We start from the raw sequence: 57671 nt of genomic DNA on the forward strand, positions 1-57671 counted from the left end.
TCAACGCCTTCTGCACGGCACCGGACACGACGCCGCCAGTCTCGGCCGCCTTCTGCGCGGTCGGTTGCGAGGGCGTATTGGCATCGCACGCGGACAGCAGCGTCGCGCTGGACAGGACTGCAGTGAGGGCGAAAAGACGCAGGTTCATGGCGAACGTCCTGGGTGATGTGGATGGATCAGTCGTCGGAGGGCACGCTGACGGTGCCCCTCACGCCGCTGTGGTCGACGCCGCCGCTGCCGACGCGGCGTACGGTGAGGTTGCCGGCGACGTCGTGCGCGTCCAGGCCGCCGGAGCCGATCTTGCCGGCGATGACGTTGCCGCCGACTTTCTGTGCTTCCAGCCCGCCGGAGCCGATGCTTTCGATGCTGACGTTGCCGCCGACATCGCGAAGGTCGATGTCGCCAGAGCCTACGCTGCCGACGTCGACATTCGTCTTGACGCGGCGTGCCGTCAGATCGCCCGAACCGACCGACAGCACGCGAAGAGAACCGATCGTGTCCAGCTCGATGTCACCGGAATTGACGTCGGCGGTGACCAGGCCGCGGATGTTGCGGGCCTCGACATCGCCGGAGCCGACATCGGCGCTCATCGCCGCCGCGCCGCTGACGCGCGCATCGCCCGAGCCGACGTCCAGCTGCACCAGCACGTTGTCCGGCACGGTCGCGTTAAGCGAAAGGTAGGCGTAGTTCGCGCTGCCGAAACTGATGCTGATGGTGTCGGCGCGCTCGGCCGTGACGATGATCTTGTCGCCCACGCGCTTCTGCGTGAGCGTCAGTTCCTTCAGTCGGTCGGGATTGGACGCGCAGGCCTTGCCCTGCACGGCGCCCTTCGCGCCGGGCGATGCGGTGACGGTGAGGTCGTGCGGGCCGATGTCGAACATCACGGTCTTCACGCCGTTGAAGTCGAGCGTGAGGTTGTGCGGTTCGGAGTGCTTGCATTCGTCGGCGAAGGCCTGGCCGGCGAACAGGGCGAGGGGAAGCAGGGCAAAGGCGACGGTGGGCTTGCGCATGGCGGGTCTCTCCGTGATAGGCCCTACTTGGATGCGCCCGAGGTGCGCACGGTTGCATTGCCCGTCGCATCGCCCAGCAGCAGCGGTCGCAGCGTCGGCCAGGCGTTGTCGAGCACGCGCGGCTGCGCGGCCGCATTCGGGTGGATGCCGTCGTCCTGCAGCAGCGCCGGCGTCGCGGAAATGTCGCCGAGCAGCGACGGCAGCAGCGCAACCTCGGCGCTTTTTGCGACGGTCGCGTAGGCCTCGCGCAGCAGATTCGCCGAGCCGTCCTTGTCGAAGGCCGGCGGTACGACGAAGCCGAGGATCGCCACCTTCGCGCCCCGTGCGCGGGAGAGTTCGATCAGGCGCGAAAGATCGCGTTCGATGGCATCGCGCTTCGCGCCGAGGATCGCGTCGTTGCCGCCGAGCTCGAGCACGACGACATCGGGATGGTGCTGTTCGAGCAGGGCGGGAAGTTCGTCAAGCGCGTCGGTCAGCGTCTTGCCGCCGCGGCTCGCGTTGACGATGGCGGGCGGGGTTTTCGTTTCGGTGGCGAGGCGCGCCTGCAGCAGCGAGACCCAGCCCTGCGACGATTCCATGCGGTGCGCGCTGCTGAGGCTGTCGCCGACGATCAGGACGGTGTCGGCGGACGCGTCGGCGGCGCGATTGGCGGCCAGCGCGGGAAGCGATGCGGAGAACAGTGCGAAGCAGAGCAGGGCGGCGAACTTCGGGCGCATCGGGGGTTCCTTGGTGATCGGGGCGGCGTAGCCGTTTTGAGGTTTCTGCGAGTGCCCGACGTGCGATAGACAGTCATCCGGCGTCGTGGCGCGGCTTCCACTTCGGTGTGATCGCTGCCGCCATCCTTGGCGTCACGCTGCAGGTTTCGGGTCGCCCGGCCCGGCCATCCATGGCCGGTCATTCGGCAGGCCGCGCGGCAGTGCCGCGTTTCCCACTTCGATGTATCAATTGGCTGCCATCCCTGGCGTCACGCTATCGGCGTCGGGTTGCCCAGCCCGGCCATCCATGGCCGGGCGTTCGCGCGGCGCGGACCAGTGGTCCGCGCTCGCGCTCACCCCTCATCCCTCCAGCGGCGGAGGCGGATCGCGCCGAAGATCATCACCGCGCCGGCCAGCGCACCCACCCACAGCTGCGGCGTGGCGAGGACCGAGTACATCGTGCGAAGGCTCAGCACCGAGTGGATCGCCTGCGGGCCGTCGACGTCGACGTCGCCCAGCTGCGCCGCGTCGAACCACGAACCCGGGGCCACGCTCAACAGGCTGCGGGCCACGACATTCTTCCAGAACCAGCCGGTTTCCAGGTCAAACAGCTGCATCAGGTCGAACCAGCTGACGAAGATGCCGGCGAAGATCGGGATCATGATCGCCCACAGGAAAGGCTTGCTCTTGGCCCAGGCCGAGCAGAGCATCAGCCAGCCCACGGTCGGCAGGGCCCACAGTGCGTACACCGGGATCGACGCGAGCAGATGCATGCTCACCTTGAGCGGACTCGCCGGGCCCCACAGCATCGTGACCGGGTTACCGCCGTGCAGCAGCACCGCGAAGCTGTAGACCACCATCGAACCGAACACCGTCGCGATGGCGGCGATGGCGGCGATGGCCGGCGCCATCAGCGTCGCGCTGGCGACCTTCGACAGCACCGTGTCGCGATCGGAGATCGGCAGCGATTTCCAGAAAAGCACGCTGCGGTCGCGACGATCGTCGTACAGGCTGCCCAGGCAATAGAAGAACACCACGAAGGCCAGCACGATGAAGGGCCAGCTCGCCGCCATGTACAGGCTGGCGTCGATCACGCCCCCGAACTCGTGCAGCTCGCTCGGGCTCATCTTCGCGGTGAGCTGCGAAAGATCCAGTCCGTTGACCTGGAAGCTGCCGCCTTCGACGTTGATCGTCGCGCGGTCGGGCACCTTGCGCAGCAGCACTTCGCCCGCGCCGATGCCCATCAGCGTGAGCACCAGCAGGATCGCGCCTGCCACCAGCGGGGCCCACAGGAAACCGCCCTTGTGCTCCCAGAACTCGCGCCGGAGCAGCATCTTGAACGTGTGCGTGGGATGCGTCGCCGCTACCGCGGCGGAGCGGGGAAATTCCTGGGATTCGTTGATCGCGTTCATGCGTAGGTCCCCTTCATCGTGGCGACGAACAGGTCGGCCAGGCCCGGTGTGCGGGTTTCGCCCAGTCCGGCCAGTCGTTCGCGCGGCACGCCGTCGAACAGCATCACCGTCTTGCCGAAGGGCAGGGCGCGTTCGTCGATCGGCTGTAGCGCGCGGGCCTCGCCGGTGCGGTCGCCGTTGACCAGCACTTCGGTGAAGCGTTCGCCCAGCGTTTCCATGTCGTTGTTGAGCACGACCTTGCCGTCGCGGATGAACATGACGTCGGTGAGGATGTGCTCGATTTCCTCGACCTGGTGCGTGGTGACCAGGATGGTCTTCTCCTCGTCGAAGTAGTCCTCCAGCAGGCGCTGGTAGAACTGCTTGCGGTAGAGGATGTCCAGGCCGAGCGTGGGTTCGTCGAGCACCAGCAGGCGCGCGTCGATGGCCATCACCAGCGCCAGGTGCAGCTGCACGATCATGCCCTTGGACAGTTCGCGCACGCGCATCTGCGGCTTGAGCTGGGTGTGGGCGAGGAAGCGTTCGCACTTGGCGCGATCGAAGCGCGGATGCACGCCTGCGACGAAGTCGATGGCTTCCTTCACGCGGATCCAGCGCGGCAGCACCGCGACGTCGGCGATGAAGCACACATCGCGCATGAGTTCGTCGCGTTCGGTGCGCGGATCGCGACCGAGCACGCGCAGCTCGCCTTCGAACGGAATCAGTCCGAGGATCGCCTTCAACGCGGTGGTCTTGCCCGCGCCGTTGGGACCGATCAGGCCGACGATGCGGCCGGCGGGGATCTCGAACGCGGTGTCGTCCAGCGCGAGCTTGTTCTTGTAGGCCTTGCGCAGGCCGCGGGCGCTTACGACCGGGGCAGCTGCGGAGACGAGCGAAGCGGAGGCGTTCATGGCGAGCCTGCCTTGGCCGGGGTGAGCAGGTCTTCGGCGGTGAGGCCCAGTCGCAGGATGCGTTCGAGCACCAGCGGCCATTCCTCGCGCAGGAAGCGTTCGCGTTCGTTGAACAGCAGTTTCTTTGCCGCCTCTTCGGTCACGTACATGCCAAGACCCCTGCGTTTCTCGACGAGAGCCTCGTCCGCCAGTTCCTGATAGGCGCGCGAGACAGTGATGGGATTGAGCTGGTATTCGGCGGCGACCTGGCGCACGGAGGGCAGAGCGTCCCCCGGCTTCAGAATCCCGTCGAGCATCATCGCGATGACGCGATCCTTCAGCTGGCGATAGATCGGAGCGCCGTCGCTCCATTGGATTGCGGTCATGGTTCAGCCCCGCGGTGCGAATGAGATGTAAGGCATGACGAGGGTTTGCCGGCGGTGCCGGGCGGCGGTCCGTGCCTTGTGTTCGGATTCGGTGTCGTTCTCGCCGGCGGTCTTCACCGCCTGGGCCAGGGCCGTGGCGGTGGCGATTTCGGCGGCCAGGGTGGCGGCGTCGGCCAGGGTTTCGACCTTGTCGGCCCGGCGTTCGATGCTCCGGGTCAGCGCGTCGAGATGGTCCTGCTGGCTGCGCGAGGCGTCCGACGGCGTGAAGGTCGCGTCGAGCGGCCCCATCTGCACGGCCAGGTGTTCGGCGCGAGCCTCGTGCGGGGCCGGCATCGCCATCGCCAGGCACAGCGCCAGGGCGGAAGCGGAAGCCAGCAGTGCCGTGAGGGAGTTCTGGAACCTGCGGTTCATGGTGAACGTCCTGCTCGTTAGTAGACCGGTGTTGTAGGCAACTATAACACCAAATTACGACCGGTCAACCGGCTTCTACCCAACTGATGGCATAGCCGACGGGCGGTGGGGAGCTGGCCTGTTCAGGCGGGAGGCGTGGCTCAGTCCTCAAGCATCCCTTTTGGACGGTCCCCCGTCTTTGCGGTGGATGTCCGCTGGCGCTCGCGCCGATGCATGCAAATCCCGACGCGCACTCACCGATCGCTTCACGACCTCGTGCGTAGATCGCGTGTAGACACGGTTGGCGATTGCCGATGAGGGCTGGTGCCGCGACAATGCCGGGCTTGCCCGCGCCTGTTTCGATGAGCGTATGCAAGGCGCCGGCACGTGCCGGACACAACACCCATACGGAGTAGGTTCCCCATGAAGGCATTGATGCGCGGCGCCGCCGTGTTGCTTACCACTGCGGCCACGCTGATCGGCGGGGCGGCCTCTGCTCAGGAAAAGAACGTGCTGACGACCGAACGCGAAAAGACCAGCTACATGGTGGGCACCGACATCGCCCAGTCGATCACGCCGCTGTCGCCCGACATCGACCTGGCCGCGTTCCAGCGCGCGATCCAGAACGCCTTCGACGGCGGCAAGCCGCTGATCACCGAGACTGAAGCGCAGACCGTCGGCCCCGCGCTGATGCAGCGCATCGCCGTGCGTACCGGCCAGGCGCCGGCCGGCACGAAGGCGCCGGACGTGCCGAAGGACAAGGTCGCCTACCTGGTCGGCGCCGACGTCGGCCGCTCGCTCGCGCCGATCAAGGACGAGCTCGAACTGCCGGTGGTGATGCAGGCCATCCGCACGTCCTTCGACAAGGGCCAGCCGCTGCTGAGCGACGCCGAACTCGGCGCGATCCGCCAGTCGTTCCAGCAGAAGGTGCAGGCCAAGATGCAGGCGCAGGCCTCGCAGCTGGGCGACAAGAACAAGGCCGAGGGCGCGAAGTTCCTCGCCGAGAACAAGACGCAGAAGGGTGTGATCACGACCGGTTCGGGCCTGCAGTACATGGTGCTGCGCCAGGGTTCGGGCCCGCGCCCGACCGCCACCGACCGCGTGCGCGTCAACTACGAAGGCAAGCTGCTCGACGGCACCGTGTTCGACAGCTCCTACGCGCGCAACCAGCCTGCCGAATTCGCGCTCAACCAGGTCATCGCCGGCTGGACCGAAGGCGTCGGCATGATGCCGGTGGGCAGCAAGTTCCGCTTCTGGATTCCGGGCGATCTCGCCTATGGCGCGAACGGTACGCCGGGCGGCCCGATCGGTCCGAACGCCACGCTGGTGTTCGACGTCGAACTGATGGGCATTCTGTAAGAAGCGTTCCGGCGCTCGTCCACGACGCGCGCCGCTCGCAGTGTGCGTGGATCGACGGGCGTGCCGCGCGTTGCGTGGTACGCCTGACGTTCAGTTCGCCGCTGGCAGTTTGTCAGGCCGCAACGCCGGACGGAGTCCCGTTCCGGCGATCTTTCCTTCCTGGAGCTCCCCGATGAAGTTCACTCCGCGCCACACCGGCCTCGCCCTGGCCGTCGCTTCGCTCGCCGCCTTGACCGCCGCCTGCAACAAGCCGGCCGACAACGCCGAAGCCAAGAAGGACACCGCCACGACCGAAGCCGGCAAGGACGGTGCGAAAGCCATCGCGGGCCTTGCGACGGAGAAGGAACAGGTCAGCTACATGATCGGCATGGACATGGCGCGCTCGCTCGAGCCGGTGAAGGGCGAGATCGACCTGGACACGCTGCACAAGGCGCTCAAGACGTCGCTGGAAGGCGGCAAGCCGCTGCTCGACGAGAAGCAGGCCGGCGAGATCCGCGAAGCCTTCGCGCAGAAGATCCGCGCGCAGCAGATCGCCAAGCTCGAAACCGACGCGAAGAACAACGCCGAAGCCGGCGCGAAGTTCCTCGCCGAGAACGCGAAGAAGCCGGGCGTGACGACCACCGCCTCGGGCCTGCAGTACCAGGTCATCACCGAAGGCAAGGGTCCCAAGCCGACGCCGACCGACGTGGTGAGCGCGCATTACAAGGGCACGCTGCTGGACGGCAAGACCTTCGACAGTTCCTACGATCGCGGCGAGCCGGCGACGTTCGTGCTCTCCCAGATGGTGCCGGGCTGGCAGGAAGGCCTGACGCTGATGCCGGTGGGCAGCAAGTTCCGTTTCTGGATCCCGAGCAAGCTCGCGTACGGTCCGCAGGGCGCCGGCCCGATCGGCCCGAACCAGACGCTGGTGTTCGAAGTCGAGTTGCTCGACATCGGCAAGCCGGGGCAGGGCAAGTAACGACCCGCTGTATCCGGGAAGGTCCCTGAGCGAGCAGGCTCTTCACTCGTGACTGGTTACCTTCCCATTTCGCCACATTCGGAGTAGCTGCATGCGCGTCACCATCTTCGGAACGGGCTACGTAGGCCTGGTCACCGGAACCTGTCTTGCCGATGTCGGCCATGACGTGGTCTGCGTCGATATCGACCAGGCCAAGGTCGAAGGCCTAAATCGCGGTGTGATCCCGATCTACGAGCCCGGCCTGGAGCCGATGGTGAAGGCGAACCACGCGGCGGGCCGGTTGACGTTCACGACCGACGCGGCGGCAGCGATCGCACACGGCGACGTGATCTTCATCGCCGTGGGCACGCCGCCGGACGAAGACGGCAGCGCGGACCTGAAGTACGTGCTCGCGGTGGCTCGCACGATCGGCAAGCACCTCGAGCGCAGTGCGGTGGTGGTGAACAAGTCGACGGTGCCGGTCGGCACCGCCGACAAGGTGCGCGCGGCGATCGCCGATGAGTTGCGCACGCGCGGGACCGACGTGGCGTTCGAAGTCGCCTCGAACCCGGAATTCCTCAAGGAAGGCGACGCCGTCAACGACTGCATGCGGCCCGACCGCATCGTGATCGGCTCGTCCAGCACGATGGCGGTCGAACGCCTGAAGCGCCTGTATGCACCGTTCAATCGCAACCACGAACGCATCGTGGTGATGGACGTACGTTCGGCCGAGCTGACCAAGTACGCCGCCAACGCGATGCTGGCGACCAAGATCAGCTTCATGAACGAGATCGCGAACATCGCCGAGCGCGTGGGCGCGGACGTCGAGATGGTCCGCCAGGGCATCGGTTCGGACCCGCGCATCGGTTGGCACTTCATTTATCCCGGCGCCGGTTACGGCGGTTCGTGCTTCCCGAAGGACGTGCAGGCGCTGCATCGCACGGCGCTGCAGCACGGCTACACCGCGCAGTTGCTGGGCGCGGTGGAAGGCGTCAACGAGCAGCAGAAGGGACATCTGTTCGAACTGATCCAGCGCCACTACGACGGCAACGTCGCGGGCAAGACCTTTGCGGTCTGGGGCCTGGCATTCAAGCCGAACACCGACGACATGCGCGAAGCCTCGAGCCGTCGCCTGCTGCAGCAGCTTTGGGATGCCGGCGCGAAGGTGCGCGCGTACGACCCGGAGGCGACCGAGGAAGCCCACCGCATCTTCGGCGATCGCGATGACCTGGTGCTGTGCGATTCCGCCCAGGCCGCGCTGGCCGACGCGGACGCGCTGGTCGTGGTCACCGAATGGAAGCAGTTCCGCAGCCCGGATTTCGCGCGCCTGAAGCAATCGGTCAACGACGCGGTCATCTTCGACGGCCGCAACCTGTACCACCCGGACGAAGTCGAATCGGCCGGGCTGGCGTATTACGGGATCGGGCGCGGCCGCTCGATCCAGACGCACTGAAATGCCCGACCAACGCGATGACCTTGAGCAGCGCCTTGTCGACCTGGAAACGCGCCTCGCGTTCCAGGAGCAGGCGCTGTCCGAGCTGAGCGATGCACTCGCCGCGACGCGCGGCGAGGAGGCGCGCAACGCGCTGGCGATGCATCGTGTCCTGGAGGAACTGCGGCACATGCGGGCCGCGCTCGCGTCCAACCCGTTCGCCGCGGAGCCCTCGCAGGAACCGCCGCCGCCGCATTACTGAAGCCGGCGCACCGTTCACCGTGGAAAGCCGCGCGCCACGGCCGCCGGCTGCCTATACTTCGGGTCTGCAGTCACCCTCCTTTCGCAGCAGCACATGAGCAACAGCCTCCGCGACCAGTTGATGGGCCTGGGCTTCAAGCCCGCGCCCAAGCCCGAGCGCCCCGCGCACGCCAAGGGCGGCAAGCCGGACAACCGGCAGGGTGGCAAGCCCCAGGGCGCGCAGCCGCAAGGTGCGAAGCCGCAGGGCGGAAAGCCGCAGGCTGGCGATCGCCGCCAGGACGGACGCAAACCCGACAACCGTAAGCCGGGCGCGCGACACGGCGGCAAGCCGCAGTCGCGCGAGGACATCGACCTGGCGAAGGCCTACGCCATCCGCGCCCAGCGCGAGAAGGACGAGCGCATCGCCGCGGAAGCCGCCAAGCAGGAAGAAGCGCGCCAGCGCCGCGAGGCGCGCGCGAAGCTCGCCGAGCTGGTCAAGGACAAGGCGCTCAACGACGCGACCGCCGAGATCGCCCGCCACTTCCCGTACGGCGGAAAGATCAAGCGCATCTACGTCAACGAGGCGCAGCTCAAGCAGCTCAATGCCGGCGAACTCGGCGTGCTGCAGATGGACGGCCGCTACCTCCTGGTCACCGCCGAACTGCTCGCGCAGGCCGAAGCGGTCTTCGCCCCCGCCGTGGCGTTGAAGGTCGACCCGAACGCGCCGGCGAACGAGGATCCTTACGCCGATCCGCAATACCAGGTGCCCGACGACCTGGTGTGGTGATCGTTTCCCCGGCGTGACGCGCCGACACTGACACCTGACCGAATCCAACGCATGCCCGTCACGGACGACACGCGCCAGCGTTACTTTCCCTACATCGATGGACTGCGCGCGCTGGCCGTGCTTTCGGTCATCGCCTACCACCTCGACGCCCGACTGCTGCCGGGCGGTTTTACCGGCGTCGATGTGTTCTTCGTGATTTCCGGCTTCGTGGTCAGCGCCTCGATGGCGCACCTGCATAGGCCACGGCTGCCCGATTACCTCGGTTACTTCTATTCCCGGCGCATCCGGCGCATCGCTCCGGCGCTGATCGTCTGCCTCATGCTCACGGGCATCGCGAGCGCGCTCTTCATCCCGCAGGCCTGGCTGAGCGACACCAGCAACGAGGTCGGCCGCTGGGCATTCGTCGGCCTGAGCAACTTCGTCCTGCTGCGCACCGACGGCGATTATTTTTCGCCGAAGGTCGAGTTCAATCCGTACACGCATACGTGGTCGCTCGGCGTGGAAGAGCAGTTCTACGTGCTCTTCCCGCTCCTGTTCTTCGCATGGGCGTGGGGTGTGCGCGGCCGGAAGTGGTCGATGGCGCTGTTCGCGGCGGGCTTGCTGGCCTCGCTGGGCTACGTGATCCACATCGCCGAGGCGAAGCCCGCGGTTGCGTTCTACATGCTGACCACACGGTTCTGGCAACTCGCGGCAGGCGTGCTGCTGTTCCAGGTGCTTTCGCAGGCGAGGGGGGAAGCTGGCGCGACGCGGATTCCGGCTTTCGTCGCTACCGTCGGCGCATTCGTGTCGCTGGCGCTGCTTGCCGTCAGCCTGGTAACCGCGCGTGCGGGACATTCGCCGTGGCCTGATTCGGTGCCGGCGGTGCTCGGCACGCTCGGCCTGCTCGGCTTCCTGTACCGCCCCGACGCCGGCGGACCGTTGCGCGTCCTGTTGGAGAACGGCGGTGTGCGCTGGGTCGGGCGACTGTCGTACTCCCTCTACCTGTGGCACTGGCCGGTATTCGTGCTGATGCGCTGGACGGTCGGGCTGGAATCGGTGCCGACGCAGATCGCTGCGCTGGTGGCGACGTTTGGCCTTGCCGCGCTCTCGTATTACTTCGTCGAGACGCCGTTCCGCCGCGCCGCGGTGTTCCGCAACGCACACAAGCTGGCGGTGATCGGCGTCGGGGTGATCGCGATCTTCGCCTTCATGGGCGTGTACCGGAAAGTCGGCCGGATGCAGCCGGACCTCTCGCTGAGCGTCACCGCGCAGCACGCCGACGACTGGTATCCGATGGGCCGCGAAACGCGAGCGGTCTATCCCGATTGCGCCGCCACGGGGCATCTGGAAACCGTCGCCGGTGCCGAGCTTCGCATCTATTCCAAGTCCTCCTGCACGACGCCGCCAGCCGCCGGACGGCTGTTCGTCATCGGCGACTCGCACGCCGCCGCTTACATGGGCCTCTACGCGAAGCTGGCGGTGGACTCCGGACGCGACGTTTACCTGTACACGCGCGCGGGCTGCGCGTTTGCGAGCCTGCAGCCCTCGCGCGACTACAAGGCTCCGCACTGCCGGCAGTTCGGCGATGCGGCGGTCGCCGACGTGCAGTCGCGTGCGAAGCCGGGCGATACGCTGTTCCTGCCCGCGTTGCGCTTGCCGCGCTATGCCGATCAGTGGACGAGCATCGATCCGGAGCAGGTGCGCAATGCCGTGTTCGGCGCGGATGCGGTCGCGGGCCGGCGCGAAGCGGAGCAGATCGTGCGCGACATGCTCCAGCCCCTGGCCGAACGTGGCGTCGCCATCGTGTTCGAAGCGCCCAAGCCGGTGTTCCGCTCGACGCCGTACCGATGCGCCGACTGGTTCAGCCGCGGAAATCCCGCGTGCCGCGACGGTCTGGCGATGCCGCGTGGCGAACTGGAAGCGCTGCGCAAGCCGGTCCTGGACTCCCTGGCCAGAATGGCCGCGCAGTTGCCCGGCGCGAGCGTATGGGATCCGTTCCCGATCCTCTGTCCCGACGCGACCTGCGTCGTCGAGGACAACGGCCGTCCGCTGTATTTCGATGCCGACCACATCAGCGGGTACGCGAACCGCAAGCTGTTGCCTGGTTTCATGGCGCATCTTTCGGCGACGTCATCCGGTGGGTCGGGGAACGCGCGTCAGGAATGACGAAGGCCGCGCAGGCGGCCTTCGTGTTGGTGCCGCTGTGAGGACGGGGGGCGACGAAGACGCCCCACCTGTCGTCACTCCGGATCGTAATCCAGGTTTGATGCGAGCCAGCGTTCGGCCTGCGCCAGGCTGACGCCCTTGCGTCGCGCGTAGTCCTCGACCTGTTCCTTCGACACGCGACCGACGACGAAGTACTGGCTGCGCGGATGGCTGAAGTAATAGCCAGACACGGCCGCGGCGGGGTACATCGCGAAGCTTTCGGTCAGGCGCACGCCGGCATTGTTCTCCGCGTCGAGCAGGCGGAACAGCGTGGCCTTCTCGCTGTGCTCGGGGCAAGCCGGATAACCCGGGGCCGGGCGGATGCCGACGTAGGCTTCGTCGATCAACGCATCGTTGCCGAGCGCTTCGGTCGCCGCGTAGCCCCAGAACTCCTTGCGCACGCGCTCGTGCAGCCGTTCGGCGAGCGCTTCGGCGAAGCGGTCCGCCAGCGCCTTGAGCAGGATCGCGTTGTAGTCGTCGTGATCGGCTTCGAATCGCGCGACGTGTTCCTCGATGCCGATGCCCGCCGTCACCGCGAAACCGCCGATCCAGTCCTGCCGGCCGCTCTCCTTCGGCGCGATGAAATCGGCGAGGCAGAAGTCCGGGCGATCGACCGGCTTGTCGACCTGCTGGCGCAGGAAGTGCAGGGTGGTGGGCGTGCCGTTCGCATCGACGACGACGTCATCGCCGATCGCGTTCGCCGGCCACAGCGCGAACACCGCCTTCGCGGTCAGCCAGCGCTCGTCGACGATGCGCCTGAGCATCGCCTGCGCATCGCGATACAGCTCACTCGCCTGCGCGCCGACGACCTCGTCGGTCAGGATCGCCGGGTACTTGCCCGCGAGCTCCCACGTGTTGAAGAACGGCGTCCAGTCGATGTACTCGACGAGTTCTGCCAGCGGGTAGTCGTCGAACACATGCAGGCCCGGCTGGTTCGGCGCGGGCGGGACGTAGTCGTTCCAGCCGCCATCGAAGCGCTGCGCGCGCGCCTTCTCCAGCGAAACCAGGCGCTTGCCGTCGCCGCGCTGCCTGTGGCGCTGGCGGATCTCGGCGTAGTCGGTGTCGTTGGCGGCGACGAAGTTGCCGCGCAGATCCGGGCTGATCAGCGATTGCGCGACGCCGACCGCACGCGAGGCGTCCTTCACCCAGACGGTCGGTGCCTTGTAGTGCGGATCGATCTTCAGCGCCGTGTGCGCGCGCGAGGTCGTCGCGCCGCCGATGAGCAGCGGCATCTCGAAGCCCTGTCGCTGCATCTCGCGCGCGACGTGGCTCATTTCCTCCAGCGATGGCGTGATCAGGCCCGACAGGCCGACCAGGTCGGCGTTCTCGGCTTTCGCGCGATCGAGGATCACCTGCGCCGGCACCATCACGCCCAGGTCGATCACCTCGAAGTTGTTGCACGCGAGCACGACGCCGACGATGTTCTTGCCGATGTCGTGCACGTCGCCCTTGACGGTCGCCATCACAATCTTGCCGTTCGATTTGCCGACGTCACCGGTGCGCAGCTTTTCGGCTTCGATGAACGGCAGCAGGTACGCGACGGCCTTCTTCATCACGCGCGCGGATTTCACCACCTGCGGCAGGAACATCTTGCCGGCGCCGAACAGGTCGCCGACGACGTTCATGCCGTCCATCAGCGCGCCTTCGATCACGTCCAGCGGACGCGTTGCCTGCGCACGCGCTTCCTCGGTGTCGGCTTCGATGTACTGGTCGATGCCATGCACCAGCGAATGCGACAGGCGCTCGCGCACGGGCTTCTCGCGCCACGCGAGGTCCTCGACCTTCTTCTCGCCCTTCTTGCCCTTGTAGCGGTCGGCGATTTCCAGCAGGCGCTCGGTTGCGTCGCTGCGGCGATTGAGCACGACGTCTTCCACGCGCTCGCGCAGCTCGGCGTCCAGGTCGTCGTACAGCGGCAAGGCGCCGGCATTGACGATGCCCATGTCCATGCCCGCCCTGATGGCGTGGTACAGGAACACGACGTGGATCGCCTGCCGCACCGGTTCGTTGCCGCGGAAGGAGAACGACACGTTCGACACGCCGCCGGAGATGTGGCTGAACGGGAAACGCCGCTTGAGTTCGCGCGTCGCCTCGATGAACGCGACGGCGTAGTCGTTGTGCTCCTCGATGCCGGTCGCGATGGCGAACACGTTCGGGTCGAAGATGATGTCTTCCGGCGGGAAGCCGATCGTCTCGGTCAGCAGCTTGTACGCGCGCGAGCAGATCTCGACCTTGCGTTCGATCGTGTCGGCCTGGCCGGCTTCGTCGAACGCCATCACCACGACGGCGGCGCCATAACGGCGCACCAGTCGCGCCTGCCGCAGGAACTCGGCTTCGCCTTCCTTCATCGAGATCGAATTGACGATGCCTTTGCCCTGCAGGCAGCGCAGGCCGGCTTCGATGACGCTGAACTTCGAGCTGTCCACCATCACCGGCACGCGCGCGATGTCGGGCTCGGCGGCGATGAGGTTGAGGAAGTCGACCATCGCGCGCTCGGAATCGAGCAGGCCTTCGTCCATGTTGACGTCGATCACCTGCGCGCCGTTCTCGACCTGCTGGCGCGCGACCACGACGGCTTCGTCGAGCCGGCCTTCCAGGATCAGCTTCTTGAACTGCGCGCTGCCGGTGACGTTGGTGCGCTCACCGACGTTGATGAAGTTGGATTCCGGGGTGATCTGCAGCGGTTCGAGACCGCTCAGGCGCGTCTGGCGGGGGAGGGGCATGGTCATTACAGGCAGGAATCCGTTCGCGATGCGCGGAAAGTCGAATGAGGGCGGGGGCGATCAGGCCGCGGCGACCAGCGAAGGCAGTGCGCGCGGCGCGATGCCTTCGACCACCTTCGCGATCGCCGCGATGTGCGCCGGCGTGGTGCCGCAGCAGCCGCCGACGAGGTTCAGCATGCCGGCGCGCGCGAACTCGCCGAGCACGGCGGCCATGTCCTCGGGTGTTTCGTCATAGCCGCCGAACGCATTGGGCAGGCCCGCGTTCGGGTGCGTGCTCACGTACGCGTCGGCGACCTGCGCGAGCACGTCGACGTGCGGGCGCAGGTCCTTCGCGCCGAGCGCGCAGTTCAGGCCGATCGCCAGCGGCTGCGCGTGGCGTAGCGAGTACCAGAACGCTTCGGCGGTCTGTCCGGAAAGCGTGCGGCCGGAGGCGTCGGTGATCGTGCCCGACGCCATCACCGGCAGGCGCACGCCGCGTGCGTCGAACGCTTCCTCGATCGCGAACAGCGCCGCCTTGGCGTTGAGCGTGTCGAACACGGTTTCGACCATCAGCACGTCGGCGCCGCCGTCGATCAGGCCGTCGGCGGCTTCGCGATAGGCCACGCGCAATTCGTCGAAGGTGGTGGCGCGAAAGCCGGGACGGTTGACGTCCGGGCTCAGCGACGCGGTGCGGCTGGTCGGGCCGAGCACGCCGATCACGTAGCGCGGGCGCGACGGATCGCGGGCTTCGGCGGCGTCGCAGGCGTCGCGGGCCAGTCGCGCGCCGGCTTCGTTGAGCTCGCGCGCCAGGTGCTCCAGGCCGTAGTCCGCGAGCGACACGGTAGTGGAGTTGAAGGTGTTCGTTTCGATCAGGTCCGCGCCGGCGTCGAGGTACTGCGCGTGGATGCCCTGGATGATCTGCGGCTGCGTCAGGCTCAGCAGGTCGTTGTTGCCGCGCTGGTCGCGCGAGCAGCCGCAGTTGTCGCCGTGGACGTGCTCGACATGGTCGTAGGCGTGGTCATAACCCTTTGCGAATCGCTCGCCGCGGTACGCGGCTTCGTCCAGCTCGTGCTGCTGGATCATGGTGCCCATCGCGCCGTCGATCACCAGGATGCGTTCGCGCAGCAGTTGCTGCAGCGATTGCGCGCGTTCGGGGTTCAGCCAGGGCAGGGTTTCCATCAGGACTTCCTCGTCTTGCGCGCATCGCCGGGCTTGCGGCCGATCAGCGCGATCACTTCGAAATGCGGGGGGCGGCGCTCGCGCGTGACGGTCTCGCAACTGCTCACGTCCAGGCCGGCCTTGGTGGCGAACTTCAGCAGGTCCTTCTCGCTGAAGCCCAGGTTCACGTGGCCGTAGGCCTCGACCACGTTGCGGTGCTCGTGTCGGGCCAGGCTGGTGAGCAGCAGCCGACCGCCCGGGCGCAACACGCGTGCGGCTTCGACCACCGCCTGCGCGGGGTGCTCGGCGTAGGTCAGCGCGTGCATCAGCACGACCAGGTCGAAATGCGCGTCCTCGAAGGGCAGGGCGTGCATGTCGCCCTCGCGCACCTCGACATTCTTCAGCTTGCGCAGGCGCTCGGACGCGGCCAGCACGACCTTCGTGCTCGAATCCAGGCAGACGTAGCGGTGCGAATGCGGGGCGAGCAGTTCGGCGAGCACGCCGTCGCCGGAAGCCACGTCGAGCACGTCGCCCGGCTCCAGCAGCGGCAGTGCCGAACGGGCCATCGCTTCCCAGGTGCGACCGGGCGAGTAATGGCGCTCCATGTCGCCGGCCACCGTGTCGGCCCAGTTCTGGTCCGCGGCGCGGGAGGCCAGTACGTCGGCCACGCGCTCGGCGTCCTGGCGCAGCAGCGGGTCGTCGCTTCCCTCACGCAGGGTGGTCCACAGGGCGCGCTGGGCGCCGTCGAGGGCGGCGTCGTCGAAACGGTAGTAGGCCGAGACGCCGGAGCGGCGGTCGCGCACCAGGCCGGCCTCCTTCAGCTTGGCCAGGTGGGTGGAGACGCGGGGCTGGGCCAGGCGGGTGATGCCCGACAGCTCGGCCACGGTCAGCTCCTCGCGCTCCAGCAGCGCCAGCAGGCGCACCCGGGTCGCGTCGGCGAACACCTTGAGCCGTGAAGACCAGCCTTCCAGATCCATGCTTCATCAACCTATCGCGATATAGCGATAAGTTTCGGTCCGCGGGGTACCCAGGGTCAAGCGGCGCGGCACGAAGCGTGGTGATAGCGCTCGCTTTCGCGCTTCGCGTCGGGCCGGTTGTTCGGAAACGGGCGGAATCGCGCCCGTATTGGCGATGCGATGCGCCCGCGCCCCTGCGAATCGCGCACGGGACGGCTACAATTCGCAGTCTGTTTCGCCCATCGAACCAAAGACTCAAGCACGAGGTGTCTCTGTGGATTTCCGCTTCACCGAAGAGCAACTGATGATCCAGGATGTGGCCCGCCGCATCGCCCAGGAAAAGATTGCTCCCAGCGCCGAACACCACGACAAGACGGGCGAGTTTCCGCTCGAGAACATCCGCACCCTCGGCGAGAACGGCCTGATGGGCATCGAAGTGCCGGCCGAATACGGCGGCGCGGGCATGGACCCGATCAGCTACGTGCTCGCGATGATCGAGATCGCCGCAGGCGACGCCGCGCACTCGACCATCATGTCGGTCAACAACTCGCTGTTCTGCAACGGCATCCTGAAGTTCGGCACCGAGGAGCAGAAGCAGAAGTACGTGCGCGCCATCGCCGAAGGCCGCGAGATCGGCGCCTTCGCGCTGACCGAGCCGCAGTCGGGCTCCGACGCCACCGCGATGCGCTGCAAGGCGACGAAGCAGGCCGACGGCACCTACGTCATCCACGGCAAGAAGAGCTGGATCACGTCCGGCCCGGTCGCCAAGTATTTCGTGCTGTTCGCGATGACCGACCCGGACAAGGGCGCGCGCGGCATCACCGCCTTCATGGTCGACGGCGATCGCGCCGGCTTCCATCGCGGCAAGACCGAGCCCAAGCTCGGCATCCGCGCCTCGGCCACGTGCGAGATCGAATTCGACGGTTACGTCGCCCAACCCGAGGACGTGCTCGGCGAAGTCGGCCACGGCTTCAAGATCGCCATGAGCGTGCTGGACGCCGGCCGCATCGGCATCGCCAGCCAGGCCATCGGCATCGCCCGCGCGGCCTATGAGAAGACGCTGGAATACGTGCGCGAGCGCAAGGCGTTCGGCGCGGCGATCGGCACCTTCCAGATGACGCAGGCGAAGATCGCCGACATGAAGTGCAAGCTCGACGCGGCCACGCTGCTCACGCTGCGTGCGGCCTGGCAGAAGGGCGAGTTCGACAAGGGCGGCGCGCGCTTCAGCAATGAAGCGGCCATCGCCAAGCTCACCGCGTCGGAAGCGGCGATGTGGATCACCCACCAGGCGGTGCAGATCCACGGCGGCATGGGCTATTCGAAGGAAATGCCGCTGGAGCGTTACTTCCGCGACGCGAAGATCACCGAGATCTACGAAGGCACCAGCGAGATCCAGCGCCTGGTGATCGCCCGCAACGAAACCGGCCTGCGCTGACAGGCCGTTCCGGCGACACAGTTTCGGCAAAACAGAAGACCGCACGAACCCGACATGAAACGTTTCGGATCGTCACGCCCCACCGCCTGTCCTGTCGATCGCGGCCGCGATCGTCGTCCGCGCGACAAAGCCGCCAAAACGGCTTCGCGCCAGATCGTGTCCGCGAACCGCCCGTACTGAACCGTATCCCCCGGCCCACGTGAAAGCGTGGGCCTTCTTTCATTGGAACTTCCGTTGCCATGAGCACCAAACGTAACGCTTCCGCCAAACCCGCCGCCAAGGTCGAGACGGCCAAACGCGCTCCGTCGAAGAAGAGCGCCGCCCGCGACGTCCAGAAGGACGACACCGTTTCGCTCGAGCCCATCGTCGAGGCGATGCGCAAGCAGCTGCCCAAGTCGCGCCATGCCGAAGGAGAAGCGTTCATCAACGCCTTCTACAAGCGCATGAGCAGCGACGAGCTGCCGCAGCACGACGCGCAGGGCTGGGCCGAACTGGCCACCGACTTCCTCGATTTCGCCCGCGCGCGCAAGCCGGGTGCGGCGCTGGTGCGCATGTTCAACCCGACGCTGAAGGGCGAGGGCTGGGAATCGACGCACACCGTCATCCAGATCGCCAATGACGACATGCCGTTCCTCGTCGACTCGGTGACGATGGCGCTGGCCGAGCAGGGCATCGGCGTGCACGTGCTGGGCCATCCGGTGGTGCCGTTCGATCGCGACAAGACCGGCAAGATCCTGTCCGTCGGCGAAGGCCAGCCCGAATCGCTGATGCACCTGGAAATCGACCGCCAGCCGGCCGAGGCGATGCCGAAGATCCAGAAGGCGCTCGAAGCCGTGCTGGCCGACGTGCGCGCATCGGTGCGCGACTGGCCGCAGATGAAGGCGAAGATGCTCGCCGTGGCCGACGAACTCGGCCAGCGGAACCTGCCGGTCGATGAAGCCGGCAAGCGTGAAGCGCAGGAGTTCCTGCGCTGGGCCGCCGACAACCACTTCACCTTCCTCGGTTACCGCGAGTACGAAGTCGTCCAGAAGGGCGGCGAGGAAGTCCTCAGCGCGGTCAAGTCCAGCGGCATGGGCCTGCTGCGCGGAAAGGATGTGGGCAAGCCGCGCCTTCTGACCTCGCTCGCCGCGCACTACATGCCGCAGTCGGGCGCGGTGGACGCGCTGATCCTCACCAAGACCAACTCGCGCGCGACGGTGCATCGTCCGGGCTACATGGACTACATCGGCGTGCTGACCTTCGACGCGAAGGGCAAGCCGATCCGCGAGGAGCGCTTCCTCGGCCTGTACACCTCCAGCGCCTACAACCGCCGCCCGTGGGACATCCCGCTGGTGCGCCAGCGCCACAACTACGTGATGCAGCAGTCGGGCCTGAAGCCCGACAGCCACAGCGGCAAGGCGCTGCGCCACATCCTGGAGTCGCTGCCGCGCGACGAGATGTTCCAGTCGAGCGAAGAGGAACTGCTGCGCACGGCCACCGGCATCCTCGGCCTGCAGGAGCGCGTGCGCAGCAAGCTGTTCCTGCGACGCGACCGCTACGGCCGTTTCTTCTCGGTGCTGGTCTACATCCCGCGCGACCGCTTCAACACCGACGTCCGCCTGCGCATCGAGTCGATGCTCAAGCGCGAACTGCACGGCGAACACGTCGATTCCTCGGTCACGCTGGGCGGCGAGTCGCCGCTCGCGCAGGTGCACCTCATCGTGCGTCCGAAGACGGGCGAGGCGATCGAGACCGACAGCGCGAAGATCGAAGCCGAGCTGTCCAAGCTCGTGCGCAACTGGCAGGACGACCTGCGCGAGCGCCTGGTCGTGCGCCACGGCGAACAGCGCGGCCTCACGCTGGCCAGCACCTACGGGCGCGCGTTGCCGGCGGGCTACATCGAGGACGTCAGCGCCGACGTGGCTGCCGACGACGTCGAGCACCTGGCCGCGCTCAGCGGCCCGGACGACCTGCGCCTGAGCCTGTACCGCGCGCACAACGGCGACGGCGGCCTGCGCTTCAAGTTCTATCGCCAGAACGACGACATTCCGCTGTCGGACGCGCTGCCGATGATGGAAAACATGGGCCTGCGGGTGATCTCCGAACACCCGTACCGCCTCAACGCGAACGGCCAGACGCTGTTCGTGCAGGATTTCGAGGTCGAGACCTCGAACCCGAACCTCGACGTGTCCAGCCTCGACGAGAACTTCGAGCAGGCCTTCGCGCAGATCTGGCGCGGAAATGCCGAGAACGACGGCTTCAACCGCCTGATCCTCACCGGCAACCTGTCGTGGCGCCAGGTCGCGATGCTGCGCGGCTACTGCAAGTACCTGCTGCAGGTCGGCGTGCCGTTCTCGCAAAGCTACGTGGAAGAAACGCTCAACCGCTACCCGCTGCTCGCGCGCCTGCTGGTGGAACTGTTCGAGGCGAAGTTCGATCCGATCACCGGCAGCGAATCCAAGGCGCAGATCAAGGCCGGCGTGGAAGCGTTCCGCGCGCAGCTTTCGGTGCTGGCCGGTGGCGACGAAGCCACGCTCGCCGCGCTGGAGCCGATGCTCGAAGCGCGCGCCGGCAAGCGCGAAGCGCAGATCGAAGCCACGCGCGAAGCGCTGAAGGGCCTGTTCGATCGCGTCGCCAGCCTGGACGAGGACCGCATCCTGCGCAGCTTCATCGGCGTGATCGACGCTACGCTGCGCACGAGCTACTACATCCAGTACAAGGATGGCCTGCGCGCCGACGGTGGCCCGGCCGACTACATCAGCTTCAAGTTCGATTCCTCGAAGGTGCCGGACCTGCCGAAGCCGCGTCCGTACCGCGAGATCTTCGTCTACGGCCCGCGCGTGGAAGGCGTGCACCTGCGCTTCGGCCCGGTCGCGCGTGGCGGCCTGCGCTGGTCGGATCGCCGCGAGGACTTCCGTACGGAAGTGCTCGGCCTGGTGAAGGCGCAGATGGTGAAGAACACCGTCATCGTGCCGGTCGGTTCGAAGGGTGGCTTCATCGCCAAGCAGCTGCCGGATCCGGCCGTGAACCGCGATGCGTGGTTCAACGAGGGCGTGGCCTGCTACAAGCGCTTCATCAACGGCCTGCTGGACATCACCGACAACCTCGCCGGCGGCAAGGTCGTCCCGCCGGAGAACGTGGTGCGCCATGATGGCGACGATCCGTACCTGGTCGTCGCCGCCGACAAGGGCACGGCGACGTTCTCCGACATCGCCAACGGCATCGCGCGCGCGCACGGCTTCTGGCTCGACGACGCGTTCGCCTCGGGCGGCTCGGTCGGCTACGACCACAAGGGCATGGGCATCACCGCGCGCGGCGCGTGGGAGTCGGTCAAGCGCCACTTCCGCGCGATGGGGCGCGACAGCCAGAAGGAAGACTTCACCGTCGTCGGCGTCGGCGACATGTCGGGCGACGTGTTCGGCAACGGCATGCTGCTGAGCAAGCACATCCGCCTGGTCGCCGCGTTCGACCACCGCCACATCTTCATCGACCCGAACCCGGATGCCGCGTCGACGTTCAAGGAACGCGCGCGCATGTTCAAGCTGCCGCGTTCGAGCTGGGACGATTACGACCGTTCGCTGATCAGCAAGGGCGGCGGCATCTACCCGCGTTCGGCCAAGTCGATCCCGCTCACCGCCGAAGCCAAGACGGCGCTGGGCATCGACCCGACCGTCTCGGCGATGAGCCCGGCGGAACTGCTCAGCGCGATCCTCAAGGCGCCGGTCGACCTGCTGTGGAACGGCGGCATCGGCACCTACGTGAAGGCGACGAGCGAGACCAATGCCGACGTCGGCGACCGCGCCAACAACGCGCTTCGCGTCAACGGTCGCGAACTGCGCTGCAAGGTGGTGGGCGAGGGCGGCAACCTCGGCATGACCCAGCTGGGCCGCATCGAGGCCGCGCAGCATGGCGTGCTGCTCAACACCGACTTCATCGACAACTCCGCCGGCGTGGACACCTCCGACCATGAGGTGAACATCAAGATCCTGCTCAACGGCGAGGTTCAGAAGAAGAAGCTGACGCTGCCCGAGCGCAACAAGCTGCTCGCGCAGATGACCGACGAGGTCGCGCAGCTGGTGCTCACCGACAACTACCGCCAGAACCAGGCGCTGAGCCTGATGGAGCGGATGAGCGTGCACCGCCTGGGCTCCAAGCAGCACTTCATCCGTACGCTGGAATCGCAGGGCCTGCTCGATCGCCAGATCGAGTTCCTGCCGTCCGATGCCGAGATCGCCGAGCGCAAGTCACGCGGGCAGGGCCTGACGCGTCCGGAACTGGCGGTGCTTCTGTCGTACAGCAAGATCGTGCTGTTCCAGCAGCTGCTGGACTCCGACGTGCCCGAAGACCCGTACCTGTCGAAGGAGCTCGTGCGTTACTTCCCGCAGCCGCTGCAGGCCAAGTACGCCAAGGCGATGGAAGGCCATCGCCTGAAGCGCGAGATCATCGCCACGGCGGTGACCAACTCGATGGTCAACCGCATGGGCGCGACCTTCACCCTGCGCATGACCGAGGACACCGGCCGCACGCCGGCCGAGGTCGCCGAGGCCTACACCATCGCCCGCGAGGCGGTGGACGCGCGCGACCTGTGGGCGCAGATCGACGCGCTCGACGGGAAGGTGCCGGAGTCGGTGCAGGTCGATGCGCTGCAGGTCATCTGGCACCTGCTGCGCTCGATGTCGCGCTGGCTGCTGTCGCGTCCGGGCAAGATGCCGGAGATCACCGTCGCGATGGCGCGCTACAGCGATGGCCTCAACGCCGTCCGCGCGTCGCTGCCGACGGTGCTGTCGGGCATGCGCCGCGACGCGTTTGAGGCGCGCATGAACGACTGGAAGGGCAAGGGCGTGCCGGCGAAGCTCGCCGAACAGCTGGCCGCGCTGCCGCTGCTGGAGTTCGGCTGCGACATCGTGGAGATCTCGCTCGCCCGCAAGATCTCGCCGGTGGAAGTGGCGAAGGCGTACTTCTCGCTGGGCCAGGCGCTGAGCCTGCCGTGGCTGTACGAGCAGGTCGAACAGCTGCCGGTCGACGGCCGCTGGCAGGCGCTCGCCCGCGGCGCGCTGCGCGACGAACTGGCCACGCAGGCCCGTTCGCTGGTCTCGCAGATCCTTGCCGACGGCGGCAAGAAGCCGGTCGAGCAGAAGGTCGACGCGTGGCTCAAGCGCGACGACTCGTCGCTGCGCTTCACGCTGGCGATGTTCGCCGACCTGCATAACCAGAAGGCGCTGGACTACCCGACGCTGTCGGTGGCGGTGCGTCGCCTGGCGCAGGTGGCTGCGGCCGGGGCGTAAGCCTTCGCGGTTCGCGTGTTGAGGAAAGCCCGGCTTCGGCCGGGCTTTTTCTTTGTTGCTTGGCGCGGCGCCAAACCGGACCGGCACGCCTGAACCGTCCCTCACGTCATTCCCGCGAAGGCGGGGAATCCAGGGACTCTTCCCGCTTGATCAACGGCCTCGCCGGTCGCAGCGCTCATCCGGGGGAGGAGACATCAACGTCCCTGCAACGAAGTGGCCCGACGAGCCAGCGCGACGACCACGCGCCACCGGTTATGCTGCCTCCCTCGACCCCGGAGCCGCCGATGACCGCGACGCCCCGCATCGCCTTCCTCGCCAGCCACGCCGATGGCGCCCAGCGCGCCCTCGAAACCCTCACCGCCATGCACGGCCAGCACGCGCCGGAAGACGCGGACATCCTCGTCCCGCTGGGCGGCGACGGCTTCATGCTCGCCACGCTGCATCGCTATGGCGGCCTGGGCAAACCGGTGTACGGGATGAAGTTGGGGACGGTCGGCTTCCTCATGAACCAGCACGACGGCGAGGGCCTGCTCGGACGCCTGCACGCCGCCGAGCCCGCGGTGCTGCGGCCGCTGGAGATGGTCGCCCAGACCGAATCCGGTGCGACGGTCGGCTCGCTGGCCTACAACGAGGTCTCGCTGCTGCGCCAGACGCGACAGGCCGCGCACCTGCGCATCGACCTCAACGGTCAGACCCGGCTGGACGAACTCATCTGCGACGGCGTGATGGTCGCCACGCCCGCCGGCAGCACCGCCTACAACTTCTCCGCGCACGGGCCGATCCTGCCGCTGGGCGCTAACGTCGTCGCGCTGACGCCCATTGCCGCCTTCCGCCCGCGCCGCTGGCGTGGCGCCGTGCTCAAGGCCGATACCGAAGTGCGCTTCCACGTGCTCGATCCCTACAAGCGCCCGGTCAGCGCCACGGCCGACTCGCATGAAGTCCGCGACGTGGTGGAAGTCACTATCCGCGAATCGCACGACCGGACCGTCACACTGCTGTTCGATCCGGAGCACAACCTGGAAGAGCGCATGCTGGCCGAGCAGTTCGTGGCCTGACCCGGACAGCGCGCAGGAAGGACCGCGTCGGTCGCAATCCGCGCGACGGCGCTGCGGCATAATCGCCCCATGCCCGACCGTGATGCCGATCCGCTGATCGTCGCGATTTCCTCGCGAACCCTGTTCGACATGGAAGAGAGCCACGCGCTGTTCGAGCGCGAGGGCATCGACGCCTATGCCGATTTCCAGCGTTCGCACGAGGACGACCTGCTCACGCCCGGCATCGCCTTCCCGCTGGTGCGCAAGCTGCTCGCGCTCAACGACGGCGCGCCGCCGGAAGCGCCACGCGTCGAGGTCATCCTGATCTCGCGCAATTCGGCCGACAGCGGGCTGCGCATCTTCAACTCGATCGCGCATTACGGGTTGGCGATCAAGCGCGCCGCCTTCAGCAACGGCGCGCCGCCGTATCCGTACATCCGCCCGTTCAACGCCGACCTGTTCCTGTCGGCCAACGCCGAGGACGTGCGTAGCGCGCTGGCCGCAGGCGTGGCCGCGGCGACGCTGCTGCCGGCCCGCGCGCCGCAGCAACGCCACGACCAGCTGCGCATCGCGTTCGACGGCGATGCGGTGATCTTCGACGACGAAGGCGAGCGCGTCTCGCGCGAGGGCGGCCTGGCCGCGTTCACCGAACACGAGCGCAGCCACGCCGCACAGGCGCTGTCGGGCGGGCCGTTCCGCGGTTTCCTCGATGCGCTGCATCGGCTGCAGCAGGCGTTCCCGACCGGGCAGGCCTCGCCGATCCGCACCGCGCTGGTCACCGCGCGTTCGATCCCCGCGCACGAACGCGTGATCCGCACGTTGCGCGAGTGGGACATCCGGCTGGACGAAGCGCTGTTCCTTGGCGGTCGCTCGAAGGGGCCGTTCCTGGAGGCGTTCGGCGCCGACATCTTCTTCGACGATTCCGAGCACAACATCCTCTCGGCCCGCGACCACGTCGCCGCCGGGCACGTGCCGCACGGCGTGGCCAATCCGCTCGTCGTGAAGTAACGCTAGGGCCCGATCAGCGCCTGCAACGGCAGCTGGATGTCCGTCAGCGTCCAATTGAAGCCCTCGCGCGTGAGCACGAACACCACCGGATCGCCGTCCGCATTGCGCACGGTGGCGCTGAACCGAGACGGCGACTCGAAGCGGTAGCTCGCATCGCGCAGGGGATCGGGCGGCGGGACGTGGGCGAGCCCGTCGTTGGGATCGACACCGCCGCCGGTCAGCCGATGCAGCAGGCCGCGCCCCTGCAGGACCGCGCCGATGCCGGCCGGCGTGGCGAGCGCATCGACGATCCCGCCAGCGGCCTGGTTCGCCAATCCCAGGGCGAACGCGCCCAGCGGATTGTTCTGCGCGTCGACGCCCGCCTTGCGCGCGAGCGTGTCCTCGACCTGGGCTCGCAGGCTGCGCCGCACCGCGACGAAATCGACGTGCTTTGCCAGCGCGGCGGTGTCTTCCTCGGCGACCGCCTCGCGGATCGCGTTGATGGTCAGGAACGGGCCGGCGGCGATCCAGCCGGCCAGCGCCAGCAGGACGACGACGAGCAGGGCGATCCACTTTTTCATCGGCGACGAACCGGTCGAAGGAACGGCGATGGTAGGGCGCCCGGGTCGCCTGCGCGATGAAGGCGGACGCCGTGCCGCATCGGGCGGCCGGCGCGCAAGCTGCAGTGCACATCGCATCCGGCGGGGCGATGGCTCAGTATGTGCGCCTTCACAGCCCGCTCGAACGAGGTTTTCCATGCAGTCATGGCTCCGGCGCAAGGACATCGACAAGCTCACCGTCCATGAGGAAGGGCGGCGGCTGGTGCCCACCCTGGGCTGGCCGCACCTGGTCGCGCTGGGCATCGGCGCCATCGTCGGCACCGGCATCTACACGCTGATCGGCGTGGGCGCGGACAAGGCGGGCCCGGCGGTGCTGCTGTCCTTCATCGTCGCCGGCGTGGTCTGCGCCTGTGCGGCGCTGGCGTACGCCGAGATGTCCACGATGATGCCGGCCGCCGGCAGCGCCTACACCTACAGCTACACCGTGCTGGGCGAGGCGATCGCGTGGATCGTCGGCTGGAGCCTGATCCTCGAATACTCGCTGGTGGTGAGCACGGTCGCGGTGGGCTGGTCCGGCTATTTCGCCGGCTTCCTGCAATGGGTGCACACGCAGACAGGGTGGAACGTCATGCTGCCCACGGCGCTCATGGCGGGCCCGCACGCCGGCGGCGTGATCAACCTGCCGGCAATCGTCATCACCTTCCTCGTCGCCGGCATGCTCATCGCCGGCACGCGCGAGAGCGCCACGCTCAACGCGATCCTGGTGGTGTTCAAGCTGATTGCACTCGCCGTGTTCATCGTCGTCGCGCTGCCGGCGTTCGACGCGGCCAACCTCACGCCGTTCATGCCCTACGGCTTCCCGAAGTCGATCGATGCCGAAGGCGTGGAGCGCGGCGTCATGGCCGCGGCGGCGATCATCTTCTTCGCCTTCTATGGTTTCGATGCGATTTCCACGGCGGCCGAAGAGACCAAGAACCCGGGCCGCGACCTGTCGATCGGCATCATCGGTTCGATGGTCGGCTGCACGCTGATCTACGTGCTGGTCGCGCTGGCCGCGGTGGGTGCGATGAGCTTCACCGTGTTCGGCAAGAGCGCCGAGCCGCTGGCGCTGATCATGCGCGAGCTGGGTCATCCGCAGGCCGCGCTGGTGATCGGCATCGTGGCGGTGATCGCGCTGCCGACGGTGCTGCTGGCGTTCTTCTACGGCCAGAGCCGCATCTTCTTCGTGATGTCGCGCGACGGCCTGCTGCCGCGCAGCCTGTCGAAGGTGAACCCGCGCACCGGCACGCCGGTAGCGATCACGCTGTTCACCGCGGTGCTGGTCGCCGCGCTGGCGGGCGTGGCACGCCTGGACGAAATCGCCGCGCTGGCCAACGCCGGCACGCTGGTGGCGTTCATCGCGGTGTCGGTGTGCATGCTGGTCCTGCGCAAGCGCGATCCGAACCGCCCGCGCGTGTTCCGCACGCCGATGGCGTGGGTCGTTGGCCCGCTGGCGATCTTCGGCTGCCTGTACCTGTTCTGGAGCCTGCCGCACACCACGCAGAAGTGGTTCCTGGTGTGGAACGTGGTGGGCGTGATCGTCTACGTGCTCTACAGCCGTCGTGCGAGCCTGCTGGCGAAGGGGCAGAACGTCTGAGGACGTTTCTTCCTGTCGACGAAGAAAAGGCGCCGCAGGGCGCCTTTTCTTTTTCATCCGTCGTTGCCGTTCTTTTTTCAGCTGTCATTCCCGCGAAGGCGGGAATCCATCCGTCAGCGGCATCAACTGATCCGGAAGACGTCGGACGTCGGAACCATGGATTCCCGCCTACGCGGGAATGACAGCAAAAACCGGAACGCGGAACGGCGCCCGACTATCCCAGCGCCGCCGAAAGCACCGCCCCGGCTTCCTCTTCGATCTTCAACGCCGCCAGCTCGTCCGCGCGCGTGCGCCCGCGGTTGAGGATCGCCAGCGGAATGCCGGTCTCGTGCGCCATCCGCGCGAAGCGGAAGCCCGAATAGACCATCAGCGACGAACCGACCACGAGCATCGCGTCGGACGCCTTAAGCGCCTCGCCGGCGCGCACCGCGCGATCCTTCGGCACGTTCTCGCCGAAGAACACCACGTCGGGTTTGAGCATCCCGCCGCAGGCCTCGCAGGCCGGCACGGTGAAACGGGTAAAATCGTGGCCGTCGAGGTCCGCGTCGCCGTCCGGCGCGGTGGTCGCATCGAGATGGACCCAATCGGGATTCACCTCGGCGAGCCGCGCCTGCAACGCCGCGCGGGGCGATTCGGCCCGGCATTGCAGGCAGACGACGCCGTCGAGCCGGCCGTGCAGGTCGATCACGTGGCGGCTGCCGGCGCGCTGGTGGAGACCATCGACGTTCTGCGTGAGCAGCATCGAGACGCCGCCGCGCGATTCCCAGTCGGCCAGCGCGAGATGCACGCCGTTGGGCTTGGCGTCGTCGATGCGCGGCCAGCCGATGAAACTCCGCGCCCAGTAGCGGGCGTTCACGCGCGCATCGCCCGTGAAGGCCTGATAGGTGACGGGCGGGGTGCGCTTCCACTGGCCGTCCGCGTCGCGGTAGTCGGGGATGCCGGAATTCGTGCTGCAGCCGGCGCCGGTCAGCACGAAGACCCGCCGGAACGGGGCGAGCCATTCGCGCAGCGCATCGGCCGGCGAGTCGGTGGGGTTGGGCAGGGCGGACATGCCTCCATCTTATGGGCGAGGGGAGAAGGCCCAAGCCCCGCGAGCCTGAACGCGCTCCGTTTTGCCGTCCCAAGGCCGGCCCATCTGAACCTCTGGCCGATCGTCGTCTCACAACCTGAGACACGCCTCCCGCACCATCGATCCCATGCCCCTGAGCGCCTTCCACCCCGCCGTCGCCGCCTGGTTCGCCAAGGCCTTCCCCGCGCCCACGCCGGCCCAGATGCAGGCGTGGCCGGCGATCCGCAGCGGTCGCGATACCCTCGTCGCCGCGCCCACAGGTTCGGGCAAAACGCTGACGGCGTTCATGACCGCCATCGACATGCTGGTCCGTCGTGGGCTGGAGCATGCGAACAACGGGACCCTGTTCGACGAGGCGGCCGCGCTGCCCGACGAGACGTTCGTCGTCTACATCTCGCCGCTGAAGGCGCTGTCCAACGACATCCGCATCAACCTCGAGGCGCCGCTCGCCGGCATCCGCGAGGAGCTGGCGGCGATGGGCCTGCCCGACGTCGAGATCCGCACCGCCGTGCGCACCGGCGACACGCCGCAGGCCGAACGCGCCGCGAACCGCCGCAAGCCGCCGCACATCCTCGTCACCACGCCCGAATCGCTCTACGTCCTGCTGGGTTCCGAATCCGGCCGCGCGATGCTGTCGACGGTGCGTTCGGTGATCGTCGATGAAATCCACGCCGTGGCCGCGAGCAAGCGCGGCAGCCACCTCGCGCTCTCGCTGGAGCGCATGGAAGCGCTGTGCGGTCATCGCCTGACGCGCGTCGGGCTGTCGGCCACGCAGAAGCCGATCGAGGAAGTCGCGCGTTTCCTCGTCGGCTCGGCCAACGTCGCGCCCGACGGCACGCCGGACTGCGAGATCGTCGACATCGGCTATACGCGCCAGCGCGACCTGTCGCTCGAACTGCCGCCGACGCCGCTCAGCGCGGTGATGTCGTCCGACCAGTGGGAGCAGGTCTACACGCGCGTGTGCGAACTGGTCGAACAGCACCGCACCACGCTCGTCTTCGTCAACACGCGCCGCATGGCCGAGCGCGCCGCGCACCATCTGGGCGAAAAGCTCGGCAAGGACGCAGTGGCCGCGCATCACGGTTCGCTGTCGAAGGAACTGCGCCTGGACGCCGAGCAACGCCTCAAGCGCGGCGAACTGCGCGTGCTGGTGGCGACGGCATCGCTGGAACTGGGCATCGACATCGGCGACGTGGACCTGGTCTGCCAGCTCGGTTCGCCGCGTTCAATCGCCGCGTTCCTGCAGCGCGTGGGCCGCTCCGGCCACTACGTGGGCGGCACGCCGAAGGGACGGCTGTTCCCGCAGACGCGCGATGAACTGGTCGAATGCGCGGCGCTGCTCGACGGCGTTCGGCGCGGCGAACTCGACGCGTTGATCATGCCCGAGGCGCCGCTGGACGTGCTGGCGCAGCAGATTGTCGCCGAAGCGGCATGCCAGGAATGGAGCGAGGACGCGCTGTTCGACTGGGTGCGTCGCGCGTGGCCGTACGCGCAGCTCAAGCGCGAGGATTTCAACGCGATCGTTCGCATGCTCGCCGACGGCTTCACCACGCGTCGCGGCATCCGTGCCGGTTACCTGCATCGCGATGCGGTGAACCGCGTCGTGCGCGGACGCAAGGGCGGTCGTACCACCGCGCTGATGTCGGGCGGCACGATTCCCGACACCGGCGACTACTCGGTGATCATGGAGCCGGAGTCGGTGTTCATCGGCACGGTCAACGAAGACTTCGCCATCGAAAGCATGGCCGGCGACATCTTCCAGCTGGGCAATGCGAGTTACCGCATCCTGCGCGTCGAACCGGGGAAGGTCCGCGTGGAAGACGCGCAGGGCCAGCCGCCGAGCATTCCGTTCTGGCTGGGCGAGGCGCCGGGCCGCACGGATGAACTCTCCGTGGCCGTGTCGCGTCTTCGCGAGGAAGTCGTCGAGCGCCTGACGCCGGTGACTGAGCCCCTCTCCCCCCGGGAGAGGGGTTGGGGTGAGGGTCGGGACGAGGAGGGTAACGATGCGGCCGATGCCGACTCTTTCAGTGCGCACGAAGCGTCCCCACTCGCCGCCCACATCGAATCCACCGCCGCCTTCGCGCACCTCACCGAAGACATCCAGCTTCCCCCCGAAGCCGCGCGCCAGATCATCGAATACCTCGGTAGCACCGCCGCCACGCTGGGCGCGATGCCGACGCAGAACACGCTCGTGCTGGAGCGCTTCTTCGACGAATCCGGCGGGACGCAGCTCATCATCCACACGCCCTACGGCAGCCGCATCAACCGCGCGTGGGGCCTGGCGCTGCGCAAGCGGTTCTGCCGCAAGTTCAATTTCGAACTGCAGGCGGCGGCGACCGAGGACGCGATCATCCTGTCGCTGTCCACGAGCCACAGCTTCCCGCTGATCGAAGTGGCGAGTTACCTGCATTCGGCGTCGGCCGAGCACGTGCTGATCCAGGCGTTGCTCGACGCGCCGCTGTTCGGCGTGCGCTGGCGCTGGGTCGCGACCACGGCGCTCGCGCTGCCGCGCTTCGTCGGCGGCAAGAAGGTGCCGCCGCAGTTGCAGCGCATGAAGTCCGAGGACCTGCTCGCGACGGTCTTCCCCGACCAGGTCGCGTGCGCGGAAAACCTCGTCGGCGAGCGCGAAGTGCCCGACCATCCGCTCGTCGCGCAGACGCTGCACGACTGCCTGCACGAGGCGATGGACATCGACGGCTGGCTCGACGTGCTGCGCGCGATGGAGTCGGGCGAAGTCCAGATCGTCGCGCGCGATCTCAGCGCACCGTCGCCGTTCGCCGCGGAGATCCTCAACGCGCGTCCGTACGCGTTCCTCGACGACGCGCCGCTGGAAGAGCGCCGCACGCAGGCCGTGCAGACGCGCCGCTACACCGATGCCGGCAGTGCCGACGAGCTCGGCCGTCTCGATGCGGACGCCATCGACGCCGTGCGCGAGGAATGCTGGCCGCAAGTGCGCAACGCGGACGAGATGCACGAGGCGCTGATGGGCCTCGGCGTCGTCACGGAACGCGAGGTGCGCGAGAACGGCTGGGCCGACTGGCTGCAACGCCTGGTCAAGGCGCATCGCGCGACGAAGTTGGCGCCGCCCGCGCTCGACAAACCCGTGAGCCAGCGCGGCAGCGACGGCAACGGCCTGTGGGTCGCCGCCGAACGCCTGCCACAGCTGCAGGCGGTGTTCGCCGACGTCGCGATGCATCCGCCGATCGAAGCGCCGGCGGAGTACGCCGCGCAGCCGTGGGATCGCGAGGACGCGCTGGTCGAGCTGCTGCGTTCGCGCCTGACCGGACTGGGGCCGACGCCGTCGCAGGTGATCGCCGACGATCTGTCGCTGTCGAAGTCCGACACCGAGCTGGCGTTGCTGCGTCTGCAGAACGAGGGCTACGTCATGCAGGGCCGCTTCACCCCGGGCATCGGCGTGGACGAGTGGTGCGAGAGGCATCTGCTCGCGCGCATCCATCGCTATACGCTCAAGCGTCTGCGGCGCGAAATCGAGCCCGTCGCGCCGCGCGATTTCATGCGATTTCTTTTCGACTGGCAACGCGTCGCGCCGAGTGCGCGCGTCAACGGCCCCGAAGCGCTGGCCGGTATCGTCTCGCAGCTGGAGGGCTTCGAAGCGCCCGCGGCCGCGTGGGAAGCCGAACTGCTGCCGGCGCGCATCAACGACTATTCGATCTCCTGGCTCGACGACCTGTGCACCGCCGGCCGCACGCTGTGGACGCGTTTGCGCGCCGGGCCGGCCGATACCGGCGCCGCGAAGGGCAGCACGCCGGTCCGCGCGACGCCGGTCGTGCTGTTGCCGCGTCGCGATGCCGCCGTGTGGACGCGACTGGCGCCGCCGCCTGCCGCGGACGAAGCGTTGTCCTCCCGCGCGCAGAAGGTCGTCGATTACCTCGGCGAACACGGCGCATCGTTCTTCGACGAACTCGTCGGTGGCGCGCATCTGTTGCGCACGGAACTGGAAGACGCGCTGGCCGAACTCGTCGCGCGAGGCCGCGTGCACTGCGACAGCTACGCGGGCCTTCGTGCGCTGCTCGTGCCTGCATCGAAGCGGCCGAGCGCGTCGAATCACGGGCGTCGCCGCCGTGCCGCGCTGTTCGGTATCGAGGACGCCGGCCGCTGGGCATTGATCCGTCGCGCGTCGACGCCGCAGGCGCATACGGCCGAAGACGTCGAGCACGTCGCGCGCACCCTGCTGCGCCGCTACGGCGTGGTGTGTTGGCGCCTGCTGGAACGCGAGGCGCAATGGCTGCCGCCGTGGCGCGAGTTGGTGCGTGTCTACCATCGACTGGAAGCGCGCGGCGAGATCCGCGGCGGCCGTTTCATCTCGGGCCTGTCGGGCGAGCAGTTCGCGCTGCCCGAGGCGATCGGCCTGATGCGCCAGATCCGCCAACGTCCGCAGGACGGCGCCATGGTGTGCGTGTCGGCGGTCGATCCGTTGAACCTCGTTGGCACGATCGTCAGCGGCGAGAAGGTGCCGCGCCTGGCCGGGTCGCGCGTGCTCTATCGCGATGGCGTACCGCTGGGAACGCTCGTCTCGGGCGAAGTGAACCTGCTGGCCGAACTGCCGCACGACGAGGAAGCGAAGGTGCGCCGCATGCTGCTGCGCGAGCCGGAGCGCTCGGTCGCGGGATTCACCGCGCCGATCTCGCTGCCTTCGCTGGCACCGGTGGTTCGCACGACGCATTGATGCGCCGGCTTTGATCGCGGCGGCGTCGTCTCGCCGTTCATGTCTTCAGGCCGCCTTGACCGGCCCGATTCGAAGATGCGTCCGTATCTGCCACGGACACGTCGTACCTTGGCCACGCGCAAGTCGCCGTCGAAACGCTCGCCTTCTAAAACGCCTGCCAAGCGCGTTCGCAAGCGCGCGGCCGTGCGCGACGGCGAAGCTCCGGAGCCCGTCGACGACAGCCTCGCCGCGATGCGCGAGGCCGCGATGGGCTGCAAGCGGTGCCCGCTGTGGAAGCCCGCGACGCAGACCGTGTTCGGCGAAGGGCCCGACGACGCGCGCGTGCTCGTCATCGGCGAACAGCCCGGCGACGCCGAAGACCTGAGCGGCCACCCCTTCGTCGGGCCTGCCGGCAAGCTGTTCGATCGCGCGCTCGCCGAACTCGGGCTGGATCGCGCCAGGTTCTACGTCACCAATGCGGTGAAGCACTTCAAGTACGAAATGCGCGGCAAGGTGCGCCTGCACCGCAGTCCCAACGGCTCCGAGCGCGCGGCGTGTCGCATCTGGCTGGAACGCGAACTCGCTGCGGTGAAGCCGCACATCATCGTGTGCCTGGGCGCGATCGCGGCGCGCTCGGTGCTGGGAAGCAAGTTTCGGCTGATGGCGGAGCGCGGCACGTGGCAGACGCTCGCCGACGGCACGCGCGTGCTGGCGACGGTGCATCCGTCGTTCGTGCTACGGCAGCGCGGCGATGAGGAGCGCCACGCGGCCTACGCGCAGTTCGTCGCCGACCTGTCGCTGCTCAAGCGCGCGAGGGGCAGGACATGACGGCGAAGCAGGGCAGGGTGCGCATCGGCATTTCCGGCTGGCGTTACGCGCCGTGGCGCGGCGTGTTCTATCCGCCGGGCCTGGCGCAGCGACGCGAGCTCGAATACGCCGCGCACTGCTTCCACAGCATCGAGATCAACGGCACGTTCTATTCGCTGCAGCGGCCCGAGAGCTTCCGCCTGTGGCGCGACGAAACGCCGGAGGAGTTCGTCTTCGCCGTAAAGGGAAGCCGCTTCCTCACGCACATGAAACGCCTGAAGGACTTCGAGACGCCGCTGGCGTCGTTCTTCGCCCAGGGCGTGCTCGCGCTGGGCCCCAAGCTTGGGCCGTTCCTCTGGCAGCTGCCGCCGAACTTCCACTTCGATGCGCAACGGCTGCGTGCGTTCTTCGAGAAGCTGCCGACGAATACGGCGGAAGCAGCGAAGCTCGCGCGTCGGCGCGAAGTGTCGTTGATGAAAGGACGCAGCGTGCTGAGCGCGGCGGGCGACTACCCGCTGCGCCACGCGCTTGAAGTGCGCCACGAGAGCTTCCTCGTGCCCGAATTCACCGCGCTGCTGCGCGAGTTCAACGTCGCGCTGGTGGTCGCCGATACCGCGCGCAAGTTCCCCTTCGTCGGCGATGTCACCGCCGATTTCGTCTACATCCGCCTGCACGGCGACGAGGAACTCTACGCCAGCGGCTACGGCGAGAAGGCGCTCGACAACTGGGCGCGGCGCATCCGCGCGTGGCGTTCCGGCGGCGTGCCGAACGATGTCCCACGCATCGAACGCTCGCGGCCCGAGCGCCGCCCGCGCGACGTCTACTGCTACTTCGACAACGACGCGAAGGTGCACGCGCCCTTCGACGCGCGCGGCCTGATCCATCGCCTGGGCGGCTGACGCGGGACGGTCAACGCACCGCAACCTTCGGCCGCGAGGATGGCGCGGCCGGTTGCACGGGGGAGCCGGCGTCCCCTGTCCGCAAGGAGCGAGCCCATGCACGTGTTCACCCACCGGATGTTCCGATTCGCCGCCGTGACGCTGCTGGCGTTCGGCATCGCCACGCCCGCCGCTTTCGCCGATGATGCGGCGATGAGCGCTTCGTCCGATCGCCATCGTCCGTCCGATCCGCCCGGCCGTATGGGCCTGATCGTCATCGGCCACCGCGGCGCCAGCGGCTATCGGCCGGAGCACACGCTGGAGTCCTATCGGCTCGCGATCCGCCAGGGCGCGGATTTCATCGAACCTGACCTGGTCTCGACGAAGGATGGCGTGCTGGTGGCGCGGCACGAAAACGAGATTTCCGGCACCACCGACGTCGCCTCGCATCCGGAATTCGCCAACCGCCGCACGACCAAGACGATAGACGGCGTGGCGATGACCGGCTGGTTCACCGAGGACTTCACCCTCGCCGAGCTGAAGACGCTGCGTGCGAAGGAGCGCATTCCGGCGATCCGCCCCGGCAACACGCGCTTCGAGGGGCTGTATCCGATCCCGACGCTGGCCGAGGTCATCGCGCTGGTGAAGCGCGAAAGCCGCAACGGCCGGCGCATCGGCATCTATCCGGAAACAAAGCATCCGACGTACTTCGCGCGCGAGGGCCGGCGTCTGGATGGCACGCCGATCCACACCTCGCTCGGTGCGAAGCTGGTCGAAACGCTGGTCGCCGAGGGGTTCACCGACCCGCGCCGCATCTACGTGCAGAGCTTCGAATTCGAAAACCTGATCGAGCTGAAGAAATCGCTGATGCCGGCTGCCGGCATCGACCTGCCGCTCGTGCAGCTGTACGACGACTTCCACGGCGCCACGCCTTACGACGTCACGTACAACCTGGCACACGGCGCGAACCTCGCGTCGGTCTACGGCGGCCTCGTGCAGGCGGCGGGCGGCATCGACGCGAACACGCGTTATGGCGCGTTCGCGACCGAGGCGGCGTTGACGTGGATGCGCGCGAACTACGCGAGCGGCGTCGGTCCGTGGAAGGGCAACCTGCTGCCGCGCACGACGCTGCCCGCGCCGGTCGATGCGAACGGCGACGGCAAGGCGGAACTCGCCGCGCAGAACACCGGCATCGTGCATCCGATGCTGGCGTGGGCGCTGAAGGCGGGGTTACAGGTGCATCCGTACACGTTGCGTGCGGAGGAGTCCTTCCTCGCGCAGACGCCGGGCGGCGTTCCGCAGTCGGTCGTCGCCGAGGCGCTGCAGCTCTACGGTCTGGGCGCGCAGGGGTTCTTCATCGACCAGCCGGACCAGGGTGTGCTGGCGCGGGAGATTTTTCTGGAGATCAACCGCGTGCGGGCGAGATAAGCCGACGAGGGCGCCGCTTTGCTTCTGGCTCGTCATTCCCGCGAAGGCGGGAATCCATGGACCTTTCACGCCTTACCGGTGCAGTTCAGAAGCGAAGCTGCCCTCATGAGAGGGGCACGCGTTGCGAAAGCATGGAACGCCCCTGGATTCCCGCCTACGCGGGAATGACGGTGATTCTGGTCGCTGGCGATGGAGTGCCCAAGCGCAGACGGCCTGGGTCCCGGCTTTCGCGGGATGACGGCGTCGGGAGTCTTGTGGAGAGGTAGGTCATAAAAAAACCGCCCGGTTTCCCGGGCGGTTCTTCGTTTCACGCGAGGCTGGAGCGGCTTACTTCTTCGCCGCCTTGCCCGTCGGCTGTGCGGCCGGCGCGGTGGTCAGGCCACGCTTCTCCAGCAGCGGCTCGATCTTCGGATCGTGGCCGGCGAAGTTGCGGAACAACTGCAGCGCGTCGGTGCTGCCACCCTGCGAGAGCAGCGTCTGGCGGAAGTGGTCGCCGTTCTTGCGGCTCAGGCCGCCGTTCTGCTTGAACCACTGCACCGAGTTGGCGTCCAGCACTTCCGACCAGATGTAGGCGTAGTAGCCGGCCGCGTAGCCGCCCATGATGTGGCTGAAGTACGGCGTCTTGTAACGCGGCGGCACCGCGTAGAAGTCCACGCCGTCCTTCTTCAGCGCCGCGCCTTCGAACGCCATCACGCCCGAGGCCTGCGGCAGCTGGCCTTCGGTGGCCTGGTGCCAGTTCTGGTCGAGCATCGCCGCGCCCAGGTACTCGGTCGTCGCGAAGCCCTGGTTGAACTTCGACGCCGCGATGACCTTGTCGAGCAGTTCCTTCGGCATCGGCGCGCCGGTCTGGTAGTGCTTGGCGTAGTTGGCCAGGATCGACGGCCAGTCGGCCCACATCTCGTTGACCTGCGAGGGGTACTCGACGAAGTCGCGCGGGACGCTGGTGCCGCTGAAGTAGGGGTACTTCACGTCCGAGAACATGCCGTGCAGCGCGTGGCCGAACTCGTGGAACGCGGTGGTCACCTCATCCCAGGTCAGCAGCGTCGGCTTGCCTTCGCTCGGCTTGGGGATGTTGAGGTGGTTGGCGACCACCGGCTTGAAGCCGGTCAGCCCCGACTGGTCGACGTAGGAGTTCATCCACGCACCGCCGCGCTTGGACGAACGCGCATACGGATCCCAGATGAAGATGGCCAGCTGCGAACCGTCCTCGTTGAACACGTCGTACACCCACGTATCAGGGTGGTACTTCGGCAGGTCCGTGCGCTGCTTGAACTTCAGGCCGTACAGCTGGCCGGCGGCGTAGAACACGCCGTTCTCCAGCACGTTCTGCATCTCGAAGTACGGCTTGAGCTGCGATTCGTCGAAGCTGTACTTCTGCTGGCGGACCTTCTCGCTGTAGAAGGACCAGTCCCACGGCTCGAGCTTGAACGTCGGCTGGCCCTTGGCCTTCTGCTCGGCGTCGATCATCGCCTGCAGGTCGGCGGCCTCGCGCTTGGCGTTGGCGACGGCAGCCGGCGCGAGCTGGCCGAGCATCGCGTTGACGGCCTGCGGCGTCTTGGCGGTCTCGTCTTCCAGCACGTAGGCGGCGTAGTTCGGATAGCCCATCAGCTTGGCGCGCTCGGCGCGCAGCTTGGTGACGCGCGCGACGATGCCGGTGTTGTCGAACTCGTTGCCGCGGCTGCCGCGGGCGACGGAGGCCTTGTGCAGGCGCTCGCGCAGCGCGCGGTTGGTCAGCTGCGCCTCCGGCGGCTGGCCGGTGGTGTTGAGCAGCGCGATGACGTACTTGCCCGGCAGGTTGCGTGCCTTGGCGGCTTCGGCGGCGGCGGCGATCTGCTCGTCCGACAGGCCGTCGAGTTCTTCCTTGGTGTCGACCACGATCGCCGAGGCGTTCACTTCGGCCAGCACGTTCTGGCTGAACTTGGTGCCAAGGCCCGCGAGTTCGGCGTTGATCTGCTTCAGCTTGGCCTTGTCGGCGTCCGACAGGTTGGCGCCGGCGCGGACGAAATCGGTGTAGTAGCGCTCGACAAGGCGCACGCCCTGCGCGTCCAGGCCCAGCGAGTCGCGCGTGTCGTACAGCGCCTTCACGCGGGCGAACAGCTTGCCGTTGAGGTTGATGGCGTCGCGGTGCGCGGCGAACTTCGGCGCGTAATCGCCCTGGAGCTTTTCACGCGTCGGGTTGGTGTCGGTGCCGACCAGGTTGAAGAACACGGTCGTCGCGCGGCCCAGCGTGCGGCCCGAGTTCTCCATCGCGATGATGGTGTTCTCGAAGGTCGGCTTCTCGGCGTTGTTGGCGATCGCGTCGATTTCCTTCAGCTGCTGCGCCATGCCGGCGTCGAAGGCGGGCGCGAAATCGCTGTCCTTGATCTTGTCGAACTGCGGGTAGTGCAGCGGCAGCGTGCTGTCGGCGAAGAACGGGTTGGTGCCTTTGGCGGCGTCGGCTTGCGCACTCACGGCGGTACCTTGCTTGGGGGTCTTGGCGTAAGTGGGGGCGGTCGCGGCGATTGCCACGGCCAGCGCCAGCGCGAGAGGGTGCTTCATGGACTTGGAAACCTCGTCAAAGGGAGCCCGAAGCCTACCCGATGGCCCGTAGGCGGACCCATGACGAAAGGCATGGGGGAATGAACGGCCTCCACCGGCACAGGCTGGCTACACTCGCCGAACAGTCGGACCGCCGGTCCGGACAACGGATGGGACGGGAATGGACATGAACACGAAGACTCGGATGGCGCTGGCCCCGCTCGCCCTGGTGCCGCTGGCGCTTGGCCTGCTCGCCCTGGCACCACAGGCACTGGCCGCCGAAACGCTCCGCTACGTGGCCCTGGTGGACGGCGGCAAGCAGGCGGGGCAGCAGGTCGTGACGACGGGCACCGACGGCACGACGAAGGTCGAGTTCATCTTCAAGGACAACGGGCGCGGTCCGGAACTGAAGGAGGAATACACCCTCGCGCCCGACGGCACGTACCAGACCTACAAGGTGCAGGGCACCTCGACCTTCGGCGCGAAGATCGACGAGAGCTTCCGCCGCGACGGCGACCAGGCGCAGTGGAAGTCGACGTCCGACGAAGGCAGCCAGAAGGTGCAGGGCACCGCGCTGTACCAGCCGCTGGGCGGCTCGCCCGCCGGGTATTCGGTGGCGTTCAACGCATTGTCGAAGCGGGCCGACGGCAAGCTGCCGCTCATCCCGAGCGGCACGCTCACCTCGCGCAAGGTCGGCCAGGCGCAGGTGCAGTGCGGCACGAACAAGCGCGACGTGCAGCTCGTTGCCGTGACGGGCGTGGGCCTGGTGCCGACGTTCGTATGGGCGACGACCGACGCGAACCCGCGCCTGTTCGCCTACATCTATCCGGGCTTCGTGCAGCTGGTGGAGGACGGTTGCCAGGCCATCGCCGCCGATCTGGAAAAACAGCAGAAGCAGGCCGAAGGCGATGCGCTGGTCGAACTGGCCAAGCGCCTGGGCCATCCGCTGGCCGGCACGACGCTCATCCGCAACGCGCGCGTGTTCGACAGCGAGAAGGCGACGCTCGACGCCGCCAGCGACGTGCTGGTGAAGGACGGCAGGATCGTGTCGATCACGCCGACCTCGAAGAAGCCCGCCGCCGCCGACCACGAGATCGACGCGAACGGAAAGGTGCTGCTGCCCGGCCTGTTCGACATGCACGGTCACGTGGGCCGCTGGGACGGTGGGCTGAATCTCGCCGCCGGTGTCACCACCGTGCGCGACATGGGCAACGACAACGCGACGCTCCAGCAGATGCTGGGCGAGATCAAGGCCGGCACGCTGATGTCGCCGGACGTCGTACCGGCCGGTTTCATCGAGGGCGAGAGCAAGTTCTCCGCGCGCAACGGCTTCGTGGTGAAGAACCTAGACGACGCGAAGAAGGCGGTGGACTGGTACGCCGAGCACCACTACCCGCAGATCAAGATCTACAACTCGTTCCCGAAGGACATCCTCAAGGACACCGTCGCCTACGCGCATTCCAAGGGCCTGCGCGTAAGCGGCCACGTGCCGGCGTTCCTGCGCGCGCAGGACGTGGTGGACGACGGTTTCGACGAGATCCAGCACATCAACCAGCTGATGCTGAACTTCTTCGTCGACGACAAGACCGACACGCGCACGCTGGCGCGCTTCTACCTGCCGGCCGAGAAGACCGACGGGCTGGACCTCGACAGCAAGCCGGTACAGGACTTCATCCACACCCTCGCCAGCAAGCAGGTGGTGATCGATCCGACGCTGGCGACGTTCGAGTTCCTGCACCAGCGCGAAGGCGAGATGTCGCCGATCGTGGCCGACGTCGCCGACCACCTCCCGCCGGACGTGCAGCGCGGCCGCCGCGCGGCGGAGATGAACATCCCCGACGACGCCACCGCGGCGAAGTACACGCGTTCGTACGCGAAGATGGTCGAGTTCGTCGGACGCGCCTACAAGGCGGGCGTGCCGATGGTCGCCGGCACCGACGAAATGGTCGGCTTCACGCTGCAGCGCGAGCTCGAACTCTACGTGCAGGCCGGCCTGACGCCGTCGCAGGCGCTGCAGGTCGCGACCTGGAACGGCGCCAAGTACAGCCGGACGCTGGCCGAGCGCGGTTCGGTCACGCCGGGCAAGCGCTCGGACCTGGTGCTGATCGACGGCGATCCGACGAAGAACATCGCCGATATCCGCAAGGTGGCGCTGGTCCTGAAGGGCGATACGGCCTACTACCCGGAGGAGATCCATGAGGCCCTGGGGATCAAGCCGTTCGCGCCGGCGGTTCGGGTGATGAATTCGAGGTGAGGCGACCAGGTGCCTGGGTTTTTGCCCCCTCTCCCGCGAGCGGGAGAGGGCTAAACGCGGGCTGGTCATGAGGGGAACCAGGCGCCCGATACGCGCCGGTACGGCCCTTTAACACTCTGGTAACATTCCCGCGTCATGTCGAGCTGCCAGGGCGCGGGACCGGGTCCGCGCCGAGGCCGTCAAGGGACGGCCCTGAGTAGATTTTTTCGCTCATCGCATCGCCGTAGTGCGCGCCGGAGAGAAGCCGCGCTGCGTCGGCCTTCGAACCCTTGGCGCCTCCACCTTTTCGGCGCCGCTCATCGAGACCGCCCCATGTCCATGCCGCTCGCTCCGCGCAAGCTTCCCCGCCACGCCCTGACCGTCGCCATCGCCCTGATGCTGCCGGCGCAGGCCGCCTTCGCGCAGGATGCGCAGACCACGCCGAGCGAAACGACCTCGGCCACCACGCTGGACACCGTGCAGGTGACCGCGCAGCGCAAGGTCGAGAACCTGCAGGACGTGCCGGTCTCGGTCAGCACGATCAACGCGCAGGAACTCGACGTGCTGGGTTCGGGCGGCGGCGACGTGCGTTCGCTGTCGGGCCGCGTGCCCAGCCTCAACATCGAATCCTCCTTCGGCCGCGCGTTCCCGCGCTTCTACATCCGCGGCTACGGCAACACCGACTTCCGCCTCAACACCTCGCAGCCGGTCTCGCTGGTGTACGACGACGTCGTGCAGGAAAACCCGATCCTGAAGGGCTTCCCGATCTTCGACCTGGATCGCGTCGAAGTGCTGCGCGGCCCGCAGGGCTCGCTGTTCGGCCGCAACAGCCCGGCCGGCGTGGTGAAGTTCGAATCGGCCCGTCCGTCGCAGGAAACCAGCGGCTACGGCAAGCTCGGCGTGGGCACCGACAACATGGTGAACTTCGAAGGCGCCGTCGGCGGCGGCCTGACCGAGAACCTGTCGGCACGCGCGTCCGTGCTGTACCAGCGCCGCGACGACTGGGTCACCAACGACTACCCGGGCCCGAACGACGGCTTCGAGGGCTACGACGAATCCGCCGGCCGCGTGCAGTTCCTGTACGAAGGCGGCGACTGGGACCTGCTGCTGAACGCTCACGCGCGCCACCTCAACGGCACCGCGCGCCTGTTCCGCGCCAACATCATCGAGCCGGGCACGAACGACCTGGTCTCGGGCTTCGACGAAGACCGCGTCTCGCTCAACGGCCTGAACCACTCCGAGCTCGACAGCCAGGGCGCGAGCGCGCGCCTGAGCTGGAACCTCAGCGACACCTACACGCTGTACGCGATCACCGGCTACGAGTCGGTGGAGACCTACAGCCGCGGCGACATCGACGGCGGCACGCCGGACGGCCCGGGCTTCATCCCGTTCCAGTCCGAAACCGCCGACGGCATCCCGCGCCACTCGCAGTGGACGCAGGAATTCCGCATCGAATCGAACACCGGCACGCCGTGGAACTGGCAGGGCGGCGTGTTCTATTTCAACGAAGACTACGACGTCGAAAGCTTCAGCTACGACTCGCTCAACAACGGCCAGCAGGACGGCTATGAGCGCGTTCGCCAGACCAACGACTCGTGGGCGATCTTCGCCGCCGCCACGTGGCAGGCCACCGACGCGCTCGAACTGCGCGCCGGCATGCGCTACACCTGGGACGAGAAGGAACTGAACGTACTGGATTACTGGAACACCGGCTTCGCGCCGTGCATCGGCCCGACGCTGGGCATCATCCCGGGTCCGGTGCTGTGCACGAAGGACGACCTGCTCGCGGCCGAAGGCCCGGGCGGCACGCTGTCGGCGGCGCCGGAAGACAAGAAGTTCAGCTGGGACGTGTCGGCCACGTACGAGATCAACGACGACGTGAACCTCTACGGCCGCGTCGCCACCGGCTACCGCGGCAGCTCGATCCAGGCCGCCGGCGCGTTCAACCGCATGTCGGTCGCCGGTCCGGAAACCTCGACCTCGTACGAGGCGGGCGTGAAGGCCGACCTGTGGAACAACCGCGCGCGCATCAACGCCAACGTCTTCTATTACGAAGTGAAGGACCAGCAGCTGACCGCCGTCGGCGGCGCGGCCAACGCGAACATCCTGCTCAACGCCGACAAGTCGGTGGGCCAGGGCTTCGAGATGGACTTCCAGGCGTACCTGACCGACACCCTGCTGGTCACGCTGGGCAGCAGCTACAACGACACCGAGATCAAGGACAGCGATCTCAACGTCGCCGGTTGCGCGGCGTGCACCGTCACCGATGCGCCGGTGCTCGACCCGGTCACGGGCCTGCCGACCGGCAGCTTTTACATCGACGGCAACCGCCTGCCGCAGGCGCCGAAGTGGACGCACAACCTCACCGCGCGCTGGGGTCTGCCGATGGACAACGGCAACGAGTTCTACGTCTACACCGACTGGATGTACCGCGGCGAGTTGAACTTCTTCCTGTACGACTCGGTGGAGTTCACCGCCAAGTCGCTGGTCGAAGGCGGCCTGCGCGTGGGCTACAGCTGGAACTACGGCAAGTACGACGTGGCGCTGTTCGGCCGCAACATCACCGACGAAGTGCAGGTGGTCGGCGCGATCGACTTCAACAACCTCACCGGCATGATCAACGAGCCGCGCACCTTCGGTGCGGAGTTCCGCGCCTCGTTCTGATCGAACGTCCACAAGGTTCGAATGCAGCGACGCCGGGCTTGTCCCGGCGTTGTTGTTTTGTGGGTTCGTTGTCGGGGTCGCGACGCTTCCATCGAGCACATCATCCCGTCATCCCGGCGAAGGCCGGGATCCAGGCTCGTACCGCTCGTTCTTGCGATGCGCGCCCTTCGGAAGGCGTGACAGCCTGGGTCCCGGCCTTCGCCGGGATGACGGCTAACTTTCGAGGTTCGCGGAACCTTGGAGGTATCCTCCTTTCAACCTGCACCCAACCGGAGCGCCCCATGACCACCGCCTACGACTTCACCGCCACCGACATCGACGGCCAGCCGCGCGCGCTGAGCGAGTTCCAGGGCAAGGCGCTGCTGATCGTCAACGTCGCGTCCAAGTGCGGGTTCACGCCGCAGTACACGGGGCTGGAAAAACTGCAGCGCGATTACGCCGCGCGCGGATTCGACGTGCTGGGCTTCCCGTGCGACCAGTTCGGCCACCAGGAGCCGGGCGACGAGGCGGAGATCAAGAATTTCTGTTCGCTCACCTACGACGTGACCTTCCCGATGTTCGCCAAGGTCGACGTCAACGGCGACGCCGCGCATCCGCTGTGGAAGTGGCTGAAGGACGAGAAGGGCGGCCTGCTCGGCATCGATGCCATCAAGTGGAACTTCACCAAGTTCCTCGTCGGCCGCGACGGTCGCGTGCTCAAGCGCTACGCGCCGACCGACAAGCCCGAGTCGATCGCGAAGGACATCGAGGCCGCGCTGGCCTGATTCGGTGTCCGCGGCGTCGTGCCGTTGACGTCGCACCACCGGATTCGCATCGCACGCTGCGACCGCGGCCCCGCGTAGGCGCGCGCGCGACGGCAGCTGGCCGCTGCCCGAAAGCCCCGGCGTTGCCTCGTCTGGAGGTGTCGCATGTTCAGTGGTCGCTGGCCGGGCTGGAGTGCCTGGGCCGCGTCCACCTGCGTCGCGCAGCGTGGACGGGGCGGGGCACGTGAGGCGGGTGCAGGGCGTGGCGTCGCGTTCGTCGTCGCGCTGCTGCTCGCGTTGGCCTGCGCCCCATCCCCGGCGGTCGGCGCGACGGCGCCACTCGCGTCGGCCCCCATCGCGAATGACGCCCGGGAGCCGGACGACGCACCAGATGAGGAGCGCTTCGGCGCCTCCAGCTATTTCTCGGCGACGCCGCAACTGAGGCCGTTGCGGCCGCTGGCGCACCTGCCGCCGAACGCGCGGGCGAGGGTACACGCCGCGGTGGCCACCGCGCCGGATCCGTGGGAAACGCGGCTGGGGCGCTCGTTCGACATGGAAATGGCGGCGATGATCACCGCGTTCCAGGCGCGAGGTTACGTGCTCGACGGGTTCGCGCTGGCATGGCACCCGCGCGAGGCGGAGGCCGCGAAAGCAGGCAGGAAGTCCGACGCCGACACCGGCCGCGATCTCCATCGCGAGATCCCGGGCGTGATGCTCTTCCGTCGGGATGGATGGCGCAGCGGCGGCGATGTCGAGTACTACGCCGTGTTCCTGGTAGGCGATTCGCAGACCTTCGGCGTGGAGCCGGCCGCGTTCGCCCGGGCGGCGCGTTGCGCGCTGCGGTTCAACGGTATCGGCCCCGACGAACTGCAGGCCGCGCGACTCATCGATTGCGACCTTGCCGCCGTGCCGCCGACGACCAGTCAGCGCGGGCTCGACGTCATCGGGCCCAGTTTCTCCGGTTCGATGCAGTCCATGGCCGTGGCGCTGGGCAACCTGTGCAACGGCCCGTGCGACGAACGCGTACGCGTGACGATGCTCAGCCCGTCGGCGTCGGTGGGAAGCAATCGGGCGATCGTGGTGCACCCGTTCCTCGCGCGTCGCGATGGCGAAGGTACCGCGCCGGTCGAGTACCACTCGCTTGCCAGGAACCTGGCGACGCAGATAGCCGGCCTGCTGGGCCACCTGTGCCGGGACGAAGGCATTCCCGTGGAGAACGTCACGATCCTCGCGGAGGAATCCACCTTCGGCGGCGAGGCATTGCGGCTGGCCCGCCACGACCCGTCGGCCATCGGCTGCGGCGAGCGCCTGCGCATTTCCGCGCGGCAATTTCCGCCCAACATCGCCTCGATCCGCGCCGAGCATTCCATCCTGCGCGGCGCGCAGCGCGAGCACGCCGAGGCCGCGCTGCCGGCCACGCGACGCCTGCTCGAACTGGACATGGGCGGTGCCGAAGCGGCGTCGGAACGCCCGCCGGTGTACCAGCCCAGCCTGACGTCGCGGTCCGACGAGCTGATGCTCTATCGCGGCTTCGACACCATGAAGGTGTATCGCACGCCGAACGTGGTGGTGATCGTCGCCACCGACATCCGCGACCGATTGTTCCTGCTGGGAGAAGTGCGCAAGGCGCTGCCTGGCGCGCTGCCGGTGATGGTCGAGCTGGACTTCCTCGCCGTACATCCGGACTACCGCAAGGCCAGCCGCGGCGCCGTGGTGCTGGCGGCGGGCGAGCCCGTGGCGTGCCTGAGCGAACAGGGCGACCTCGTGGCGTGCCGTGCGGTCGTGAAGGACGAGCGCTGCCACGCGCCGCGGCAGGACGATGTCGCGGTCGTCGGCGCGGCAAACGCGCGCGGCAGGACGCAGAAGACGCGTTTCCCGTTCGCCACGGACCACGCCGCCAACACGTTCCGCGCGGTGGTGTTGCTGGACGAGTTCCGCGAGGGCAACGCGCCGTTCGGTCAGTTCATGGCGCGCAAGGAGCGGGCGCTTGCCGAGCCCGGGGAGCCCGTCGCCTACGTCGCCACCATGGCCGGCTTCCAGGGCCTGGGCCGCAAATCCTACGAGCAGCGCAGCCTCGTCGCGGTCGCCGACGTTCGGCTCGCGATGCAGTAGCCGGCGTACCTCGCGCTGATGCTGGGCGGCCTGTTCTTCGTCGTCGCGGCCGTCTGGCTCTGGCTGGGCGAATGCCGCGGCCGCGTGATGCTGCCGTTCCTGCGCGGGCTCGTCTCCGATTTCCGCTCCACGACCGCGACGGCGTGGCGCCGCTGCCGGCATGGACGTCGCGTCGAAGCGACACCCTGCCAGAACACCACCGCCGCGGCTTCGCTGCAACCAGCCTGTCGAGTGGCGTGGCTGGCGGCGATGACAGCGGTAGGCGCCGCCGCTCTGGTCATCGCCACGCGCCGGCTGGTCGAGCTGCTGCAGTCCAGCGCCGACGGTGCGACGCGCCAGCCGTGCTACTTCATGCTCGCGCACGGCCGCGACCTGCACGCGCTGGCCTGCATCTGGCTGCTCTACGCCGGGCTGTGCATCGTCGCGTACATGCGGCTCAACGTGTCCAATCGCCGTTACGCGTTCTACAACGCCGTGTTCACCCGCAACGCACGCCGCACCGCGAACCGCACGCGGGTGATCACCGGCGTGTCGTGGGCGGTGCCGGTCGTCTGCGGGCTGGCGGCGATGGGACTGGTGCTGCTCGTGCATGGGCGCGCGGTCAGCATCGACAACAACGACGTGTGGTGGATCGCCGGCATCGTGCTCGCTACGGGTCTGGCGTTCCTGGTGAACCTGTTCTGGCAGGTGCGGCTGCTGGGCAACCTGTCGTTGTCGCTGGCGCGGACCATCGCGCCGGTGCAGGCGCAGCGCGCCATTCCCGACTGGCCCAAGCCTTCGGCGACCCGCGAAGCGCCGCAGACGCCGTTCAACCTGTCGCTGCGCGAATACCGGCGCGACATGCCGGCGCTGCTGCGCGCCTCGCCGCGCGCGTGGGCGAAGCGCACGCTGCAGGTGGTGCGCGATGCAGGCACCAGCGGCCCGGATGCGATGAATCCCTGGCAGTTCGAGCGCTGGACCGAGCAGCTGGTGGCCGAACTGAAACTGTGTGTCGTCACGATCCGGACGTGCGCATGGTGCGCGATGCTGGCGCCGGTGTCGGTGCTGGTCGCGATGTCGGTCTATCCGCCGGTCTACGAGCGCCTGCTGACGTCCATCGCGATCATGCTGCTGCTGCTCAGCTTCGCCGCCACGATCCTGGTCGTGCTGCGGCTGGAGAAGGACGCGATGCTCGGCCTGATGTTCACCAACGACGGCAACACGCTCACCTTCGGCGGCGCGCTGCGCGCGTTGTGGCCGAAGTTCGTGGCGATGGGGCTGATCCTGGTGCCGCTGGCCGCGCCCGACGTGTGGTCGTGGATGTACGGCCTGGTGCGTTCGATCAACTCGTTCGGTTGACCTACTTCTCGACGAAGGCCCGCTCGAACACGTACTGCCCCGGCGTGCCGATGCGCGGCGCGGCGGTGAAGCCGCGACGGTCGAGGATGTCGCGGAAATCGGCCAGCATCTGCGGGCTGCCGCAGATCATCGCCCGGTCGTGCTCCGGATCCAGTGCGGGCAGGCCGAGGTGTTCCATCATCCGGCCGCTGTCGAACAGCTCGGTGAGGCGGCCACGCTGGTCGCGGCCGTCGAATTCGAACGCCTCGCGCGTCACCGCCGGGTAGTACTTCAGCTTCGCGGCGATCTGCTCGCCGAGGAACTCGTGGCGCGGCAGTTCGTTGACGAAGTAGTCGCGATACGCGAGGTCCTGCGCGCTGCGGACGCCATGGGTCAGGATGACGTTGTCGAAACGCTCGTAGGTTTCCGGATCCTTGATCACCGCCAGCCACGGCGCCAGGCCCGTGCCGGTGCCCAGCAGGTAGAGGTTGCGGCCCACGTGCAGGTCGTGGATCAACAGCGTGCCGGTGGGCTTGCGGCCGATCAGCACCTCGTCGCCGGGCTTGATCGACTTCAGGCGCGAGGTCAGCGGGCCGTTGGGCACCTTGATGCTGAAGAACTCCAGCTGCTCTTCCCAGTTCGCGCTCGCGATGGAATACGCGCGCAGCAGCGGCTTGTGCGAGCCGTCGGGCTGTTCGACCTGGAGGCCGATCATCACGAACTGGCCGTTCTCGAAACGGAAGCCGTCGTCGCGCGTGGTGGTGAAGCTGAAGTAATCGTCCGTCCAGTGACGGACATCCAGCACCGTCTCGGTGCCAAAAGCGGAGGACATCGGGGTGTCTGGGGCGAGTGGGGGAAGCGCGGCCATTGTAGCCCAGACGCCTTCACTTGATATTGATTCTCATCTGGGCGACATGGCGCCGACTATGCTCCGGCCCATGCGAACGATCTGGACCGTGGGCCATTCCACGCGCGAATGGCCGCAATTCCTCAGCCTGCTGATGCAGGCGGGGATCGAGGCGGTGGCCGACGTCCGGCGCTATCCGGCGTCGCGTCGTCATCCGCAGTTCGCCGCCGCGACGATGGCCGGCGGGCTGGCCGAAGCCGGCATCGACTACATCCCGATGGTCGAACTGGGCGGCCGGCGCAATCCGCGCAAGGATTCGCCCAACACCGCGTGGCGCAACGCGTCCTTTCGCGGCTATGCGGATTACATGGCGACCGACGACTACCGCGAGGCGCGGGAGCGGCTCGAGGCGATCGCCGCCAGGCGCCGCACCGCCGTGATGTGCGCCGAGGCGTACTGGACGCAGTGCCACCGCAGCCTCATCAGCGACGACCTGAAGTCGCGCGGCTGGACCGTCGTGCACCTGATCGCCCCCAACCGCATCGAAGAACATCCGTACACGAAGGCGGCGCGGATCGTGGACGGACGGCTGGATTACGCCGCGGTCGCGCAGCCCGCGCCACAGGGCGACCTGTTCTGAGCGTTACTTCGCTTCGGCGATGCGCGAGGAATGCGAGGCGATCATCTTCCACGCGCCATCGCGCTGCACCCACACGCGCGTGAAGCGGAAGCGGCCATTCCACGGCACGCCATTGCTGACGCCCGACTGCACGCTGGTGCCGGTGACCACGACCGTGTCGCCGTAGCGGCGCGCGCGGACGTCCTCGTTGCCGATGCCGGAATTGCGACGCGCGCTGGTGCGCAGTTCGTCCAGGTAATCGGCCTTGTACTGCACGCGGCCGTCGGAGTGGGTGAGCATCCAGTCGTCGGCGAGGATGCGGTCGAGACCGGCCACGTCCGGCTTCATGCGCAGTTCGTTCCAGGTTGCGTCCATGGCCAGCAGTTCGGTCTCGCTTTCGATGGCGAACGTGGGCGAGGAGACGAGCAGGAGCAGGGTGAGGAGGATCGTCCGGATCATGGGTGTCCTTGGGGAATCATCTGTTTCTGGTCGTCATCCCCGCGAAGGCGGGGATCCATCGTTCCGACGCGTCACGCCTTGGGCGGCGTGACGCGTTCACCATTCGACTCCCGCCATCGCGGGGATGACGACACACGTTCTGCGATCCGCAGTGCCCGCAGGTTGCGGGCCTGGGTCCCGGCGTTCGCCGGGATGACGGTCCCGGCTCAGCCCTTCGGCGGATCCAGTCGCAGCAGCTTGCCGTCGGTCTCGTCGGTCAGCACGTACACCTTGCCGTCGCTCCCCACGCGCACGTCGCGGATGCGCGCGCCGATGTCCTTCAGCAGGCGCTCCTCGCCGGTGATCTTGTCGCCGTCGAGCGACAGGCGGATCAGGCTCCCGTCGGCGAGCGCGCCGAGGAACAGGCTGTCGTTCCACTTCGATGCCGGCTGCGCGGTGAGGAACGCCATGCCCGACAGGCCGGGCGAGATTTCCCACACGTGGTACGGCTGCTCCATGCCGGGCGCTTCCTTGCCGACGGCTTCGGGGATCTTCAGGCCCGAGTAGTTGATGCCGTGGGTGATGATCGGCCAGCCGTAGTTCTTGCCCGGCTGCGGGAGGTTGATCTCGTCGCCGCCCTTCGGGCCGTGCTCGGCTTCCCAGACGGTGCCGGTGCGCGGATCGGTCGCCAGCGACTGCATGTTGCGATGGCCGTAGCTCCAGATCTCCGGACGCGCGTCCTTGCGGCCCACGAACGGGTTGTCCGCCGGCACGCTGCCATCGAGGTTCAGGCGCACGAGCTTGCCCTGAAGCATGTCGAGCTTCTGGGACGTCGGGCGATCGTTGCGCTCGCCCTGCGTAATGAACACGTGGCCCTTGCCGTCGAAGGCGATGCGCGAGCCGAAGTGGTTCGGGCCGACGAGCTTGGGCTCCTGGCGGTAGAACAGCTTCACGTCCGACAGCGCGCCGTCGCCGAGCGTGGCCGTCGAGACGGCCGTGCCGGCGCTGCCGTCCGGGCCCGGTTCGGCGTAGCTGAGGAAGATCTTCTTCGACGTGGCGAAATCCGGCGCCAGCACGACGTCGAGCAGGCCGCCCTGGCCCTCGGCCCAGACCTGCGGGACGCCGGCGATCGGCGCCGACACCGCACCGTCGGCCGACACATGGCGCAGGCGGCCGGGGCGTTCGGTGACGAGGAAGCCGCCATCGGGCAGCAGCGCGACGCTCCACGGATGCTCCAGGCCGCTGGCGATCGTGGTGACGGTCACCGGACCGCTCTGGCTCGTCACCGTCTGCGTCGGCAACGCTTTGGGAGCGGCGGTCGCGGCCTTGGCCGGTGCGGCGTCCTCGCCCTGGCGTGCCTGGCAGGCGACGAGACTCATCGAGAGGGCGAGGGCAAGCGTGGTGCAGTGCAAGGCGTGGCGCATGGGGGCAGGGCTCCTGTCCGGTCGTGCGTGGGGTGTTTGCCGGTTGTGGCGTAAGTGCCGGCGCGTCGGGCTCAACGATAACCGGCCGCCTGCAACTCGAACAATTCCGCGTAGCGGCCGCCTTGCGCAAGCAACTGCTCGTGCGTGCCGCTGGCCTCCAGGCGTCCGTCGGCCAGCACGAGGATGCGATCGGCCATCCGCACGCTGCTGAAGCGATGGGAGATCAGCACCGCCGTCTTCCCGTGCGAGAGTTCCTTGAAGCGCTGGAACACCTCGAATTCGGCGCGCGCGTCGAGCGCCGCCGTCGGTTCGTCGAGGATCATCACCTGCGCGTCGCGCATGTAGGCGCGGGCGATCGCGAGCTTCTGCCACTGGCCGCCGGACAGATCCACGCCCGTCTTGAAACGCCGGCCGATCAGCTGGTCGTAGCGGTTGGGCAAGCGCTCGATCATCTCGTCGGCCATCGCGCGACGCGCGGCATCGCGGATGCGGTTGGCGTCGTCCATCGCGTCGATGCGGCCCACGCCGATGTTCTCGCCGGCGGTGAGGTGATAGCGCACGAAGTCCTGGAAGATCACGCCGACGTTGCCGCGCAGGTCGTCCAGGTCGTAGTCGCGGAGGTCGCGGCCGTCGAGCAGGATGCGGCCCTCGTCGGGGTCGTAGAGCCGCGCGAGCAGCTTCACCAGCGTGGTCTTGCCGGCGCCGTTCTCGCCGACCAGCGCCAGCACTTCACCGGCGCGCAGTTCGAAGTCGAGCCCACGCAACGCCCACTTGTCGGCGTCGGGATAACGGAAGCCCACGTTCTCGAAGGTGAAGCCGCGTGCGATCGGCCGCGGGACCGCCGCCGCGTTGGCGGGCGATGCAATTTCCGGCTGGATTTCGAAGAAGGAGAACAGGTCGTCGAGATACAGCGCCTGTCCCGCCACCTGCGAGAAGCCGACGAGCAGGCCTTCCAGCAGCTGGCGCAGACGCAGGAAGCTGCCGGCCAGGAAGGTGAGGTCGCCGATGCTGAAATCGCCGCGCACCGTGCGCCACGCGATGTAACCGTAGGCGACGTAGTAGCCGAGCGTGCCGAGCGCGGCCAGCAGTGCGCCCCACATCGCGCGCCGCCGCGCCAGCGCGCGGTTCGCGTGGAACAGCGCGTCGGCAAGTTCGCGGTAGCGCGCGATCAGGAACCGGTGGAGGTTGAAGATCTTCACCTCCTTCGCGGTGTCCACGCTGGCGCCCATCTGCTTGACGTATTCCAGCTGGCGGCGCTCGGGCGTCCAGGCGAAATTGAGCGAGTAGCCGAGTGCATTGAAATGCGCCTCGCCGACGAACGCCGGCACCAGCGCGACCGCCAGCAACACGATGAGCCACGGCGCGTACACCAGCAGGCCCGCGGCGAAACTCACCACCGTGATCGCGTCCTGCACCTGGCCGAAGAGCTGGCTCATCAGGTTCATGCGGCCCATCGTCTGGCGCCGCGCGCGGTCGAGCTTGTCCTGCAGGTCGGGGTCTTCGAAATCTTCCAGATCCAGCGTCGCCGCATGTTCCATCAGGCGCACGCTGGTGGCGTTGGTGAACAGTTCCGATAGCAGTGCGTCGCCGTAGCTCACCAGCCGGCCGAGCAGGTCGGAACCGATGGCCAGCGCGAATTCCAGCGCGAGCAGCGAAAGCAATGTATCGAGCTGGCCGCTGTGCCACGCGCTACCGAGCGTGTCGAACCCGTTGCCCGCGGCGACCAGGCGCACGGCTTCGTCGATGATCAGCTTGCCCACGTACAGCGTGGCGACCGGCAGGAGCGCGCGCACGACCCGCAGGCCGATGGTCATCAGCGAGAGCAGGGGACTGGTGGACCACACCATCCGCAGGAACGGAGGCAGGTTGCGGAGCGCATCAAAACGCTCGCGAAGGCTGGGACGAGGGGCGGGTGCGGCCGCGTGGGGATCGCTCATGCGGCGATTGTGCACCGGGGGCGTGCAGCGGCGATGTCAGTGCGTTCCAGGGCGCAAGGATTTCGCGGGTTTGAGGTGTCATCCCCGCGAAGGCGGGGATCCATCTCCACGCGACGGCACGCTGGCCGAAGGGTGATGCGTCGGACCGATGGATTCCCGCCTTCGCGGGAATGACGGCATTTCAGGCGCTGGCTTATTCAAGCCCTCGGTGTTTGGGCCCTCAGTGCTCCCGAGGCCGACGCATCGGCGCCCGACGGTTCTCGTCGTGTGCCTCGTCGTTGCTGTCGTCCCATTTGTCGAATTCGGAACTGGAGAAGCCGCTGCCCTGCTGGTCGTAGCCGCTGCGCACGGCCCGGCCGGGCGGCCCGAACGAGCGCGCGCCCTTGTCGACGTGGATGCGGTTGTGGACTTCGCGGACGCCCTGCACCTCGGCAGCCAGGTTTTCGGCCAGATGCTTCATGCGGCGTTCGGGCACCTCGCCGGTCAGCGTGATGGCGCCGGCCTCGACGGCGACAAGAATCTCGCTCGCATCGATTTCCTCGTCGCGCGTGAGGCGTTCGATGAGGTCGTCGGCGATGCGTTCGTCCGAACGCAGGATGTTGCGCGGACCGCGCCCGCGATGACCGCCCGAGCGCTCCGCATTAGGGCTGCTTTTTGCGTCGGGCCGCGATTCGCCGTAGCCGCCCTGGCCCGGATAGCCGAAGCCGTCATCCTGCTTTGGCGTGCCCCAGGAGCGGTTCGTCATCGACGGCATGCCGCGGTAGAGCTCCTGTCGATGCTTGTCGTCCGGATGCCTGGCCATGATCGCTCCTGTCGTGTTCGATGGACCGATGCTGCGAAGGAGCGGGTTAGCGCGGCGGCAACGCGTCGTAATCGCTTCGTTTCATCCGGCTGCGCGTCGGGTCCGCTTCGACGGCGGCGTGGCCTTCTTCGTCGCTTTTTTCGCGACCTTCTTCACGGCTTTCTTCGTCGCCTTCTTTGCGGTCTTCTTCGCAGATTTCTTAGCCGACTTGCTGCCGGCCTTCTTCGCCGCTTTCGCCGGCCCCAGTTCGATCCACGTCGGCGCGTGGTCGCTGGGTTTCACCTGGCCGCGCACCCAGCGATCCACGCCGGCCGCGCGCAGGCGCGGGAGCAGCTCGGCGTTGAGCAGCAGGTGGTCGATGCGCAGGCCGGCGTTGCGTTCCCAGTGCTGGCGGAAGTAGTCCCAGAACGTGTACACGCGCTCCTCGCCGAACACGTGTCGCACCGCGTCCGTCCAGCCCTGGTCGAGCAGACGCTGGTAGCGTTCGCGGCTTTCGGGCTGCAGCAGCGCGTCCTTGCGCCAGGACTTGGGGTTGTAGATGTCCTCGTCGGTGGGCACTACGTTGTAGTCGCCAGCCATCACCACCGGCTGGCCACTGTCGAACCAGTGCTGCGCGCGCTGGTGGAGGCGGTCCATCCACGCGAGCTTGTAGTCGAACTTCGGTCCGGGCTGCGGATTGCCGTTGGGCAGGTACAGGCAGACCACGACGATGCCGCCGACGGCCGCTTCGATGTAGCGGCTCTGCACGTCGTCCGGATCGCCCGGCAGGCCGCGGCCGATCTCCACCGGCTCGGCGTCGCGCGCGAGGATCGCCACGCCGTTCCAGGACTTCTGCCCGTGCCAGATCGCGCCGTAACCGGCCTCGGCGATGGCCTGCGCGGGGAAGGCCTCCTCGGGCGCCTTCAGTTCCTGCAGGCAGGCGACGTCGGGCTGCTCGCGGCGCAGCCACTCCAGCAGCGCAGGCAGGCGCGTGTTCACGCCGTTGATGTTGAAGGTGGCGATTTTCACGCGCGATGCCGCCGTCGATGAGGACGCGTTGCACGCTAGCCGGCCTGTCGTGAAGGCACGGTTCCCGGCAGCCCGCATCAAACCTTGGCGGGCGAGGGCCGCTAGACTCGGCCAACGATCTTCCGGGGGATTGCCCATGCTTCGACACGCACTGCTCGCCGCGGCCGTCGCCGCCTGCCTGTCCGCTTCGCCCGTTTTCGCACAGGCGCCATCCACGACGAGCGCCGCGCCGAACGCTTCCGCCCAGTCTCCCGCCGCGAAGGCGCTGCACGCGCTGTTCGACGAGGAGTGGGAGCGCGGCATGCGCGAGAACCCGGAAGAAGCGAGTTGGCGCGGCGACAAGCGCTACAACGACCGCTGGACCGACATGAGCCTGCCGGCGATCGAGCAGCGCACGGAAGGCGATCGCAAGGCGTTGCAGCGGCTGAAGGCGATCGACCGCAACGCGCTGACCGAAGACGACCGCCTCAGCTACGACGTGTTCGCGTGGAGCCTGGAGAAGGCGGTCGAACGCCAGAAGTACCGCGAATACCTGCAGCCGATCGGCCTGAGCGGCGGCGTGCAGACCGCCGAAGGCATCGCCGAGGTGCTGCCGTTCGCCACGGTGAAGGACTACCGCGACTGGCTCGCCCGCATGCGCGCGCTGCCGAAGCTGAGCGAGCAGAACCAGGCCCTGCTGCGCGAGGGCGCCGCCAGCGGCAACACGCCGCCGCGTGTGCTGATGGAGCGCGTGCCGGCGCAGATCCAATCGCAGCTGGTCGACGATCCGGCCAAGAGCCCGTTCTACAAGCCGTTCGCGAAGTTCCCCGACGGCATCGCGGCGGCGGACCGCGCCGCGCTGCAGGCCGAGGCGAAGCAGGTCATCGCCAAGAACATCGTGCCCGCGTACCGCCAGTTCGCGACGTTCTTCAAGGACGATTACCTGCCCAGGACGCGCACGTCGATCGCCGCGGTCGACCTGCCCGACGGCAAGGCCTACTACGACTTCGTGGCGCGCTACTTCACCACGACGGACCTGTCTGCCGATGAGATCCACCAGATCGGCCTGAAGGAAGTCGCGCGCATCCGCGCGGAGATGGAGAAGATCAAGGCCGAAGTCGGCTTCAAGGGCACGCTGCCGGAGTTCTTCGAACACCTGCGCACCGACCCGAAGTTCTTCTACAAGACGCCGCAGGAGCTGTTCACCGCCTACCAGGCGATCTCCAAGCGCATCGATCCGGAACTGGTGAAGGTCTTCAAGACCATTCCGCGCCTGCCGTACGGCGTGCGGCCGATCCCGGACAACATCGCGCCCGACACAACGACCGCGTATTACCAGCCCGGCGCGGTGGACGGCACGCGGGCGGGCTTCTACTACGTGAACCTCTACAAGCCGGAAGTGCGGCCGAAGTGGGAAATGATGCCGCTGTCGCTGCACGAGGCCGTGCCGGGGCACCACTTCCAGTTCGCGCGCGGCATGGAACTGCCGGACGTGCCGATGTTCCGCCGCGTCGGGTACTTCGTCGCCTACGGCGAGGGCTGGGGCCTGTACGCGGAGCGCCTGGGCTACGACATGGGCCTGTACGACGACCCGTACGACCGGATGGGCCAGCTCGCCTACGACATGTGGCGCGCCGTGCGGCTGGTCGTGGACACCGGCATGCACAGCAAGGGCTGGACCCGCGACCAGGCCATCGCCTTCTTCATGGACAACTCGCCCAAGACCCGCCAGGACGTGGTCAACGAGATCGACCGTTACATCGGCTGGCCGGGCCAGGCGCTCGCCTACAAGATCGGCCAGCTGAAGATCTCCGAGCTGCGCGAGAAAGCCTCGAAGCAGCTGGGCCCGAAGTTCGACCTGCGCGAGTTCAACGACGCGGTGCTGGAGACGGGCTCGGTCCCGCTGGAGGCGCTGGAGGCGCATATCGACGACTGGATGAGCCGACGCGCCCGCGAGCCGTAGATTCGGCCGGCTGCGAACGCCCGGCCACGGATGGCCGGGCAGGGCTCCCAGAAGCCGGATGCGTCCCGCCAGGAATGGCTGTAGTGGCCCGCCCGGCTAAGTAGCCGCCCGTTTGCCTTCAACCCTTTGATCCGCCATACTTTCCGGCTCCCACGGCCCCGGCCGGCGGGAGACCTTGCTCCACCGCGCCCAGTTCCGGGTGCCGGGGGGCTGATCCGGACGCGGCAAACGCCCGCGCCCATCATCCACAAGGAATCACACAATGCGTCATTACGAAGTCGTGTTCCTGGTCCATCCGGACCAGAGCGAGCAGGTGCCGGCCATGGTCGAGCGCTACAAGGGCCTGATCGAAGGCGGCGAAGGCAAGATCCACCGTCTGGAAGACTGGGGTCGTCGCCAGCTGGCCTACCCGATCGAGAACCTGGTCAAGGCCCACTACGTGCTGCTCAACATCGAGTGCACCCAGAACGTCCTGAACGAGCTGGTCGACGGTTTCCGTTTCAACGACGCCGTCCTGCGCCACCTGGTGATCAAGCGCGACGAAGCCGACACCGAGCAGTCGCTGATCATGAAGTACAAGGACGAGAAGGGCGACAAGCCCGAGCGTGGCGAGCGTCGCCGCCGTGACGAGGAAGGCGTCGGCACCGCCGACGAGTCTTCCGACGACAACGCCGAAGCCGCCTGATCACGCCCTAGGAGCACACACTCATGTCCAAGTTCTTCCGTCGCCGCAAGTTCTGCAAGTTCACCGCCGAGGGTGTGAAGGAGATCGACTACAAGGATCTCAACACCC

39 protein-coding genes and 4 pseudogenes (2 of these 43 only partly in view) are annotated in these 57671 nt (G+C 67.6%); 24 read left to right on the forward strand and 19 right to left on the reverse strand.

The window, feature by feature from the left end:
- The 7 genes from GOY17_RS07765 to GOY17_RS07795 all read right to left on the reverse strand — a co-directional run.
- Window positions 1-148, reverse strand: the start of a protein-coding gene (locus tag GOY17_RS07765; protein WP_157029936.1) for a YggN family protein. It extends 539 nt beyond the left edge of the window; only the first 148 of its 687 coding nucleotides appear in the window; it begins with the start codon at window positions 146-148; its stop codon lies off the left edge, out of view.
- A 28-nt stretch (window positions 149-176) separates the two neighbouring features.
- Entirely contained in the window at window positions 177-1010 is an 834-nt protein-coding gene (locus GOY17_RS07770; protein ID WP_157029937.1) for a DUF4097 family beta strand repeat-containing protein, read from the reverse strand.
- A 23-nt stretch (window positions 1011-1033) separates the two neighbouring features.
- Entirely contained in the window at window positions 1034-1726 is a 693-nt protein-coding gene (locus GOY17_RS07775; RefSeq protein WP_157029938.1) for a GDSL-type esterase/lipase family protein, read from the reverse strand.
- A 332-nt stretch (window positions 1727-2058) separates the two neighbouring features.
- On the reverse strand, window positions 2059-3117 hold the full coding sequence (locus GOY17_RS07780; protein ID WP_232338557.1) for a hypothetical protein: 1059 nt from the start codon (window positions 3115-3117) through the stop codon (window positions 2059-2061).
- Window positions 3114-4004: an ABC transporter ATP-binding protein gene (locus GOY17_RS07785; protein WP_157029939.1), complete on the reverse strand. Its 891-nt coding sequence runs from the start codon at window positions 4002-4004 to the stop codon at window positions 3114-3116. The genes GOY17_RS07780 and GOY17_RS07785 overlap by 4 nt, the downstream gene beginning before the upstream one ends.
- Window positions 4001-4369 (reverse strand): GntR family transcriptional regulator, encoded by a 369-nt coding sequence (locus GOY17_RS07790; protein ID WP_115840567.1) that lies wholly within the window; start codon window positions 4367-4369, stop codon window positions 4001-4003. The genes GOY17_RS07785 and GOY17_RS07790 overlap by 4 nt, the downstream gene beginning before the upstream one ends.
- 3 nt (window positions 4370-4372) lie before the next feature.
- Window positions 4373-4780, reverse strand: a complete 408-nt coding sequence (locus tag GOY17_RS07795) for a hypothetical protein (protein WP_157029940.1) — start codon at window positions 4778-4780, stop codon at window positions 4373-4375.
- Window positions 4781-5182: 402 nt separating this feature from the next.
- Between GOY17_RS07795 and GOY17_RS07800 the strand changes: the two genes are divergently transcribed.
- The 6 genes from GOY17_RS07800 to GOY17_RS07825 all read left to right on the forward strand — a co-directional run bounded on the left by GOY17_RS07800 (window position 5183) and on the right by GOY17_RS07825 (window position 11659).
- Window positions 5183-6118: an FKBP-type peptidyl-prolyl cis-trans isomerase gene (locus GOY17_RS07800; protein WP_157029941.1), complete on the forward strand. Its 936-nt coding sequence runs from the start codon at window positions 5183-5185 to the stop codon at window positions 6116-6118.
- Window positions 6119-6290: 172 nt separating this feature from the next.
- Window positions 6291-7076, forward strand: a complete 786-nt coding sequence (gene bamJ / locus GOY17_RS07805; protein ID WP_157029942.1) for a BamJ family beta-barrel-assembly machinery protein — start codon at window positions 6291-6293, stop codon at window positions 7074-7076.
- 91 nt (window positions 7077-7167) lie between these two features.
- Complete coding sequence (locus tag GOY17_RS07810) at window positions 7168-8508, forward strand: UDP-glucose dehydrogenase family protein (protein ID WP_157029943.1); 1341 nt, start codon at window positions 7168-7170, stop codon at window positions 8506-8508.
- Between the two features lies 1 nt (window position 8509).
- Window positions 8510-8749 (forward strand): SlyX family protein, encoded by a 240-nt coding sequence (locus GOY17_RS07815; RefSeq protein WP_115840562.1) that lies wholly within the window; start codon window positions 8510-8512, stop codon window positions 8747-8749.
- Window positions 8750-8842: 93 nt separating this feature from the next.
- The gene (locus GOY17_RS07820) at window positions 8843-9514 is read left to right on the forward strand and encodes a DUF2058 family protein (RefSeq protein ID WP_157029944.1); all 672 of its coding nucleotides are present in this window, start codon (window positions 8843-8845) and stop codon (window positions 9512-9514) included.
- 51 nt (window positions 9515-9565) lie between these two features.
- On the forward strand, window positions 9566-11659 hold the full coding sequence (locus GOY17_RS07825; RefSeq protein ID WP_157029945.1) for an acyltransferase family protein: 2094 nt from the start codon (window positions 9566-9568) through the stop codon (window positions 11657-11659).
- A 74-nt stretch (window positions 11660-11733) separates the two neighbouring features.
- On the opposite strand, the gene metH is transcribed toward GOY17_RS07825, so the two are convergent.
- The 3 genes and pseudogenes from metH to GOY17_RS07840 form a co-directional block, all read right to left on the reverse strand.
- The gene (gene metH / locus GOY17_RS07830; RefSeq protein WP_232338598.1) at window positions 11734-14418 is read right to left on the reverse strand and encodes a methionine synthase; all 2685 of its coding nucleotides are present in this window, start codon (window positions 14416-14418) and stop codon (window positions 11734-11736) included.
- Between the two features lie 60 nt (window positions 14419-14478).
- Window positions 14479-15576 (reverse strand): homocysteine S-methyltransferase family protein, encoded by a 1098-nt coding sequence (locus tag GOY17_RS07835; RefSeq protein ID WP_157029947.1) that lies wholly within the window; start codon window positions 15574-15576, stop codon window positions 14479-14481.
- Between the two features lie 26 nt (window positions 15577-15602).
- Window positions 15603-16532 (reverse strand): annotated as a pseudogene (locus tag GOY17_RS07840) (ArsR/SmtB family transcription factor); the annotation flags it as partial.
- 220 nt (window positions 16533-16752) lie between these two features.
- Between GOY17_RS07840 and GOY17_RS07845 the strand changes: the two are divergent.
- The 4 genes from GOY17_RS07845 (at window position 16753) to GOY17_RS07860 (ending at window position 25252) form a co-directional block, all read left to right on the forward strand.
- Window positions 16753-17946, forward strand: a complete 1194-nt coding sequence (locus GOY17_RS07845) for an acyl-CoA dehydrogenase family protein (RefSeq protein WP_386837508.1) — start codon at window positions 16753-16755, stop codon at window positions 17944-17946.
- A 239-nt stretch (window positions 17947-18185) separates the two neighbouring features.
- Window positions 18186-23210: an NAD-glutamate dehydrogenase gene (locus GOY17_RS07850; protein WP_157029949.1), complete on the forward strand. Its 5025-nt coding sequence runs from the start codon at window positions 18186-18188 to the stop codon at window positions 23208-23210.
- 284 nt (window positions 23211-23494) lie between these two features.
- Window positions 23495-24265, forward strand: coding sequence for an NAD kinase (locus tag GOY17_RS07855; protein ID WP_157029950.1), 771 nt, complete (start codon window positions 23495-23497; stop codon window positions 24263-24265).
- Between the two features lie 69 nt (window positions 24266-24334).
- On the forward strand, window positions 24335-25252 hold the full coding sequence (locus GOY17_RS07860; protein ID WP_157029951.1) for a 5'-nucleotidase: 918 nt from the start codon (window positions 24335-24337) through the stop codon (window positions 25250-25252).
- A gap of 2 nt (window positions 25253-25254) precedes the next feature.
- Here the strand turns inward: GOY17_RS07860 and GOY17_RS07865 are convergent, their stop codons facing one another.
- Window positions 25255-25812 (reverse strand): DUF2939 domain-containing protein, encoded by a 558-nt coding sequence (locus GOY17_RS07865; RefSeq protein ID WP_157029952.1) that lies wholly within the window; start codon window positions 25810-25812, stop codon window positions 25255-25257.
- 175 nt (window positions 25813-25987) lie between these two features.
- Between GOY17_RS07865 and GOY17_RS07870 the strand changes: the two genes are divergently transcribed.
- On the forward strand, window positions 25988-27427 hold the full coding sequence (locus GOY17_RS07870; RefSeq protein ID WP_157029953.1) for an amino acid permease: 1440 nt from the start codon (window positions 25988-25990) through the stop codon (window positions 27425-27427).
- Window positions 27428-27641: 214 nt separating this feature from the next.
- Here the strand turns inward: GOY17_RS07870 and GOY17_RS07875 are convergent, their stop codons facing one another.
- Window positions 27642-28478, reverse strand: coding sequence for an NAD-dependent protein deacetylase (locus tag GOY17_RS07875; RefSeq protein ID WP_157029954.1), 837 nt, complete (start codon window positions 28476-28478; stop codon window positions 27642-27644).
- A 145-nt stretch (window positions 28479-28623) separates the two neighbouring features.
- On the opposite strand from GOY17_RS07875, the pseudogene GOY17_RS07880 reads away from it, so the two are divergent.
- The 4 genes and pseudogenes from GOY17_RS07880 to GOY17_RS07895 form a co-directional block, all read left to right on the forward strand.
- Window positions 28624-33108 (forward strand): annotated as a pseudogene (locus tag GOY17_RS07880) (DEAD/DEAH box helicase); the annotation flags it as partial.
- 210 nt (window positions 33109-33318) lie between these two features.
- A pseudogene (locus GOY17_RS07885) lies at window positions 33319-33990 on the forward strand (UdgX family uracil-DNA binding protein); the annotation flags it as partial.
- Window positions 33987-34868, forward strand: coding sequence for a DUF72 domain-containing protein (locus GOY17_RS07890; protein ID WP_157029957.1), 882 nt, complete (start codon window positions 33987-33989; stop codon window positions 34866-34868). The pseudogene GOY17_RS07885 and the gene GOY17_RS07890, both read left to right, overlap by 4 nt.
- 96 nt (window positions 34869-34964) lie before the next feature.
- Window positions 34965-36275, forward strand: coding sequence for a glycerophosphodiester phosphodiesterase family protein (locus tag GOY17_RS07895; protein ID WP_198173854.1), 1311 nt, complete (start codon window positions 34965-34967; stop codon window positions 36273-36275).
- 327 nt (window positions 36276-36602) lie between these two features.
- Here the strand turns inward: GOY17_RS07895 and GOY17_RS07900 are convergent.
- A pseudogene (locus tag GOY17_RS07900) lies at window positions 36603-38699 on the reverse strand (M3 family metallopeptidase); the annotation flags it as partial.
- Window positions 38700-38979: 280 nt separating this feature from the next.
- Here GOY17_RS07900 and GOY17_RS07905 point away from each other — a divergent pair.
- The 5 genes from GOY17_RS07905 to GOY17_RS07925 all read left to right on the forward strand — a co-directional run bounded on the left by GOY17_RS07905 (window position 38980) and on the right by GOY17_RS07925 (window position 47882).
- On the forward strand, window positions 38980-41046 hold the full coding sequence (locus GOY17_RS07905) for an amidohydrolase family protein (RefSeq protein ID WP_232338558.1): 2067 nt from the start codon (window positions 38980-38982) through the stop codon (window positions 41044-41046).
- A 318-nt stretch (window positions 41047-41364) separates the two neighbouring features.
- Window positions 41365-43689, forward strand: a complete 2325-nt coding sequence (locus GOY17_RS07910; RefSeq protein WP_425482303.1) for a TonB-dependent receptor — start codon at window positions 41365-41367, stop codon at window positions 43687-43689.
- Window positions 43690-43970: 281 nt separating this feature from the next.
- Window positions 43971-44453, forward strand: coding sequence for a glutathione peroxidase (locus GOY17_RS07915; RefSeq protein WP_157029959.1), 483 nt, complete (start codon window positions 43971-43973; stop codon window positions 44451-44453).
- 144 nt (window positions 44454-44597) lie between these two features.
- Window positions 44598-46544, forward strand: coding sequence for a hypothetical protein (locus GOY17_RS07920; protein ID WP_157029960.1), 1947 nt, complete (start codon window positions 44598-44600; stop codon window positions 46542-46544).
- A gap of 18 nt (window positions 46545-46562) precedes the next feature.
- On the forward strand, window positions 46563-47882 hold the full coding sequence (locus tag GOY17_RS07925; protein WP_157029961.1) for a hypothetical protein: 1320 nt from the start codon (window positions 46563-46565) through the stop codon (window positions 47880-47882).
- A 1-nt stretch (window position 47883) separates the two neighbouring features.
- On the opposite strand, the gene GOY17_RS07930 is transcribed toward GOY17_RS07925, so the two are convergent.
- Window positions 47884-48693, reverse strand: coding sequence for a ferredoxin--NADP reductase (locus GOY17_RS07930; RefSeq protein ID WP_157029962.1), 810 nt, complete (start codon window positions 48691-48693; stop codon window positions 47884-47886).
- Between the two features lie 124 nt (window positions 48694-48817).
- Between GOY17_RS07930 and GOY17_RS07935 the strand changes: the two genes are divergently transcribed.
- Entirely contained in the window at window positions 48818-49348 is a 531-nt protein-coding gene (locus tag GOY17_RS07935; protein ID WP_232338559.1) for a DUF488 domain-containing protein, read from the forward strand.
- Between the two features lie 3 nt (window positions 49349-49351).
- Here GOY17_RS07935 and GOY17_RS07940 read toward each other — a convergent pair whose 3' ends face one another.
- The 5 genes from GOY17_RS07940 to xth all read right to left on the reverse strand — a co-directional run bounded on the left by GOY17_RS07940 (window position 49352) and on the right by xth (window position 54936).
- Entirely contained in the window at window positions 49352-49786 is a 435-nt protein-coding gene (locus GOY17_RS07940; protein WP_157029964.1) for a nuclear transport factor 2 family protein, read from the reverse strand.
- A gap of 206 nt (window positions 49787-49992) precedes the next feature.
- Window positions 49993-51189 (reverse strand): PQQ-dependent sugar dehydrogenase, encoded by a 1197-nt coding sequence (locus GOY17_RS07945; RefSeq protein ID WP_157029965.1) that lies wholly within the window; start codon window positions 51187-51189, stop codon window positions 49993-49995.
- A gap of 71 nt (window positions 51190-51260) precedes the next feature.
- On the reverse strand, window positions 51261-53126 hold the full coding sequence (locus tag GOY17_RS07950; RefSeq protein ID WP_157029966.1) for an ABC transporter ATP-binding protein: 1866 nt from the start codon (window positions 53124-53126) through the stop codon (window positions 51261-51263).
- Window positions 53127-53346: 220 nt separating this feature from the next.
- Window positions 53347-53928: a BON domain-containing protein gene (locus tag GOY17_RS07955; RefSeq protein ID WP_157029967.1), complete on the reverse strand. Its 582-nt coding sequence runs from the start codon at window positions 53926-53928 to the stop codon at window positions 53347-53349.
- An 81-nt stretch (window positions 53929-54009) separates the two neighbouring features.
- The gene (xth, locus tag GOY17_RS07960; RefSeq protein ID WP_332310577.1) at window positions 54010-54936 is read right to left on the reverse strand and encodes an exodeoxyribonuclease III; all 927 of its coding nucleotides are present in this window, start codon (window positions 54934-54936) and stop codon (window positions 54010-54012) included.
- 136 nt (window positions 54937-55072) lie between these two features.
- Between xth and GOY17_RS07965 the strand changes: the two genes are divergently transcribed.
- The 3 genes from GOY17_RS07965 to rpsR form a co-directional block, all read left to right on the forward strand.
- Window positions 55073-56878 carry a DUF885 domain-containing protein gene (locus tag GOY17_RS07965; protein WP_157029969.1) on the forward strand — a complete coding sequence of 602 codons (1806 nt, stop codon included), beginning with the start codon at window positions 55073-55075 and terminating at the stop codon, window positions 56876-56878.
- Window positions 56879-57140: 262 nt separating this feature from the next.
- On the forward strand, window positions 57141-57563 hold the full coding sequence (gene rpsF, locus GOY17_RS07970) for a 30S ribosomal protein S6 (RefSeq protein ID WP_115840535.1): 423 nt from the start codon (window positions 57141-57143) through the stop codon (window positions 57561-57563).
- 23 nt (window positions 57564-57586) lie between these two features.
- Window positions 57587-57671, forward strand: partial view of a 30S ribosomal protein S18 gene (gene rpsR, locus GOY17_RS07975; RefSeq protein WP_031372470.1) — the 5' end (the start) only. 146 nt of this gene lie beyond the right edge of the window; 85 of the gene's 231 nt are visible here — the first part of the coding sequence; its start codon is at window positions 57587-57589; its stop codon lies off the right edge, out of view.

Origin of the sequence: Lysobacter soli (assembly GCF_009755585.1) — a bacterium.
Lineage (GTDB): Bacteria > Pseudomonadota > Gammaproteobacteria > Xanthomonadales > Xanthomonadaceae > Lysobacter_J > Lysobacter_J soli.

Coding starts and splice junctions, on each gene's coding strand:
- GOY17_RS07800 (WP_157029941.1), top strand. CDS start 5,183: ATGAAGGCATTGATGCGCGGCGCCGCCGTGTTGCTTACCACTGCGGCC.
- GOY17_RS07950 (WP_157029966.1), bottom strand. CDS start 53,126: ATGAGCGATCCCCACGCGGCCGCACCCGCCCCTCGTCCCAGCCTTCGC.
- GOY17_RS07770 (WP_157029937.1), bottom strand. CDS start 1,010: ATGCGCAAGCCCACCGTCGCCTTTGCCCTGCTTCCCCTCGCCCTGTTC.
- GOY17_RS07820 (WP_157029944.1), top strand. CDS start 8,843: ATGAGCAACAGCCTCCGCGACCAGTTGATGGGCCTGGGCTTCAAGCCC.
- GOY17_RS07890 (WP_157029957.1), top strand. CDS start 33,987: ATGACGGCGAAGCAGGGCAGGGTGCGCATCGGCATTTCCGGCTGGCGT.
- GOY17_RS07895 (WP_198173854.1), top strand. CDS start 34,965: ATGCACGTGTTCACCCACCGGATGTTCCGATTCGCCGCCGTGACGCTG.
- GOY17_RS07905 (WP_232338558.1), top strand. CDS start 38,980: ATGAACACGAAGACTCGGATGGCGCTGGCCCCGCTCGCCCTGGTGCCG.
- GOY17_RS07920 (WP_157029960.1), top strand. CDS start 44,598: ATGTTCAGTGGTCGCTGGCCGGGCTGGAGTGCCTGGGCCGCGTCCACC.
- GOY17_RS07780 (WP_232338557.1), bottom strand. CDS start 3,117: ATGAACGCGATCAACGAATCCCAGGAATTTCCCCGCTCCGCCGCGGTA.
- GOY17_RS07955 (WP_157029967.1), bottom strand. CDS start 53,928: ATGGCCAGGCATCCGGACGACAAGCATCGACAGGAGCTCTACCGCGGC.
- GOY17_RS07865 (WP_157029952.1), bottom strand. CDS start 25,812: ATGAAAAAGTGGATCGCCCTGCTCGTCGTCGTCCTGCTGGCGCTGGCC.
- GOY17_RS07930 (WP_157029962.1), bottom strand. CDS start 48,693: ATGTCCTCCGCTTTTGGCACCGAGACGGTGCTGGATGTCCGTCACTGG.
- GOY17_RS07940 (WP_157029964.1), bottom strand. CDS start 49,786: ATGATCCGGACGATCCTCCTCACCCTGCTCCTGCTCGTCTCCTCGCCC.
- metH (WP_232338598.1), bottom strand. CDS start 14,418: ATGCCCCTCCCCCGCCAGACGCGCCTGAGCGGTCTCGAACCGCTGCAG.
- GOY17_RS07785 (WP_157029939.1), bottom strand. CDS start 4,004: ATGAACGCCTCCGCTTCGCTCGTCTCCGCAGCTGCCCCGGTCGTAAGC.
- bamJ (WP_157029942.1), top strand. CDS start 6,291: ATGAAGTTCACTCCGCGCCACACCGGCCTCGCCCTGGCCGTCGCTTCG.
- GOY17_RS07810 (WP_157029943.1), top strand. CDS start 7,168: ATGCGCGTCACCATCTTCGGAACGGGCTACGTAGGCCTGGTCACCGGA.
- GOY17_RS07850 (WP_157029949.1), top strand. CDS start 18,186: ATGAGCACCAAACGTAACGCTTCCGCCAAACCCGCCGCCAAGGTCGAG.
- GOY17_RS07945 (WP_157029965.1), bottom strand. CDS start 51,189: ATGCGCCACGCCTTGCACTGCACCACGCTTGCCCTCGCCCTCTCGATG.
- rpsF (WP_115840535.1), top strand. CDS start 57,141: ATGCGTCATTACGAAGTCGTGTTCCTGGTCCATCCGGACCAGAGCGAG.
- GOY17_RS07825 (WP_157029945.1), top strand. CDS start 9,566: ATGCCCGTCACGGACGACACGCGCCAGCGTTACTTTCCCTACATCGAT.
- GOY17_RS07835 (WP_157029947.1), bottom strand. CDS start 15,576: ATGGAAACCCTGCCCTGGCTGAACCCCGAACGCGCGCAATCGCTGCAG.
- GOY17_RS07875 (WP_157029954.1), bottom strand. CDS start 28,478: ATGTCCGCCCTGCCCAACCCCACCGACTCGCCGGCCGATGCGCTGCGC.
- GOY17_RS07910 (WP_425482303.1), top strand. CDS start 41,365: ATGCCGCTCGCTCCGCGCAAGCTTCCCCGCCACGCCCTGACCGTCGCC.
- GOY17_RS07915 (WP_157029959.1), top strand. CDS start 43,971: ATGACCACCGCCTACGACTTCACCGCCACCGACATCGACGGCCAGCCG.
- GOY17_RS07860 (WP_157029951.1), top strand. CDS start 24,335: ATGCCCGACCGTGATGCCGATCCGCTGATCGTCGCGATTTCCTCGCGA.
- GOY17_RS07965 (WP_157029969.1), top strand. CDS start 55,073: ATGCTTCGACACGCACTGCTCGCCGCGGCCGTCGCCGCCTGCCTGTCC.
- GOY17_RS07775 (WP_157029938.1), bottom strand. CDS start 1,726: ATGCGCCCGAAGTTCGCCGCCCTGCTCTGCTTCGCACTGTTCTCCGCA.
- GOY17_RS07795 (WP_157029940.1), bottom strand. CDS start 4,780: ATGAACCGCAGGTTCCAGAACTCCCTCACGGCACTGCTGGCTTCCGCT.
- GOY17_RS07855 (WP_157029950.1), top strand. CDS start 23,495: ATGACCGCGACGCCCCGCATCGCCTTCCTCGCCAGCCACGCCGATGGC.
- GOY17_RS07870 (WP_157029953.1), top strand. CDS start 25,988: ATGCAGTCATGGCTCCGGCGCAAGGACATCGACAAGCTCACCGTCCAT.
- GOY17_RS07790 (WP_115840567.1), bottom strand. CDS start 4,369: ATGACCGCAATCCAATGGAGCGACGGCGCTCCGATCTATCGCCAGCTG.
- GOY17_RS07815 (WP_115840562.1), top strand. CDS start 8,510: ATGCCCGACCAACGCGATGACCTTGAGCAGCGCCTTGTCGACCTGGAA.
- GOY17_RS07925 (WP_157029961.1), top strand. CDS start 46,563: ATGCTGGGCGGCCTGTTCTTCGTCGTCGCGGCCGTCTGGCTCTGGCTG.